The organism is Mesorhizobium sp. M0587 (assembly GCF_040320945.1).
Taxonomy (GTDB): Bacteria; Pseudomonadota; Alphaproteobacteria; order Rhizobiales; family Rhizobiaceae; genus Mesorhizobium.
The window spans coordinates 170,268-227,365 of the sequence record NZ_JAMYQP010000003.1; the positions used below are offsets into that span (position 1 = coordinate 170,268).

The window sequence follows — 57,098 nt, forward strand, 5'->3', positions numbered from 1 at the left end:
CGACAGCAGCACCTCTTCGTTTTCGATAAGGTCCAGTCCCTCAGCCGCCAGCGGTGTCGCGATCACCGGAACGCCGGAGGCCATCGCCTCCAGGATCTTGATGCGCGTGCCGCCGCCTGCCGCGAGCGGGATAATGCTGAGATGCGCCCTGGACAAGAGCGGCGCTACGTCTTGCGGGTCTTCGAGAAGGTGTACGCCCGGCAATGCGGCCAGCGTTCGCACGGCAGGCTTTGGGCTCCGTCCAGCGAGCGTAAGTGTCGCGCCCGGCAGGGCCCGTCGGATGCGAGGCAATATCATGCTGGCCAATCGCGTGGCCGCATCGACATTCGGAGGATACGCGAGATGGCCAACAAACAGGATCGCCGGAAAGCCGCTGTCGGTCGCGGCGTCGGCGGGCAGGCACTGGGGGCCATTCCCAGTGGGAGGAATTCCGTTAGGAACGACGTCGACCGGCACATTGTGCCGGGAAAGCGCCATCAGCTTTTCGCGGTCCCGGTTCGAGCAGACCCAGACCCTGTCGACCAGTGAAAGCGCCTTGCGCTCGAGCCGCCTGATGCCGAGTGCGGTGGAGATTGCGGCAAGGCGCGATCCCGCCGCTTCGGCACGCCGCAACTGCCCAGCCAGATCAGACTCGACGTTGTGCATGTCGAGGATGAGCCGCTTCGTCAGCGGCCGCAAAGGCCGCAGCAGCTTGAACAGGGCGATACCTTCCACGAGGATGGTATCCGGACGGAATTCCCCAACGAGCGCCTCGAGCCTCGCCAGGGCGGCGCGCGAAATGCGGTGCTCGGCCCTTGTGCGCCACCAGCCGATCGAACCGCTGCGGGCCTCTCCCGCTATCGACAGGGCTTCCGTTCGGATCAGCGCACCGGGCGGCTTCGCAACGATTGCCTGCGGCCGCACCGATACCAGGAGGACGGGTCCGAACGCGGCCGCGGCCTCGGCGTTGCGGTAGTTCCTCAGGTCCGCGCCCGAGATTGGCGGGAAGGCTGGATCGTGAGATACGACCAGCACCCGCCGCGCCGGTACGGTGACGCCCGGTGGACCGGCTTCGCGGTTCAATGCGGCCGCCTGGGACGTCGCGTCAGGCACTGCATCGTGCGTCGTATTCCAGATGCCATTCAGAACGTTCCGCAGCCACAAAGATCAGCGTCGACTTGTTTAGCCGAACGGTGCTTTCGTCAAGCGCGGATACGCATTGAATGTCGGCTTTGCCGCAGGCCGGGATCATCGCCTGGACCACGCCAGCCAACGCGCCGTCAGGTGCTTCTGGAATGAGGTGAACCGGGTTCGCCGGTAGGCATCGCCCGCCATCTTGATGCCTTGTGCCTGCGTCGGAAAGGGATGGATGACGTCGGCCAGCGCGTGCAGCCCCATGCCCGATTTGATCGCCAGCGACACCGCATTGATCATCTCGCCGGCATGGCTGGCGACGACCGTGGCACCCAGGATGCGGTCGGATCCTTCCTTGACGTGGATCTTGACGAAACCTTCTTCCTCGCCGTCCATGACCGCGCGGGCGACATCGTGCATCAGCACCGTGTAGGTCTTGACCGGGATGCCGTTCTGGCGCGCCTCCGCTGGATAGAGGCCGACATGAGCGATCTCCGGATCGGTATAGGTGCACCAGGGAACGACCAGTTCGCTCAGTCTCTTGCGTCCGAAAAACAGCGCGTTCCGCACGACGATGCGGGCTGTCGCCTCCGCTGTATGGGTGAATTTGTACGCCAGGCAGACATCGCCAGCCGCATAAATGTGTGGATTGGTCGTCCTCAGATAATCGTCGACCTTGATGCCGCTGGCGTCGTACGCCACGCCGGCGGTTTCCAGGCCGAGGCCGTCGACATTGGGAGAGCGGCCGATGCCGGTGACGATCTCGTCCACGGAAATCGTCGTCGTGTCGTCCTCCCGCACCAGATCGGCGAGCTTCTTGCCATCCCCTGTCCGCACCGCCACCACCTCGGTGTTCAGGCGGACGTCGATCCCTTCGCGCGCCAGCGCGTCCGAAAGTATTTGGGCGGCGTCACGCTCCTCGCCGGGCAGGAACATCGGTTCGCGCTGCGCCAGGACGACTTTCGCGCCCAGCAAGCGGAACGCCTGCGCCGCCTCGCAACCAAGCGGCCCGCCGCCGATGACCAGAAGCCGTGGCGGGCAATCCGTGAGGTCGAACATGGTCTCGTTGGTGAGATAACCGGCTTCGACCAGCCCCGGGATGGACGGAAACTCCGGCCGCGCTCCGGTTGCGATCAGCGCCTTCCTGAAGCGCAAGGTCTTGTCCGCGACCACGACCGTGTCCGGTCCTGAAAAGCGCGCTTCGCCAAAATAGAGGTCGATGCCTTTCGCCACGATGGTCGAGGCGGCATCGGCGCGGCTGATCCGCTGCCGGATCTGCCGCATCCGCGTCATTGCACGCTGAAAATCGGCGTGAAGACGTTGCGGTGTGTCACCGCCAAGATTTTCCGCATCGCGCATGTCGGCATAGAGCCTGGCGGTGCGGATGATCGACTTCGACGGGATGCAGCCGACATTGATGCAAGCGCCGCCGATCAGCCTGCGTTCGATCAGCGCGACCTTTCCGCCGAGGCCTGCTGCCTCATGCGCGGCGGTCAAGCCCGCGGGGCCGGCACCGATGACGACCAGATTGTAGAGACCGTCGGGTTCCGGGTTCCGCCAGTGCGGCGGATGCGCGCCCTTGATCAGCTCGAAATCATTGCGGTCGACAGGGAAAGCGGCGGCTTTGGTATTCTCACGCGACATCGCGGTCACCTGGTGCGGCACTTGCCGGCTGTGACAGCCATCCGCCTGTGAAGCCCGCCTTTTGCAGACCGCGACGGATGTGCTGGTTGGACCGCATCAGCTCCCAGATCAGGCGCGAACGGTGGTTCTCGGTCATCATCACCACGATGCCCTGGTCCAGTCCGAAGTGGCCCTCCGATATCCAGCCGTTGCGGCCGAATTTTCGCCGGTTGGCAAGTGTCGGGTTGAAGCCGCTCGGCAGCCGGAAATTGTCGATCACCTCGGGATAGCGGTCCTTCAGATGGCGCAGCGCCGCCATACAGATGTCCGGCGCGAAAGGCAGCGATGCCGGATAGGACCACGGCGCGATCGTGCCGTCATCCGGCCCGAAAGGAGCGCCGCGCGCGGCGTAGCCGGAGAACCGGTGCGGCCGTCGCTCCACCCGCGCGCGAAAACGGCCAGGCCCGTCCCCCGCGGAGAGCCCCCACAGGTTCTCGCCGTAGCCGCCAAAGCCATAGGGGTTGTGCCGGGCATAATCGCGGTGAAGGTAGGTGGCGCGGCGGCTGTTTTCGAAATAGTCCGAGTTCTTCTCGCGCATGAAGGCGTCGCGGATGCCGGCGAAGTCGATCCAGGCATGCGAGAACTGGTGCATGAACAGCGGACCGCCATAGAGCACGTCATAGCCGTAGATGTTTTCCCACTGATAGGTCGCGGTCCACCCCGCATAGCTGTTGTCGGATGTCGGCTTGTCAGGCGCGGCCATCGACAGCACGTAAAGGATGATCGCCTCGTTGTAGCCTTCCCAACCATAGTGCAGAAAGCCGCTCTTCGGTTTCCAGCCTTGCCGCAAGGTCGGACTGCTGCCTTGTGCCCATCGCCAGTCGACGCGCCGGTAGAGCGCCTCGGCCAGTTGGCGGATTTCGACTTCCTCGTCAATATCTCCGCAGAAATACGCGCCCGCCACCAGCATGCCGGCGATCAGCAATGCCGTGTCCACCATCGACAGCTCGCAGCGCCAGACGCGCAGGCCGGTCTGCATATCGAGGAAATGGTAGTAGAAGCCTTTGTGGCCGGCAACACCCTCGCCGCTGCCTTGCGGGCTCGTCGAGAAGAAACGCAGCGCGGCAAGCGTCAGCCTCACGGCGGCCTCGCGCGTCACCCAGCCGCGCTCGACGCCGATGGGGTAACAGGACAGGGCGAAGCCGACGACGGCGATGCTGGCCGGCGAATTCGGCCGCGAGGTATCGGCGACCAACCCGTTCTCCGGGTTCACATTGTCCAGGAAATAGCTGAAGGCCGCACGCTGGTAGCGGTCCAGAAGCTCGTCATCGGAAAGCGCGGCAGGGTCGACTTTAAGCAAATGCTGCGAACTCCAGCCTGATGGCCGCGGCCTTCGTCAATCGCCGAAGGCCGGCACGATACCGGAAGGCTGTCGCGCAGGCCGAACTGTCAAATCGTGTCATGGCTTCCCGCATAATTTGTTGCGTCGTCGTCGATTTTGATTGCCGGGAACTATACGCGGTACTCCCCCGTTCGTTGCCTCCGTCACGCGGAATTGTAGTTGCGCTCAGTAGGTAGCGCGGCCGCCGGAAACGTCGAATACGGCGGCCGTCGTGAACGAGCATTCCTCCGAGGCGATCCAGCAGATCAGCGCCGCCACCTCCTCGACCTCGCCGAAGCGCGCCATCGGTATCTTGGACAGCATGAAGTCGATGTGCTCCTGGCTCATCTGCTTGAAGATCGCCGTGCGCACCGCCGCCGGCGTCACGCAATTGACCGTCACTCCGGTCTTGGCCAGTTCCTTGCCGAGCGACTTGGTCAGGCCGATCACCGCGGCCTTGGAAGTGCTGTAGGCGGAAGCGTTGGGATTGCCTTCCTTGCCGGCGATCGAAGCAATGTTGACGATCCGGCCATAATTGCGCTCGAGCATGTGCGGAACCAGCGCTCTGTTGCAGTAGAATACACCGTTGATGTTGATGTCGATGACCCTCTGCCAATCATCGACGGAATAGTTCCAGGTCGTCATGTTCGGCCCGGTGATGGCAGCACTGGTGACGAGGATGTCCACCTTCCCGAAGGCCTCGGTCGTCGAGCGTGCGGCGCGTTCCACTCCGGTCGCGTCGGCAACGTCGACGGCAACACCGTGGAGGCCGGGGATGATGCCCTCTGCCTGTTCGATCTGGGCCGGATCGCGATCCCATACCGATACGCGTCCGCCTTCGCCGACGATCCTTTGCGCTACCGCCAGTCCGATGCCGGAAGCGCCGCCGGTGATGACGGCCGACCGGCCACCGAACCGTCCCGCGAAGTTCATCGGCATCTGATTTTCCTCCGGCTCACCCATCGGCGGCGACTTTGAGGTTACCGCCGGGCGAGAATCAAGCCGGCATGCCGGCCGATCTTCTGGGCCAATCCTGGTCCATGCCGGATTTTAGCCCCTTTCCGGTGATCCTGATCCAGGCTGCTGTCGCCGGGCTAGCCCGTGATCTCTCCGCGATCGCCCGGCTGTAAGACAAGGTGACCGGATTTGCCATTGAGCGCGGGGCGCGATAGGTTATATTGCACTGCACAATGGAGATGCCGTTTATTGCACGCCCCTGTTCGCGGATATGCCGGCTGGCTTGTGGCTCGCCGGCCCCGGGTCGTGTCGGCTGGACCCTGAGATGAAGATTCCAAAGTCCCTGCTGGTCGATCCCGAGAAGAACTCGGTCTATGGCAGTTTTGCCGTAGCCGTCTCGATCTGGGCGTTCTCCTACTCCGTGATTTTCGGCCAGGTGCTGATCCTCGCCTACTACGCCGTCTGGCTTCCGCTCATCCTGGTCGACTACCGGCGGTTCCTGCGGCAGCTGTCCAGCGCCTGGCTGCCGCTGCTGTTCGCGGCCTATGTCTGCTCCTCTGTCTTCTGGTCGCAGGCTCCTGGCACCACCGCGAGGACGGCCATCCAGTACTTTTCCCATATCGCCTGCGCCTACGTCGCCGCGCGCACCGTCAGCGTGCGCACACTGACGATTGGCGCCCTGGTCGGGATATTCGTCGTCATGCTCTATTCGCTGAAGGTCGGGCAATATTCCGAGGACGTCCTCGACGGCACCTACAATTTCGTCGGCGCCTTTGCCTCCAAGAACCAGATCGGCTTCGTCGCCTCGCTCGGCATCTATTTCTCCGTCGTATTCCTTGCCTTCCTGCGTCGCGGCCGGCTGAGCTTCATCCTGACGGTGCCTGTCGTGCTGCTGTCGGCCTATCTCCTGGTCGTCTCGCATTCCGCCACTTCGATGGCTTCGATACCGGCGGTGCTGGCGCTGGTGGCGCTTCTCGCCATGAGCAAGCTGTTGTCGCGGCGCTATCGCCGGGTGATCTTCCTGGTCGGCGCCGGCCTGCTGGTCGTGGTGGCTTTCGTCGCCCTCAATCTCGGCCTCATGGACTTCGTGCTCGGCATCTTCGGCAAGGATTCGACGCTCACCGGACGGACCTATCTGTGGGAGCAGGGCTGGGATACCGTCCAGAGATCGCCAATCCTCGGCGTCGGTTATGCCGCCTATTGGGTGCAGGGCTTCGCCGAGGCCGAGCGGCTGTGGAACGAATTCTACATCACCACCCGCACCGGCTTCCACTTCCACAACACCTACATCGAAGCACTCGTCGAACTTGGCTTCGTCGGGGCGACGATGATCGCGCTCATCATGCTGCGCACGCTCTACGGCCACGTCTCGGCGGTGATCTTTAGGGCATGGCAAGCGGAATCGGTTGTCCTCATCGGCGTGATGGTGCTGCTGCTTATCCGCTCCTTCGTCGAGGTCGAGATCCTCAACCCCTATATCATGGGCTCTTTCCTGTTGTATTTCAGCTTCTTCAAACTCGCGCGGCTGCCCGTTACCCGCACATGGCGGGCCCCGGCCTTCCAACCGGCGGATGCGGCGGGGACCGCGGCCGCCTGGCCTCAGCACGGCCGCGCGGCGGCAGCCGACCAATCATGAACCGGAACGCTCAAAAAACCGCGCTGCGGTTTTGAGACGACGACATGCGTAAACACTTGAAGCGCGCCGCCCTTCAATAGCAGCACGCTTTGCCGCTTCAGAGGCCAGAGCAATTCTAAAGCCGGAACGGGCAGGAGTCCTCGGGCACGCGTGGCGCCCAGCAGGGATCCATCCCTTTGCGGGATGGATCGAAACACCGAGATCGAGTTTGAGGTCTGCGGCCTACTGGCTGGCCAATGGCGCCAGCTTGACCTTGATCACGTCGCCGGGCAGCACCGGCGTGTCTTCCTTCGCCGCGATCTCGCTCGTCTTGCCGTCGGCAGCCCGCAGCAGTGAATAGATCAGCGTGGGCTCTTCGTTGGTTGCGCTGGCGGCCACTGTGGCGGGATCGGTGGCTTGGGCCATCAAGCCTTTCTGCATGTTCACCCGCAGCGCGGCCTCGTTCAGGTCGGCTTCGGTCTGCTGCCGGTCGGCGGCGAGGCTCGAACTCAATGTGTTCTGGGCATCGATGGCATCCTGCGTTGCCTTGCTGATCGCCTGCTTGGCGGTGAGGATGGCCGTTTCGTAGTCCAGGATCTTGCCCTGCAGGTCGGTGACGGACTGCTGCGAATCCAGCAGTCTTGCGTTGGCGACCAGGCCTTTCTGTGCCAGCGGACCGATGCTGGTGAGCTGCTGCTGTGCCAGATCGACCTGCTTCTGCTGGTTGCCGATCTTCTTCTGCAGCGATTCGATCTCGGACTGCAAAACCCCCTTCAGATCGTCGAGCGCCTGGAGCTTCAGCTTCAGCGCCTTCTGGTCGGCCGTCAGGATCGTCATCTCGTCAGCGACGATGGCCGGCAGTCGAGGATCGCCCTCGACCTCCTTCGGCGGCTCGAAGCTCGTCTTGCCCGCGAGATCGGCATCGATGCGGGCGCGCTTGACGATGAGCCGGACGCGCTGGTCGTCATAGATATCGAAGTTGCCCTTGGCGGTGACCATGTCCTTGCCGAGCTGGGGGCCGTAGTCGGCGCTTCGTCTGATGCCGCCGGCGACGCTGATGGCCTTCAGCACCGTCAGGTCGGGCACGTAAGGAAATTGGCCTGGGTTCTGCACCTCGCCCGAGATGTAGAATGGCCGGAACTGTGCCATTTCGACCGAGGCTTCGGGCTTGTCGGATAGAGCGAGCTTACGCTGCAGCGCCTCGCCGATCGCCGCGGCGACTTCCGCGGTCGTCTTGCCGGCTGCCGGCAGTTCGCCGACGAAAGGCACCGACAGCGTTCCCGCCGGGCCGACCGTGTACTGGCCGTTGACGGCCGACCAGTCCCGGAACGTGCCTTCGACGGTTTGCCATTCCGCGATGCGGATGGTGAGCTTGTCCTGCGATCCGAGATGATATTCGTCGGCGGAGGCGATCCGGGGAAGAGCGAACGACACGGCAAGGCACGTGGCCATCAGCCACGCCCGCCGTGAGCGGCCTGGAAACAGGCCGCTGCCAAAAGCTTCGAACAAATCTGTTTTCAACTGAACGTTCCGATCCGCTTTAGCCCCATCGCCCGATGAGCTTGCCGCCGGATGCTTGGCATTGCTGGCTGATCAGTAGGAGCCGCGCGACATCCAGACGGCTGGAACCGTCTTGATAATGATGCGAACGTCCTCGAACAGCGACCAGTTCTCGACATAGTGGCGGTCGAACGCGACGCGGCTGTCATAGGAGACGTCGTTGCGGCCGCTGACCTGCCACAGGCCGGTCAGGCCGGGCCGGGATTTCAGATAGTACACGGCGGCGCTGCCGTAGATTTCTAGCTCGTCGCGCACCACCGGGCGAGGCCCGACAAGGCTCATGTCGCCCTGCAGGATGTTGATAATCTGCGGCAATTCATCCAAGCTGAGTTTCCTCAAGACCGCTCCGACGCGGGTGACACGCGGGTCGTTCTTCAGCTTGCGGGTCGAAATCCACTCCGCGTTGGCTTCCGGATTGGCGGCGAGATAGGCGGCCAGCACCCTTTCACCGTCGGGAACCATGGTGCGGAACTTGAGGCAGGGGAAAACCCGTCCGCCGCGCCCTATCCGCCGATGCCCGTAGAAGATCGATCCGCCATCGGAGAATTTGACGAGCAGCGCTATCATGACGAATAGCGGGCTGAGAGCGATCAGGCCGACCAGCGAACCCGCAATGTCGAAGCTGCGTTTGATAAGGCCGCCGATCGGCGGCGGAAAATCGGTGTCAGCCTGCGAAAAGTCCGCGGTAGCCGACTTGGCAATGTCCCTCATGCCGAAACTCCATGCGTTGAACGAATGGTTTACGGCACGATACCAAAAAAATGTTGCAGCGCAACACACAATTTCCCATAGGCCTGAAATAGTCACGTCATGAATTGACCAAATAATAAGCTCGCCCTGCACAAATTTCAGAATATTTAGCACATTTGTGACAATAAATGGGCATTGCTGAAAAAATACGGGCCTTTTTGGGGCGAATTTCGGGCAGTGCGTTCCATTCGCTCCGGAGCGGGGCATGTTAGTGCTTTAGGCTGGCGTGATGTTCGCAGCTATTCACGTAAAATACTACTCAATATTGTAGATTCTACTGAAAAACGATGACGGATGGAGTTTGAGCGACGTCCCGTCGTGTGCGTTGCAGCATGGGTGAGTCGACCGTGAAAGCTCAACTAAAAATATTTGCGGTTGCCCTTGCCGCCTTTTGCTCGCCTTAATAGAATTGCAAATTATACCTGTCATGGTGGCGACAGGTTGAAAGGCCGGAAGCAACCGGTCGAGAGCGGGGCGACTTAACAAGCCCGCATGACAAGGGACTGCGCTCGGGTGGGGCAATCATTGGATATACCCGAGCCGGATTATGGGCTGTGGGTATGTCGCTTCCAAAATTCATCGTTGGGATGATTTTCGCGCTCGCGATCGTCGTCGCCTGGTCCTGGCTGGGCGGAGCTTCCGTGGGTACGACGCTGCTGCGCGTCATCCTCTGCGCCGCGGCCATTCAGGTGGGCTATTTCGTGCTCGTCTATACCATGATCGCCAGGAGCGCGCCGACGCCCGCCGACAGGGCTCGCGACGCCGAGAGAAAACTGAGTTCGACCGAAGTGGCCGAAGGCGAGAAGCTGGGCAGCGCCAGGCGGGGCCTCCACTAATAGCACACCACGCGTCTGACGAGTTGGAGGCCCGGTGGGCAGCCGGCGTTCAGCGTTCATTCCACGCGGTGCGCCCAGGCCGCCTCTCAGTCCTTGTGAACCGTTGCCACCCAGAACCTGGCCGGCCTCACGCGACGTTGGCTGCCTCGGACTGTTCGCCCGACAGCATCCTCGACAGCCGGCTCGCCGGTTTTTCCTTTAGCCGCTGATATTGCCCGACTTCGACGACGCGGCCGTCTTCCATCGCCACCACCCAGTCGGCAAAGGCAATCATCGAGGGCCGGTGCGCGATGGTGAGGATGGTCATGGTGCCGCGCAACCCGTCGATCGACCTGGCGATCAGCGACTGGTTCTGCCAGTCGAGCGCGCTTGTCGCTTCGTCCAGGATAAGCAGCGATGGCTTGCGCAACAGCGCACGCGCCAGCGCAATGCGTTGGCGTTCGCCGCCGGAGAGCCGCACGCCGCGGTCGCCGACCACCGTCTCCAGCCGGAGGTCGAGCCGTTCGACGAATTCGCCGGCGTGCGCGGCGCCGAGCGCGGCCCATAAATCGCTGTCGCCGGCCTGCGGCGCGGCAAGGCGCAGGTTCGCCGCGATCGTGTCATGCAGCAGGAACACGTCCTGCGGCACATAGGCCACCTGATCGCGCCAGCGGCGGCGGTTGGCGGCATCGATCTCGACGCCGTCGGCGAGGATACTGCCCGCTGTCGGCTCGAGCAGGCCGAGCAGCATGTCGGCGATCGTGCTCTTGCCAGATCCCGACGGGCCGATCAGGGCGGTTACCTTGCCGGCCGGCAGCGCGAACGTGACGTCGCTCACCACCGTCTTGCCGGCGCCGTCGTCATAGGCGAAGGAGACGCCACGAATGTTCAGCCCGGTATCGAGCGACACCTTTCTGGAATCCTGAAACTCCACATGGCCGGGCTCGCGCTCCGCATCGAAGCGCGCCTGCAGGCTGCGCATCGCCGTATAGGCGGGCAGATTGATCAGCACCTGCTGGGCCTGTGTCTGCATGTCCATGAAGCGCGGCGCTATGCGCATGAAGACCAGAAGCAGCACGACGATCTCGGCCAGCGACAGGTTGAAGCGGACCAGCGCCACATAGATGAACAGGCTGAGGCCGATGACGCTCGCTACCTGGAACACGGCAGTGCCGATCGAACTGTTGCGGACATAGGCGATGTTGTCCGCCTTCATCCTTTCCAGCGTCGACCGCAGCTGCTCGAAGTAGGTCGCCTCGACGTTCAGGCTCTTGGCCACCTTGATGCCGCCGAGGAATTCCGAAACGGTCCGGTATTGGTCCTGTCGATTGGTTGTAAGGACCCGGCCGAAAGCGGTGGCGCGCGCCCGAAAAGGTTGCAGCGCGACGAACATCAAGATGCCGATCACCACGGCAAACAGCGTCATCACAGGCGAGATGAACATGGAAATCACGAGATAGCCGGCCAGAAGCACGGCGATCTGCACCAGCATCAAGAGCGAGAACGCCGCCCCCTGGACACGGTCGATGTCGCCGGTCAGGGCATGATCGAGATCGGAACCGCGCATGCGCGCGAAGACGCCCCACCGCGCCTTGCCGATGCTCTCGAACAGGTTCATGCGCAAGCGGTTGATGAAATCGAACAGAAGCCTTGCCATGTAGACCGCTTTGAAGCGGTTGAACGCCGCTTGCAGGGCAACAAGCGCGACAAGCGTGCAAAGCACCGTCGTCAGTTGCAACGTTCCATCCGGCACCAGCCAGCGCACGAATTCATTGTTCGGCAGCCGGACGGCGAAATCCTGGTCGGCGCGCCCGACCAGATGCAGCAGCGGCACAAGCAGCAGGATGGAAAATCCTTCGGTCAGGCTGCCAAGAATCAGGAACAGCAATGCCGTCCAGGCTCGCCGGCCGCCGATCTGAGCAATGACGGCGCCAAGCGCGGCAACGTCGCGAAACAGCGACAGGCTGAAGACAGATGGCTTAGACATCAGCCGCTACATCCCGTTCGATCGACTCCACCGCCTCGTCGATGCGCTGCAGGCCGGCAGGCACTTCGAGGCGGCACACGCCGACATGGTCCGCGAGGCGCGCGCATTGCCGCAGATGCATCGCGGCGAAATAGCCGGGCAGGGCCGCGCGGCCGAAACGTGTCACGTAGGAGAATTTGATGAGAGCCGGCAAGGCGGCGATCGTGGGCAATGGCGTGATTTCAGCTTTCCCGCCGCGTTCGAGGATATAGATCCTGGCCGCCGGCACCTTGGCGCCGGAAAAGGCGCCGTGCAGGCGATGCTGTGCCTTGTCGATTGCCGGATGCACTTGCGGCCGCACTTGCACGTGCCCGAGCGAAATCGCGGCCGCGGCGTCGGCCGCGAGCTTGATCTGCGGAAATCCTGGAACGATCATTGGCTGGTCAGGATCGGTGAGATCGAGCGCCACGACGTCATCGGTAAGCAAATCATGTCCGGCGCGGATCATCGCGCTTGCCGTCGTCGATTTGCCCGCGCCCTTGTCGCCCATGAAGATGGCGCCCCTGCCGGACACCGAAATCGCGCTGGCGTGCAGGACAAGCAGGCCGCGCTGGTGCAAGAGCAGCGCCATCACCGGGCCGAGCAGCGGAAACGCGATCAGCGTGTCGTCGACCCCCGGCGCCGGCTCGACCTCGATGCGGGATCCATCGCTGATCAGGAAGGCGCCGACGGCATCCCATGCCAGATACTGCCGGTCCTGCTCGAAACGGAAGATCGTCGCTGCATCGGTCCCAGGCTTCGGCATGTCGATCGCGCCGACGGTGATCAGGATGTCCGCTGCCGCCGGCTCCACCGGCTCCAACTCGGGCAATGACACTTCCGATGCGATGGTCAGACCGTACGCCCCGTAGAAGCGCCGTTCTCTCACAGGCCCGCCATGCGGAGGTGGAGGATCAACGCCTGCCGCGAGCGGCTCGGTTCGGGGCATCATGCGGGACTTCCACGCTGCTGGAGCTGCCGCAGCCAGAGCGACAGCGACGCCGAGCGCCAGACGTACTGGACGTCCAGCGGTGCGACCTGATCTGGCTGGCGCAGCAGCCGCGCATAGGCGGCGCTGACCTCCGGCAGGTTGACATAGGGCGCGATACGGCCCGCATCCAAGACGAGCAGCTGTTCCAGAAGTTCGCGATGGTTGCGCACCATGCCGTTGACCAAATTGGCGGTGAAATCGATCTTGTCGCGCCGCCACTGCACCGCCGCCGGCAGGATGCCTTGCATGGCGCGGCGCATCACATAGCGGCCAAAGCCGTGGCTGAGCTTCTCCTCGCCCGGCAGCGCCAGGCAGAATTGGACCAGCGGCTTGTCCCAGAAGGGATAGCGCGGCTCGACGCCGAAATTGGCGGCGGCCTTGTCGAGGACCTCGAAGGAGTGCGGCACATAGCCGTTGGACAGGATCCAGCGATGGCTCAAGGCGTCGCTGGCCTGGACATCGGGCGGCATGGTGCCCGCCCGGTGAAACCGGTCGATAAGCTCGGTTCGCCTGGCCAGGTCCGGATTGATCAGGTCGCGCCAGTTTCGGCCGCGAGGCGCCGGCTTGCGTATCCTGTTCAGCGCACGGTTCGCCAGATGTCTCAGCTTGGCGATGCGCCAGGCCGGCCCGTAGATGGTGAGGAATTGGAAGTACAGGCCAAACGTGCTGTCGCCATAGGTATTCGAGGCGCTGCGGATCTCGCGCCAGAGATCCAGCCAGCGGCCGGAATTGGCCAATTCATGCAAGTGGCCATGGCCTTGCGAGACGACCTCGTCGCCGCCATGGCCGTCGAGCAGCACTTTGATGCCCTTCGCGCCCGCCGTCCGGTAGATACCGCGGGTCAGCGTCAGGCCCGGCGCCAGAAACGTTCCTTCCTGTTCCTCCAGCACCCGTTCGAATTCGGCGAACGGCGCATAATTGCCGACCGCGATCAGCGTTGGGTCGACATTCTGCTGATCGAGGACCGCATCGATGAACGGGCGTTCGTCCATCGACGAGCCCTTCTCGAAAACCAGCGAAAAGGTCGGCAGCCTCGGCTTGCGCTCGACGGTGTTTTGCAGGCCGGCGACACAGGCGATCGACGAGGAATCGAGACCGCCGCTCAGCATCGCGCCGACCGAGGATGTTCCCCGCATGCGGTTGCGCACCGATTGCGAGAACAGATGCGCGAACTCCTCCGCTGCATCCGGCCGCATCGGCAGGGACGACGGTTCGATCTGCCAGTATCGGCGCAGCGTCACCTGTTGCGCGGTGACGGTGAGGCTATGGCTCGCCGGCAAGCTGAATATATCGCTGTAGGGCGTGGACTGCGGATCGTCGGGGAGCCCGGCTAGGAACCCCGAGATCCGATACTCGCTGATGCGTGTCTCTATCCCCTCGATGCCGAGGATCGGCCCGATCTCGGAGGCAAAGGCAAACCGCCGGTCCGTGGCATGGTAATAGAACGGCTTGACCCCGAAATGGTCGCGCGCGCAAAAGAGGAGCCGCCGCTCGCCGTCCCAGATGGCGAAGGCGAAATCGCCCTGCAGATGCATTGGACAGGCTTCGCCCCAGCGCAGATAGGCCCGCATCAGCAAAGTCGCGTCGGCGACCGACCTGTCGCGTATGCCTAGCCTCGCCAGAAGCTCGTCGCGGTTGTCCAGCCGGCAATCGGCGGTGATGGCGAGCTTGCCGCCAGCCATCGTCAGTGGACCGGGTCCTGGCTCATTCGTGGTGTCGAGCCAGGCGTGGCCAAGCGCCAATCCGGTGTCCAGCCACCATGAGCTTCCGTCAGGGCCACGATGGCGCATGCGCGCCAGCATCCGCTGGATGTCGGTCGCCGCAACCGCCGGTGCGGGGTCCTGCCACAGCAGGATTCCGGCCACGCCGCTCATCGGCTGCCGTGGTCGACCAGATGCGTGAAACCATCGATCGATCCGCCAAGCACGATATGATTGTCGCTGACCAGCCAGGCATGGGCTTTCAGTTGCTCGCCGGTGCCGCGTTCGATGCCGATGCGTATATTCGAGGCATTGCCCTGGCGGGCGAGAATGTATTGGCCGGAAAGTGCCTGGGTCAGGCACGTGGCGCGCGGGACGAACCGTGCGGCGGCGGCAATGCCCCAGCCGACACGCCGCAGTTCGCCCATGCTTGCGCACTGACGCGCCTCGAGCCGCGCCACCACGTTGCGGACGCGATTGTAGGACAGGAATGTCAGCGCCAACCGAACCGAGGCCACGACCAGCAGACAGTGGCTGAGAAAGATGATTTCCGAGCCGCTCAGGGACCAAATCCTGACCAGACCCCGTCGGCCAAGCCGACGCTTGGTCTGCCCGGGGGGTCTCGTTGCCTCCTGCGAAACCCGCCTAGACAAGGGTCTCATGATGGAGCCTCGCAAGCCCGTTTTCGGCCAGGCCCTGCAGCAATGCGTCGACATCTACCCTGCAGCGCTCGGGGTCGACATTGTAGCGCGCGAGCACGGCGCTGCGGATGTCCGCGATCGGCTTCGGCTCCTGGATCAGCTCCCAGATGAAGGCGCCGACGCCATTCAGGCTGTAATAGATGTTGGACTTGAGATTGAGGAGCGCCAGGCCTTCGCCGAATTCGCAAGCCACGGCATCCTTGGTCGCGCTTACCAGGTCGTGGTCGGCCAAATCGCGGCCGGCCAAATCACGGTCGGATAGCTTCCTGTTCATCCCAAAACCTCGCTTAAAACGCTTCAGCAGTTCCAGGCAATGAAAGGCAGTCGGAGGCCTTTGCGCCCCCGACTCTCTTATGGTTTTTTAATCCGGAGTCCCAACTTAGTCACTCCGGAAAACTGCGGCATGCTCAGGAAAATGTTAGGTCGCCAATCGGCGTATGCGCGGGAAACGATGCGTCGATCGCCGTGTTGCCGCCGCCGCCCTGGGTAATGGTTTCGATCGAACCATGGACCATCAGGCTTGGCGTTTCATATTCATGCCTTTCAACATTCTGTTCCATTTTACTCTCCAATAGGACTGGAAACGGCCTGTCGAGTGCCGGCAGCGCTTTCATGCTGCATCGCAATAGCTGCATGGCAGCATTTATGAGTCAAGCCGCATTTACCGAGCGTTAATCAATTATGGGCTGCGGGTGTCAGACTGTGCGTGAGCTATGGCTAGAATCCGCTTTGGCCTCAGCACAATCCATGTGCATCGGGCTCTTGCCGGCTGGTATCTTATTAAACTTTTGATTGCACATAATTAAAATGTTCTATCTGGGCGCCGAATCTTTAAGGCGCCGCTCAAGGGATGACTTTCGGCGCTGGCAATTCCGTTAAAGAGCGTGCGCTGAAGTCCCCTCGGCGGTTGCCGCCTCAACGTGATCTTCGCCGCCGTTCGGGCGCCGCGGCAAGTGCTCTGGTCGCAAAATATGGCACTGCAAAAAGGGAAAAAGCTTTACTGCGCCAAAGTTTTTCGAGATGCTTTGCTTGCACTGCAACATATGCACCGCGCTGACCGCTGTTTGGAGATACGTGCGCTCAATGGCCTTGCCTGAAAGTTCGTACGAGCGACTGCGCGCGACCGACTGCGCCGACGAGATAGTCTATGTGCAGGCCTGCCTGCGGGTGTATTTCGCGGAACCGGCCGCCGCCCCGGGCACCGTGTCGATGCTTGGCCTTGATGTCGCCAATGTCGCCGACATCGCCAGGTTGAACAAGATCGCGACCTTTGTCCTCAAGGCGCTGTCGCGCGCGCCGGCCGCCGACAGACCTCTTGAACTCTTCCAGTGGCTCGATACCTATCGCAGGAGAACGGTTTCGATGAACGCGGCCTGCCTGATGGATTCGTTGGCGATCCATGAGGTGCTGCGCGCAAGACAGATCGATTTCGTCTTTCTGAAGGGCCCTTTCCAGCAGCAGCTTCTCTATGGCGACCATTTCATGAAGCCATCCGGCGATGTCGACATCCTGGTATCGCCTGCCGGCTTCTCCAGGGCGCGCGATGCGCTGCGCTCGATCGGCTACGAGGTCGCCGGCAAGTCGCGTTCGGTCTGGTGGGTCCGCTTCCTTGGCGAACAGCACATGGTTCGCGGCGATGGGCCGAAAGCATCCACGGTCGACCTTCATTACCGCCTCCAGCAACCCGGCTCGCCGAGCCCGCGCGACTCCGACGGATTCCTGCGGCGAAAGCGGCAGGTCGAGATCACCGGCTCTGAGGTGCCGATCACATCGGCCGCAGACACGCTTTTGTTGTCCTGCATCAGCGTCGCGAAGGCGCTTTTCAACCGGGAGCCCTGCGCGGGCTATGTCTGCGATGTCAGGGCCAGCGCCGCGCGCCTCGACGAGGCCGATCAGCAGTCCGTTCTCGATGCGGCCGCCAGGCAGGGGCTGGACGATACGCTGCTGCTTGGCTTGCGCGCCGCGGACGTGTTGCTCGGCGGCGCCGGCACGCTCCTGTCGGACCGCGCCACGCGGATCCTGTCGCGCATTGGCAATGAGGATCTGCTCAGCATGGTCATCGCGCCATGGCTGTCGTCCCTGCGGTGGCCGCAGCGGCGAACGGTGTTGTGGGAATTATGCGGCCGGGAACCGGTCCGCTATCTGGCCGAAGCCGGCTGGGCAGCGTCGGCGGACATCAGCCGCCGCATCTTCGAACGGCCGGGCAGTCCGTGATAGCGGTGCTCGGAGACGTACAGGGCGAGGGCAGATCGGAACCTGTGCAAGAGGCAAATCCATGTCGATGACGAAATCTGAGGTCTGCGTGATCATCGCGGCAAAAAACGCGGCGCGCACAATCGCGACCGCCATCGCATCCGCGCTGCGCGAGCCGGAAGTGGCGGAGGTCGTCGTCGTTGACGACGCCTCCACCGACGACACGGCCGAGGTCGCCCGCTCCGCCGACGACGGAAGCGGCCGGCTTGCGGTGATGCGCCTCGACGTCAATCGCGGCCCCTCCTTCGCCCGCAACGCCGCCATAGCCAGCTCCAGATCGCCATTCATCAGCATCCTGGATGCCGACGATTTCTTCCTCGAGGGCCGGTTTCGCAACCTGTTTGCCGGCGCCGATTGGGATTTCGCGGCCGACAACATCATGCTGATCAGGGATGACGCCACCAGCGATGTGACGAAGATCGTCGCTCCGCAGTTTGCGGCGGAACCGGAATTCCTCGATTTCGAACGCTTTGTCGAAGGCAACATCTCCAGGCGACGTGTGCAAAGGAGCGAACTGGGTTTCCTTAAGCCGGTGATCAGCCGTGCCTTCCTCGACCGACACGAATTGCGCTACGACGAGGCCCTGCGCCTGGGTGAGGACTATGAACTCTACGCTCGCGCGGTGGCCCGCGGGGCACGGTTCAAAATCATCCGCTCCTGCGGTTACGGCGCTATTGTCCGCGCCGATTCGCTGAGCGGCCGCCACAAGACGCAGGACCTGAAGCGTCTGGCCGATGCCGACTTGGCGCTGCTGGCGATCGACAGCCTGCCCGAAGGTTCCAAAGCCGTGCTGCGGCGGCACGAGCGGCACGTGCGCGACAAATACCGGCTGCGCAATTTCCTCGATGTGAAAGCGGAGCGGGGGCTGGCGTCGGCTGCCGCCTATGCCTTCGCAAGCCAGTCCAATCTCGTTCCCATCATCCAGGGCGTGGCGTCCGACAAGCTCGAGGCGCTTTTCCGCCGCGTCGGCCTTGTGTCGAGGCACAAGCATGTGCCGCCATTGCGTTTTTTGATGGCCGGAACCAGCGCAGGCAAGGAGCGGTAAAGCGTCCGGAGCGTTCTCGTTTTGCTGCCGGCCCCGTTCATCACGCAAACCATTCCGCCGGAATTATGAGTTTACGAATTGGGTAGTTGCCTCGCGGCCCCGGGAATGGCAGTCTATGTTGCGGTGCAACAAATTGAATTGACCAGCCGAACGGGCCCCCCGATCGGATTGGTATATATTGGTGGATGTCTCTCCCGTCGGAGGAGCAGGACGTGCTATTTTGAGCCCGGTCACGGGTCGGCCAGAAGCCCGGCTTGGTTAGCCGGCGATGACAGGGATCTAGGTTCATGGCCTCGATATTCGGCTTCAGATCAAGGGATCCGGCCCGCGACAGGCAGGCCGACATTTCGCGCCTGGATCGGCTGGCGAGACTGTTCGAGCAGATCGCCGCGGAGATCGAGGCCGAGCGTGCCGGGCTGGAGAGCCGCTACCGCAAGACGGCGACCAATGCCGCCTTCCTGGTCGAGGCGATGGAGAACGGCTCCGCCTCCGACAAAAGATCGTCCGAGGTCAGCGCGTTGACGAAGTCGATCCTGGACTGCGAACGCCGCATCGCTGCGCTTTCGCGTCAGAACGGCATGATGAGGGAGCTCCGTCCTTCGCTGGACATGGTCTTCGACGGGGATGAGGCGTCCGATTCGGCCCGCGAATTCGCCAAGCCAGCAGGCGCTGGCAGAGGGTGAACGTGCAGGCTTGGGAAATTGCGATTGATTTTATGCGAGGCAGGACAAGGAGTTCGGGAGGGTCAGACAGAAGGTCAAGCTTGGCCCGTTCAGCCACGGTTCAAACGTCGACTTTGGGTTGGGGACGCACAGCACAAGGTGAGTTTGTATGAATTTGGATCCGAAAAACACGTCCGCCATCGCAATCGACGCATCTCCGTTCGCGCGCGAGGCCGGGCAAGCCGGCCTGCGGCGATTGGGTTTGATCGGCGCCTTGCTGCTGGCCGCTCTTGGTGGCCTGGCGACGACCCCTTCCCACGCCCAGGACATTGCGACATCGCCGTCCTTCGTCGACGATTTCACCAGTTTCAACCGCGAGCGCTGGTACGTGTCCGACGGTTGGACGAACGGCAGTCACCAGAATTGCACCTGGTCGAAGGGCCAGGTCAGCCTGGCGGACGGGGTGTTGTCGCTGGGCTTCGAAAAGCAGCAGCTTAAGGATCGCGCCTATGCCTGCGGCGAGATCCAGACCAAGCAGCGCTTCGGCTACGGCACCTATGAGACGCGGATGAAGACAGACACCGGCTCCGGCCTCAACGCGGCGTTCTTTTCCTACATCGGCCCGTCGGACAAGCAGCCTTGGGACGAGATCGACTTCGAGGTCCTGACCAAGGATACGTCGAAGGTACAGGTCAACGTCTACATTGCCGGCAAAGGCAAGAACGAGAAGCTGGTCGACGTGCCGGGCGGCACCGAGAGTGCCTTCAACGACTACGCCTTTGTCTGGGAAAAGGACCGCTTGCGCTGGTACGTCAACGGCCAGTTGGTGAACACAGTCACCGATCCGGCGAAGCTGCCAAGCCACGCGCAGAAGATCTTCTTCAGTTTTTGGGGCAGCGACACGATGACCGGCTGGATGGGGCCCTTCACGGATCCGGGCCGCAAGCTTTCGATGCAGATCGAGCGCGTTGCCTTCACCGCGCTGGGCGAGCCCTGCCAATTTCCGGAATCGCTGGCATGCAGCGTAAAGTAGTTGGGAAAGTCGATTTGAACTGGCTGGGCCGAAAACGGCCGGCTGTCTTGGATGGGGACGAAACCGAATGAATCTGACGGTGTTTGGAATTGGCTATGTCGGCCTCGTGCAGGCGGCCGTGCTTGCTGAAGTCGGCCATCAGGTGGTGTGCGTCGACATCGACGCAGGCAAGGTCGAGCGGCTCAACCAGGGCATCGTCCCGATTTTCGAGCCGGGGCTGGAAAACATCGTCAGGGAAAATCACGCCGCCGGCCGTATCACGTTCACCACCGATGCGGCGGCCGCCGTCAGGCATGGCGAAATCCAGATGATCGCGGTCGGTACGCCGCCCGGCGAGGATGGCTCGGCCGACCTCAAATATGTGCTGGCGGTCGCCGAGACCATCGGCCGCGAGATGGAGACGCCCAAGATCGTCGTCGGCAAGTCGACGGTGCCGGTCGGCACCTGTGAAAAGGTAAAGGCCAGGATTGCCGAAACCTTGAAGAAAAGAGGTCGCGAGGACCTGACCTTCGATGTCGCCTCCAATCCGGAATTCCTCAAGGAGGGATCCGCGGTCGCCGACTGCATGAAGCCGGATCGTATCATCGTCGGCACGGCCAGCGAGGAAACCGAGGCGGTGATGCGCGAGCTCTACGCGCCCTTCAACCGCAACCACGAGAAGATGATCGTGATGGACGTGCGCAGCGCCGAGTTCACCAAATACGCAGCCAACTGCATGCTGGCGACCAAGATCAGCTTCATGAACGAGATGGCCAATCTGGCCGAGCAGCTCGGCGCCGACATCGAGGAGGTCCGCAAGGGCATCGGCAGCGATCCGCGCATCGGCTACCACTTCATCTATCCGGGTCTTGGTTATGGCGGCTCGTGCTTCCCAAAGGATGTGCGGGCGCTGATCAAGACGGCCGAAGGCGTCAAGTTCGACGCCAAGCTGCTGCGTGCCGTCGAGGAGCGCAACAACGAGCAGAAATCGGTCCTGTTCGACAAGGTGAACCGCTATTTCCAGGGCAATCTCAGGGGCAAGACCTTTGCGCTCTGGGGCCTGGCTTTCAAGCCCAACACCGACGACATGCGCGAGGCCCCCGCGCGTACGTTGATGGAGGCGTTGTGGAAAGCCGGCGCGGCGGTGCAGGCCTACGATCCCGAAGCCATGCAGGAATGCCAGGCCATCTACGGGCTGCGCGATGACCTGATGTTGTGCGGCACCAAGGAAGCAGCGCTGCGTGGCGCCGATGCGCTGCTGATCGCCACCGAATGGAAAAACTTCCGCGCGCCGTCCTTCGATGCCCTCAAGGACGCTCTGACCACGCCGATCATCTTCGACGGCCGCAATCTCTATGACCCCAAGGTGATCGCCCGCCACGGCATCGAATATCACTCGATCGGCAGAATGGCGGCGTGAGGTCCGGCGCCAACAGCCGTAGGCAGAAACGGGCGCGCGCGCCCGGCGTGGAAAGGAGTTGCGGCTGATGGTGCTGGACGTAAAGCCCGAGCAAGTCACCAAGGATCATTTCGATCTCATCGCGATCGGTTCCGGCTTCGGTTCGGCCTTCTTCCTGCATGAATTCGCAAAACGGCGAAAAGCGCGCATTCTGGTTCTGGAGTGGGGCCGCCACAACACCCATGAATGGCAACTCAGCCAGAACCTCAACACCGACATCGACGACGAGACGACTTACAAGACCAACTCCGACAAGCCATGGAACTACACGATCGGGCTGGGCGGCGGGACCAATTGCTGGTTCGCGCAGACGCCAAGATTCCATCCCAATGACTTCAGGCTGAAAAGCACCTACGGCATCGGCAATGACTGGCCGATCAGCTATGACGATATCGAGCCGTTCTACTGCGATGCCGAAGACGTCATGTCGATCTCGGGTGATCCCGACATGGCGGCGATGCTGCCGCGCTCGAGGCCGTTTCCGCAGCCGCCGCATCGCATGTCGACGCCGGACCGGATGATGAAGGCGGCCCAGCCCGGCCAGCATTTCGTCATGCCAACGGCACGCGCCCGGGTGGCGACCGCGCAGCGCGGCGCGTGCTGCGCCAATCTGCGCTGCTGGCTGTGCCCGGCCGACGCCAAGTTCACCGCCAATAACGGGCTGATGCATGTCTTCGAGAATCCCGATGTTTCGGTCTGCCTCGGCTCCGAAGTGCGGCGGCTCGATCATGCCGGCGGCACGGTCCGGTCGGTCACCTTCGTCCACGGCGGCAAGGAATACCAGGTCAGCGGCGACCTCTTCGTTCTGGGCGCCAATGCCATCCAGAGCGCGGCGATCATGCTTCGGTCCGGCCTGGGAGACGAATTCGTCGGGCGCGGCTTGCATGAATCCTATGGCTGGAATTTCGAGGTTTATCTCGACGGCGTCGATAATTTCGACGGCAGCACCATCACCACCGGCCTGAATTTCGGTCTTTATGACGGTCCGCACAGGTCCGAGCATGCGGCCGCACTGGTCTATTTCGAGAACCGCTGGCAACACGGAATGCGTGCCGAAAAGGGGCGGCTGCGCCAGGTGCTGCCGCTTGTCGTGGTCACCGAGAACCTGCTCGATCCCGAAAATTTCGTCACCCTCGACCAGGACGACAATGCCTTCGTCAGCTTCAAGGCGCCGTCCGACTACGCGGTCAAGGGCATGGCTCGAGCCCTTGAGAAATTGCCTGGGCTGCTTGCCCCGCTGCCGGTGGAAAGACTTTTCGACCGCGGCATCCGGCCAACCGAATCGCATGTGCAGGGCACGCTGAGGATGGGCACCGGCCCGGCGGATTCGGTGATCGACAGCGACATGATCCATCACCGGTTGAGAAACCTGGTTGTCGTCGGCACCAGCACCTATCCGAGCTGCTCCTGCGCCAATCCCAGCCTGACAGCGGCGGCGCTGTCCCTGCGGGCGGCGAGCCGCATGGCATGAAAGGAGCAGGCCGATGATCGAAATTTCCAGGCGTTCTGCCCTGGCCATCGTTGCAGGCGGCGTGGTGTCGGCCGGTATCGCCTACGCCGCCGTCAGTTCGTTCTCGGACGAGGATCTGGTTCGCGTCACGCTCGAAAAATACTTCGGCAGGCTGAACATGCGCATCGAGCATCTCCAGCAGTTCGTGCTGGAGTTCCGCAACCGGAACCCGTGGATATTTCCCAGTGAAAAGCTAGGCGATGCCGTCACCTTGCTCGAGAAGACCAGACTTGGCGAAGCACGCCAGTTGCTGCCGGCGCAGAAGCGGCGCGACCTCACGCATTTCGACCGCTGGCTGATCGCCGAATTCCATATGCTGACCGACTACGCCTGGCGCAGTTCGCCCGACGATCCGATCCGCTTCACCGGGTGGCAGCCATGCACCAATCCGTTCGCGACGCTCGATCCACCGCAAAATGCCTGAGGCGGCCGTTGGGCCGCATGCAATGAAACGCGAAAAGACCAGGAGACAGGATCATGAAAGTTCTTTTTGCAGGCGGTAACGGCTACACACCCGAATTCAGCGGCGGCGTGCAGTCGAGCACCCATCATCTGGCCGAACAGCTGATCGAACATGGGCATGAAGCCTCGGTGCTCGCCGCGTTGTTCGGCGATGGCGTCTTCGGCTTCAAGGCACGCGCCAAGATGAAGCTCTTGCGGCAACCGGCGGTCGTCGACAGTTTCCCTGGCTATCCCGTGGTCCGGGCCTGGTTTCCCTGGGAGGCGGCAAGCTTTGCCGTCGACCGGCAGAAGCCCGATGTGGCGGTCGTCCAGTGCCACAAGTCGGTTCCCCTCGGTCAGGCGCTGCAAGCCGAGGGCGTGCCGCTGGTCGTCTATCTCCGCAATGTCGAGTTCCACGAGTTGGGTGGCGACCTGCGCGAATTGCACTCGGCGCTCTACATCGCCAATTCCGAGTTCACCGCGCGCACCTACAAGAGAGAGTTCGGGATCGAGGCGACGGTGATCCCGCCGACCATCAACCCGACCCATTACAGCACGCCCACGACAGGCCAGTTCGTCACGCTGATCAACCCCTATGAGGAAAAGGGTTTTGAGCTTGCGGTGCGCATCGCTGGCGCCTGCCCGGAAATCCGGTTCCTGTTCGTCGAGAGCTGGAAGCTGGATGACGATCATCGGGCGCGCATCGAAGAGACGATCGCGCCGCTCGGCAATGTCGTGCTGGAGAGCCGCACCAACGACATGAAGACGGTCTACGGCCGCACCAGGATCCTGCTAGCACCCAGCAAATGGGAGGAGGCCTGGGGTCGCGTCGCGTCCGAGGCGCATTGCAGCGGCATCCCGGTCGTCGGCTCTCGGCGCGGTGGCCTGCCCGAAGCGATTGGCCCTGGCGGCGTTGTGCTCGACTATGATGCCCCGCTTGCCGACTGGGTCGCGGCGGTCAGGCTTTTGTGGAGCGACAACCAGGAATATGAGCGGCTTTCGGGCCTGGCGCGTAGCTTCGCTGGCCGCCCGGAACTCGATCCCGACCGCCAGTTCGTCACCTTCTTCTCGATACTGGACAGGGCGGTGCAGCAACGCGCGCGGCAGGCGGCGTAGCCATCCGGATCAGGCCGGGCGTTTGACCCGGCTCTTCAGCGTCTCATAGCCGCGGGCGCCAAGCAGGGTGCGCGCGATGGTCTTGGCAGCACTCTTGCGCCCTTCCTGCGAGCCGATCTGCCGCAGCCGTGCCGGCAGATTCCGGGCGGCCTGGCCAAGCGCCGGCAGCGACAGCGCGTCGGGAAAGCTGACCATGTGCGTCTCGACGCACAACACCGGCTTGCCGGATAGCTCGGTGATCCTCAACGCCTGCTGGTGTTCGCTCTCGATGAACAGGATGGCATCGGATTTGCGATAGAAATCGGCCTTGAAACTGCCATGCGCGCCAAGCCGCTGCCGCTCCGCCTTACTCGGCAAGTCGAGCATGATCAGATGGTCGTATTTGATCTGATGCCTGTCGAGCCATGCCTCCGTCAGCGCGCGGTATTTCTCCAGCCGGCTGGTGACCAGCCAGCCGATCCGGTGGGTCGGGGCATGGAGGGGGCGCGCCTCGCTGAGGAACTTCTCGTAGGCTGGGCCGTCGTCGTTTTCCGCTTCCGTCGGATCCAGGCACAGCACGCCGTCTATGTCGACGCAGCATTGCGCCAGGAACTTGTGATGCATGAAATTCCACTGGAACATGCGCGGATGCGGCACGACCTCGAAGACGACGTCGGTCTCTTCATGCTGCGGCTGCAGGCCGAACACGGCGGCATGGGTGTAGTCGGCCTCGATGCCGGCAGCCGCAATGCGGGCGCGGGCGTCGCGCATCGCGTTGCCGCCGGCAACGCTGTCGTCGATCACCAGCACTTTGCGCATTTCGGTTACTTTGCGGTCGAGTGCCGCACGGCGCTTGGTGACGCCCGACGTGTAGACCCGCCCGGCCAGGAAGCTGTCGAGGTCGGTCATCGGAATGTTCGCCGCGAGGCTGACCAGCGTGGCCGCGAGCACGCCGCTTCGGGGAACGCCGACGACAAGGTCGATGTCGCGCGGCAGCCGGTGAAGGTTTCTGACGATCGCGTCGTTCATATCGGAGATCGATCGGTAGTGCATGGATCAGACCTGATGCTGGAGGGGATGTTCGTAACGGACGAAGACGTCCAAATTATTGCGCTTCGCGCGGCGTCGCCGCCGGCGGCCTTGCCGGCAGCATTTTCAAGGCCTCGCGCAACGCTTCGCGGCCGGAAGCGAATGCCAGCGCGATGACGACGGTGATCAGGTAGGCGAGAACGGCGCCGCTGGCCAAGGCAATGACATGTTGCTGCGGCAGCAGTGGTTTGACGAGCCAAACCGCGGCCAGCGCCAGATGGGCGCCGAGCACGAACGGTGCTGCCGCGCGCGCCACATGGCTCGCCCGCAGCGGCCCGCTCCTGCCGACATAGAGCCACAGGAAAGGCGTGCGCAGATACTCGCTGACCGCATAGGCCACCGCCACGCCCAGCGCGCCGTAGGGCAGGCCGAGCGCGAAGGCGAGCACCGACGTCACGGCCGTGACGATGCCCCAGCGCATGAAATCGCCGGAACGGCCCTGGCTGACGAAAAGCCATCCCGCCGGGTTGTTGAGCGGCTGGAGCAGGCCGGCAAAGCCGAGCGCCAGGAAAATCCCGGCGCTCGCGCGCCACTGTTCGCCGAGCACGAAGGGGATCAGCACGTCCGACATGGCAGTGGCGAAGGCGACGCCCGGCAGCGCCACCAGCAGGATCAGCGGCATGACGCGAAGATAGGCGCTGCGGTAGCGGTCCGGTTCGTCCTTGAGCCTGGACAGCGCCGGCACCATGACCTTCGACAGCGGATTGGTGATCTGGCTCAGCGGAAACAAAAGCAGCTTGTAGGCGCGGTCATAGAGACCGAGCTGGGCCTCGCCCCAGTATTTTCCGATCAGCACGTTGTCGAGGTTGCGGGCAAAGAAATTGGCGAAATTGAAACCGGTGATGCCGGCGCCGAAATTGATCAGGTCGCTGATTCCCGCGACCTTGCGCGGCAGGCCGGGGCGCCAGCGCGAGCTTGCCCAATAGCACAGCGTCGGCAGCACGGCTCCGGTCAGCGTGCCGGCGAACAGCGCCCAATAGGAGCGGTCGATGAAGGTCCAGGCAATCGAGACGGCGAGGCCGGCGACGGCGCTGGCGACGTCGATGATCGCCAGGCGCCCGAACTGCATGCGGCGCGTCAGCAGCGCCAGATGCTGCGCGCCCAGCCCATAGGCCATGATCTGCAGCCCGAACGCTGCCACCAGGCCCGTCACGCGCGGCTCGCCGTAGAAGGCCGCGACCAGAGGGGCGGCTCCGGCAAGCACGCAAGCCAGGATCGCGCTGACGGCGACATTGATCCAGAAGAGATAGTTTACCTCTTCGTGCCGGATACCCGATCTCTGGATCGTCGCCTGCGTCAATCCGAAATCCTGGAACAGCGCGATGAAGGCCAGCACCGGCGCGCACATCGCCACGACGCCGAAATCCTGCGGCGACAGCAGTCGCGACAGCACGATGACGGATATGATCTGCGTCGCGACCCGCACGGATTGCGAGAGGGCCGTCACGACCGCGCCACGCCCTACCGACTTGCGGAGGGAGCCTTCTGGCGGATCGAATGCGTTGGCTTCCAAATTCAGGATTCCTGATTTTTTGCGTGGATTTCCAATCTCGAAATTCACGACCGCCGCCGACGACAAACTACGGCAATAATTTTGCAGTGCAACAGAAAACGTGGATCGCTGCAGCAAAAATGTTGCGATGCAGCAAGAGCTGTACTAGCATCCCCGTGGGTGGTGGGCCAAACAGCGGTCGAGTTTTCATGCTGCATGTCTTGTACCTTGTGCATGACGTTTCCGACCCGGCAGTGCGCCGGCGAATCACGATGCTCAAGGCAGGCGGCGCCCAGGTCACCCTGGCTGGCTTCCGCCGCGTCGCGACCCCGGTCGCCGATATCGAAGGATTGCGGCCGATCGACCTCGGCGCGACGCGTGACGGCCGATTCGCCCAACGCCTGACTGCGGTGGCGAAGGCAGCGGTTTCGATCGGCTCGAAGCTGGGCGGCACGCCGCGGCCCGATCTCATCATCGCGCGCAATCTCGAAATGCTGGCGCTGGCCCGCCGCGCCAGATCGGCGTTCGGCGCCACCGTGCCGATCGTCTACGAATGCCTCGACATTCACCGCCTCATGCTGCGCGGCGATGTCCTGGGCAGGGCGCTGCGCGCCACGGAGCGCTATCTGGCGCGGGACGTGAAGCTGCTGGTGACCAGCTCGCCGGCCTTCATCGCCAATTATTTCAAGCCGTTCGGCCAGGTCGCGGCACCCGTCGAACTGATCGAGAACAAGTATTTCGAGAGCGCCGCAATCCCGTCCGTCGCGCATGAGGCCGCGCCGGCCCCTGTCGCGCCGCCGTGGCGCATCGGCTGGTTCGGTGCGTTGCGGTGCCGCCGCTCGCTTGAGCTGCTGGCCGATTTCTCGCGTCGCGCCAATGGCCGCTTCGAGATCGTGCTGCGGGGCCGTCCGGCGCTCTCCGAATTTCCGGATTTCCATGAGTTTGTCGATGCCGAGCCGTGGCTTTCGTTTCGCGGGCCCTACCGCAATCCGGAGGACATGGCGGAGATCTATGGCGACGTCCATTTCTCCTGGGCCATCGACTTCTTCGAGGAGGGGCAGAACTCCAAATGGCTGCTGCCCAACCGGCTCTATGAAGGCTGCCGCTTCGGCGCCGTGCCGATCTCGATGGACAACACCGAGACCGGGCGGTTCCTCGACCGGCAGGACATCGGCATCCTTCTGCCGCAGGCCACATCGGACGCGCTCGAAGCTGTACTCGGCAAAATGGAGAATGATCGCTTCAGCAGGCTGAAGGCACGCGTTCTCGCCCACAGCCCGAGGACCTGGAGCTACGATCGCGGCGACTGCCGGGCGCTGGTCGAAAAGCTTAGCCGCCTGACCGCCATGCGCGAACCCTTGGCAACCGAGGCCTTGGCATAGAATGGACATCGCCCGATGACGCAAGCGCTTCCCTCCAGCCTGATCGTGATCCCCTGCCTGAACGAGGCGGCTCATATCGGTGTGCTGCTCGATCAGCTCTGCCCGGCGGCGGCAAGGCTTGACGCCCGCATCGTCGTTGCCGACGGCGGCAGCATCGACAGCACGCTGACCATCGTCGGCGAGCGCCTGAAGAAGGACCCGCGCATCATCCTGCTTCACAATGAAAAGCGCATTCAGAGCGCGGCGATCAATCTCGCGGTGGCCGAATTCGGCGACGGCGCCGAGTATCTGATCCGCATCGATGCCCATGGCGGCTATCCCGACGACTATTGCGACCGGCTGGTCGAGGAGGCGCTGGCCACCGGGGCCGATTCGGTCGTGGTTTCGATGCTGACCAGCGGCAGCGGCGCCGTGCAGAAGGCGGTCGCGGCGGCGCAGAATTCCAAACTCGGCACCGGCGGCTCCAAGCACCGCCACCTCTCCGCCGGAGAATGGGTTGACCACGGCCACCACGCATTGATGCGGATATCAGCCTTCCAGGCCGTCGGCGGCTATGACGAGAGCTTCAGCCACAACGAGGATGCCGAGCTCGACTACCGGCTGAGGGAGGCCGGCCACAGGATCTGGATGAGCGGCAGGACGCAGATGGTCTATTATCCGCGCGCCTCGCTCAGCGGCCTTTATTTCCAGTATCTCGGCTATGGCCGCGGCCGCGCCAAGAATGTGCTGAAGCACCGCGTCGTTCCCAAGGTCCGGCAGATGGTGCCGCTCTTGGTGTTCCCTGTGGTTCTTCTGGCGGCGTTCTCCTTCGTACACTGGCTGGCGGCGGTGCCGTTGCTGCTATGGGCGTCGGTGTGCCTCGGCTACGGCCTGTGGACGGCGATAAGCCAACGCAATGCCGATATCGCGCTTGCCGGCGTTTCGGCGATGGTCATGCATTTCGCCTGGTCCGTCGGCTTTTGGCTACAGCTGCTCGGTCTCGGCTCGCGGCGAGGTGTGGCGTGATGGGGGTTTCCGGCAAGAACCGCAGCATCGACATAGGCGTCTGCACGTTCCGGCGGCCGGAACTGGCCGACACGCTGCGTTCGCTTGCCGCGATGGAAATGCCTGAAGGATTCGACGTCGCCGTCATTGTCGCCGACAACGACGATACGCCAAGCGCCAGGCAATTGGTGACGGCGCTGTCGCGGGAACTGGCATTGCCGATCCGCTACCGGCATTGCCCGGCGCGCAATATCTCGATCGCCCGTAACGCCTGCCTCGATGCCAGCGAGGCGGATTTCGTCGCCTTCATCGACGACGACGAGACCGCCACCTCCCGCTGGTTGGCGGAACTGGTGGCGACGATGCAAACGAGCGGCGCTGCCGCCGTGCTTGGCCCGGTGCGGGCGCGCTATCGCCCGGATGCGCCGGACTGGATGCGCCGCGGCGATTTCCACTCGACCTTGCCGGTCTGGGTACGCGGCGAAATCCGCACCGGCTACACCTGCAACGTCCTGCTTGGCATGGGATCCGACAGCCTGCGTGGCCGCCGCTTCAGCCTGGCGCGTGGCCAGACCGGCGGCGAGGACACCGAGTTCTTCGACCAGATGGTCAAGGCCGGCGGCCGGATCGCCTTTTCCAAGGAAGCCTGGGTCGACGAGGTGGTGCCGCCCGCCAGGGCCGCGTTCGACTGGCTCGGCCGCCGCCGTTTCCGCGTCGGGCAGACCCATGGCCACCTTCTGGGGCGCGACGCCAGCGGCATCGGCCTGGTCAAACAGGTCGGCCTTGCCGCGGCAAAGGCGGCCTATTCATTCGCCGCCGCGATTGCGCTTGTCGCCAGCCCGGTGCGCAGGAACCGCAGCGTACTGCGCGGCATCATGCATGTCGGCGTCGTCAGCGGCCTCGTCGGCATCCGCGAAATCCGGCTGTACGGCCAGCCTTCGCCGCAGGAAGGAGGCAAGCGTGCAGCCTGATGTCTCCTTCGTCCCCGATGTTTCCTTTGTGATCGCCGCCTACAATGCCGAGGCAACGCTTGACCGGGCGATCGCGAGCGCCATCGCCCAGAAAGATGTCAGCGTCGAGATCGTCGTCGTCGACGACAAGTCCCGCGACGCGACGCTCGATGTGGCGCGGGCCTATTGCGGGGATATCGTGCGCGTCGTCGCCTTGGAAAAGAATCGTGGTCCCGGCGGCGCCCGCAACGCGGGCCTCGATCACGCCCGCGGCAGATGGATCGCGGTTCTCGATTCCGACGATGCCGTCTTTCCCGGCCGCATCGCCGCAATGATCGCCCGCGCCGAAGGAGCGGGCGCCGAGATCGCCGTCGACAACCTCCAGGTCGTGCGCGAGGACGGCGTCGTCGAGGACGCAATGTTCCCGCGGCGATATCTGAAAGCCCTGCGCGAAATCTCGCTGGCCACCTACATCGCCGGCAACGTCGTCTTCGAATCGAAGTTCAATCTCGGCTATCTCAAGCCGATCTTCCAGCGCCGCTTCCTGGACGAGAACCGGCTTCGCTATGATGAGGATCTGATCATCGGCGAGGACTACATCCTGCTCGCCAATGCCTTGGCCAAGGGCGGCAAATGCGTGGTCGAGCCGGAAATCGGCTATGCCTATCATATCCGCAGCGGCTCCATCTCCCGCGTGCTCGAGCTTCACCATGTCGAGGCGATGCGCAAGGCGGACGCCATATTCGCTCAAACCCATCGGATGGATGAGGCGGCCCAAGCCGCGTTCGCCCGGCGCGGCCGCAGCCTGCGCAAGGCGGCCTCATTCCTGTCCATGGTTCAGCACATCAAGGCGCGGTCCCCGCTCAAGGCGATCCGGACGGCGCTCAGCGACCCGGCGGCGGTCAGGCATATGGGCATGCCGATCGCCGTGCGGTTGCGAAGAGTAGCGGCACAGTTTGCCGTTGGGGCGGGGAGGTGAAGATGCAGGTGCATGGAGGGAATTTTCGTGGCCTGTGAATGGACTGAAGTCGATCTCCTCAGAAGGAATTTGCGATGAAGAAAATCAGGAAGGCCGTGATACCGGTGGCGGGGCTTGGGACACGGTTCCTGCCGGCGACCAAGTCGATGCCGAAGGAAATGCTTCCCGTGGTCGACAGGCCAGTCGTGCAATATGCGGTCGACGAAGCTTTCGAAGCCGGCATCGAGCACATCGTATTCGTCACCGGCCGCAACAAGGCGGTCATCGAGGACTATTTCGACCTTCATCCGGAGCTGATCGGAACCCTGGAGCAGAGCGGCAAGAAGGCGCAATTGCAATCGCTGGAAAGCCTGCTGCCGGTTGCCGGCGCCACCAGCTTCATCCGCCAGCAATCGCCGCAAGGCCTTGGCCATGCCGTCTGGTGCGCGCGCGAGGTCATCGGCAACGAGCCCTTCGCCCTCTTGCTGCCGGACATGGTCTCGTTCGGCGGGCGCGGATGTCTCGCCGAAACCGTCGACCTTTATAACCGCACCGGCGGCAACGTCATCGCCGTCGAGCGCTGCGATCCGACCGAAACCAGCAAGTACGGCATCGTTGGCCGCGGCACCGATATCGGCAGCGGCTTCGAGGTGACGGCCATGGTCGAAAAGCCGGCGCCTTCGAACGCGCCGTCGAACTTCTACATCAACGGCCGCTACATCCTCCAGCCGGAGATCTTCGCGCTTCTGGGCAATCAGCAGCGCGGCGCCGGCAACGAGATCCAGCTGACGGACGCCATGGTCCGCCTGTCGAAGGATCAGCCGTTCTTCGCCCAACCTTTCAACGGCCGCATGTTCGACTGCGGCTCGAAGGAAGGCTTCATCCAGGCCAATGTCGCCTTCGCGCTGGCGCGCGACGACATGAAGGGCCCGATTTTCGAGATGCTCCGGGAGTTCGTCCGGTCGCATGAACGCCAGGAAGAAGCCGCATAATGCCCTTTTTTCGGGAGCATTCTCCGAACGCTGACGGTGTGGGGGCCGGCAGGCCTCCCGCTGTGTCATGGAGCTTGCGTTGCGTTTGGCAATGCTCCCGATCTTCGAGGCGCCTGCAAGTCAAGGCATGATCCCGGTGAGCCGCGGGTTCGGAAAAGATCATGCTGAAACACTGAGATAGAGCCCATCCCGACGATCGGGATGGAACGGGCTCTGGAATTGGACCGAAGATGAATTATGCCAACTTTCCTCTCGACAAGAGGATGCCATTGCCGAATTCGGATGCAGGAAACGGCGAAGACTTCATCGATGTCGAGCGGCTGCTTGGCATGGCCGCACGGCAGGCCAAGGTGGTTGCCGTGTGCGCGGTCATCGGTCTTTTCCTGGGCGTGCTCTATCTCCAGACCACGCCGCCCAAATACCAGTCGGTCGCCAGCGTGCTGATCGACGAGGGCCTGAACAAGATCGTCGATGATATCTCGGCGGCGTCGACGACCATGCAGACCGATTCCGCCATCCTGAGCCAGATCGAGATCCTCACCTCGACGCGGCTTGCCGCCGTAGTCGTGGACAAGCTCAAGCTCGACCAGAACGACAGTTTCATGAATCCCCCCGTCTCGGCCCTGGCGCAGGGCGTCGGCCTGGTCCGCGGCCTCATCCAATATGTCCGCCCCAGCCCTCCCATGGCGGGTCTTGGCGACGTCAGCAAGCTCGACCCCGCTGCCCGCGATGCACTGATCGCCACGTCTCGCCGCGACTACGCCATTCTCAAGCTGCAGAGCGAAATACGGGCGGACCGCGTCGGACGAAGCTATGTCATAGCACTCGGCTATCAGGCGACGGATCCGGGATTGGCGACCGCGATCACCAAGGCCTATGCCGACGCCTATCTCGCCGATCAGCTCGATGCCAGCTTCGACGCCACCGAGCGCGCCGCGGTCTGGCTGCAGGGCAGGTTGACGGAACTGCGCGAGAGCTCGCAGGCGGCGTCGCTCGCGGTCGAGAAATTCAGGGCCGAACACGGCCTGGCCGCCAACAGCGACGGCCAGCTGATGAGCGACAAACAACTGGCGGACCTCAACGCCCAGCTCATCGTCGCGCAGGCCGATACCGCCCGCGCCGGCGCCCGCTACCAGCAGTACAAATCCATCGTCGACAGCGGCTCCGACAACGCGTTCAGGGATGCCGCAATATCGAGCGACCAGCCGAGCAGCTCGGTCATCGCCACGCTCAAGACCCGCTATCTCACGGTCGCCAAGCGGCAGCAGGATGTCGAGGCGAATTTCGGCGCCCAGCATCCGCAGGCCGTGGCCCTTGCCAAGGAGAAGGCCGACATATCGACGCAGATCTTCGGCGAGCTGAAGCAGCTGACCGAGAGCTATCGCAACGAGTATGAGGTGGCGCTGGCGCGCGAGACCGCGCTCAGGGCCAATGTCGCGGCGGCCCAGGGCAAGAGTTCCATCGACAACCAGTCTCAGGTCAAGTTGCGCGATCTCGACCAGAAGGCGACGGCGCTGACCACGCTTTATCAGACATTCCTCGGCCGCTACGAGGAAGCCGCGCAGCAGCAATCCTTCCCGGTCGGCAAGATCCGCATCATCTCGGACGCCTCGACGCCGCTCTCCGCCTCAAGCCCGCGTACGATCATCGTGCTTGGACTTTCGCTCGTGCTCGGCGTGCTGATGGGCGCCGGCTTCGGCGGCCTCAACGAATTCAACGAGCGTTTCTTCAGGACCGGCGAGGATGTGCGCGACCGCGTCGGCCTCAAATTCCTGGGCTACCTGCCGACCATCGGCAGCAAGGCCGCCGCCAAGGAAGACAAGCCGGCCGACGGTCAGCTGGACCCCAAGATCGCCAAATCCCCGGCCGCCTTCGAAAGGCGCGCGCGGATGAGGGTGAGCATCGACGCTCCGGCATCGATGTTCTCCGAAACGCTGCGCAGCGCCAAGATCGCCTTCGATGTCGTCATGGAAGGGCAAGGCAGCCGGGTCATCGGCGTGATTTCGGTCCTTCCCGGCGAAGGCAAGTCGACGGTCGCGGCCAATCTCGCCGGACTGCTTGCCGCCAATGGCGCCAAGACGCTGTTGATCGACGGCGACCTGCGCAACCCGGGCCTCAGCCGCGGGCTCGGCATGGAAGCCGAGCAAGGCCTGATGGAAGCGGTGGTGAGCGGCCAGACCTGGCAGTCCGTCGGCAAGATCGACAGGCAGACCAAGCTGGCGATCATCCCGGCCGTGTTGCGCGGGCACTTCTCGCATACCAGCGAGCTTCTCTCCTCTGCCGGAATGCGGCGCTTCATCGAGAACGCCAAGGAGACTTTCGAATACATCGTCGTCGATCTGCCGCCGCTTGGCCCGGTGGTCGACGCCAAGGCCTTCGCGCCGCTCGTCGATGGCTTTGTGCTGGTCACCGAATGGGGCCGCACGCCGCGCGCTATGGTCAGGTCGATGCTGGAATCCGAACCCTACGTCGCCAACAAGATCGTCGGGACGGTCCTCAACAAGGTCGATCTGAAGAAGCTGGCCAAATACGGATCGTTCGGGGCGTCGGAGAAATTCTTCGACAAATATTCCACCTACTATCTCGACAAGTCGGAAGTGCGCAGCAAGGCAACGGTTTAGACCGATAGCCGTCTTGGACAAGCCGGCCGCCTCATGGCGGCTGGAATGGCGCGGCCACGCGCCGCCTTGAGAGTAGACGCCCGGTTGAGCAGTTCCAGGAAAGGTGTGAAACGGTTTTCCGTCCGGAACTGCGTAGAACAGGAGATAGAGCGGTTCGGCGCTTCCGTGGAAGTGAGCGAACCGCTTTGGCGCGTTTGGCAGCCAAGCGGATCGCTTGGCGTCGCAAAAACGCGGCTAAAACAAACGGATAGGCGGGATAACGGGTTCGATTCAAGTGAATCCCGCTCCATGCGCCCGCTCTCTACGCCGCCTTCAGGCGGTAGCGGAAAATGGTGTGGTCGAGCAGCAGCCGGATGCGCGGTTCGGCTTCGGTCGCGACCAGCCAGCTTGCCGCGATCATGGTAGCGCCGACCGTCGCCACCGACAGGATATATGGCAGCCCGGCGCGCACCATGGCCCCGAGCATCGCCGCGCCGATGACGTCGTGGATCAGATAGAGCGGATAGGTCATCAGGCCGATCCGGCGCCAGCCGCTCCAGCTGAGGTCGAGCCGCAGCGACCAGGCCATCAAGGCGATGGCGACCAGGAAGATGAGGATTGGCGGCGCATAGGGCATCACGGCATCGACCTTGATGCTGCGGACGTCGACCGAACTGGCGATCTGCAGTACGCCGCCGCCCAGGAACAGCAGGCAGAAGGCCAGGCGCGAGACTGTCACCGCCTTGAACCGCATCAGCCAGAGCAGGACGCCGACGGCGAAGAAGCAGCCATGGTGCACCAGAGTGAGCTGCAGCCAGCGCGTCTCGGCGAAGTCGGACCAGCCGAGCGGATAGTAGAGGCACCAGAACAGCGTGCTGACCACGCCGATAGCGATGGCGACAGCCTCCATCAGATGGAAGCGGCCGAGCCGCAGCAGAACCCACACGACGGCATAGAAGGCGATCTCGATGCCGAGCGTCCAGTAGACGCTGTCCACCCACGGACCATAGGGATCGAACAGGGCGGTGCGCACGAGCCTGATCACCGCATCGGTCGGCCAGCTGACACCGATCACCAGCAACAGCACCGCGGTGACCGGCGCGCAGATCCAGACCGCCGGCGCCAGCCTTTTGACCCGTGCCTCGAAAAATCGCAACGGCGTCGATTTCTCGGCGCTGAAGGCGATGACGAAACCGCTGATGACAAAGAAGATCTGGACGCCAATCCAGCCGGATTCGACCCAGGCGCCTATTGCCGGTTGCGCCGGAACCCCGCCCGTGGCTTGCGCCGAGAGGCCGTCCGGATAGGCCCACACCCAGAAGCCGTAGTGATAGACCATGACGAGTACGGCGGCGAGAAACCGCAGGATGTCGACGCCGCCAAACGTAGTTTTTTGCTGAGCCATACCGTGCCGCCGGATGGCCCCCCACAAGAACTTTAAGATGGATTGCTGCATCGCACAACAAAAGATTGGGCGCCGTGCAGAGGCAATCGCGTTCCGTCGGAGCTGGCCTAGACGATCTACACCCCGAACCCGCGCTCCTTCAGCGCCGCGGCGATCTCGTCCAGAATGACCGGATCGTCGATGGTCGCCGGCATCGTCCAGTCCTCCTTGTCGGCGATCTTCTGCATCGTGCCGCGCAGGATCTTGCCCGACCGCGTCTTGGGCAGGCGCTTGATCGTCACCACCGTCTTGAAGGCGGCGACCGGGCCGATCCGTTCGCGCACCAGGCCGACCACTTCGCTCTCGATGAGACCGGTCTCGCGTGCCACGCCTGCGTTCAGCACCACGAAGCCGAGCGGAACCTGGCCCTTCATCGCATCGGCGACGCCGATGACGGCGCATTCGGCGACATCGGGATGGGCGGCGAGCACTTCCTCCATCGCACCGGTCGACAGCCGGTGCCCGGCGACATTGATGATGTCGTCGGTGCGGGCCATCACATAGAGATAGCCGTCCTCATCGACCATGCCGGCATCCGCGGTCTTGTAGAAGCCGGGGAACTCGTCGAGATAGGCTTGGCGAAACCGTTGGTCGGCATTCCACAATGTCGGCAGGCAGCCGGCCGGCAGCGGCAGCTTGACCACGACATTGCCCAGCGTGCCGCGCTTCACTTCATGGCCGGCATCGTCAAGAATGCGAATGTCATAGCCGGGCATGGGCATGCCCGGCGAGCCGTACTTCACCGGTAGCAGGCCGAGGCCTGCGGGGTTGATCGTCATCGGCGATCCGGTCTCGGTCTGCCACCAATGGTCGACCACCGGCACATTGAGCTTCTGCTCCGCCCATTTGATGGTTTCCGTATCGGCGCGCTCGCCGGCGAGGAACAGTGTGCGGAATTTCGACAGATCGTATTTGGGAATGAACTCGCCCTTCGGGTCCTGTCCCTTGATCGCCCGAAACGCCGTCGGCGCGGTGAACAGCGCGACGACGCCGTGCTCCGCTATCACCCGCCAGTAAGTGCCGGCGTCGGGCGTGCCGACCGGCTTGCCTTCGAACATGACGCTAGTGCAGCCATGCAGCAGCGGCCCGTAGACGATGTAGGAATGGCCGACCACCCAGCCGACGTCGGATGCCGCCCAGAACACCTCGCCCGGCTTGACGCCGAACTCGTTGTCCATCGTCCATTTCAACGCGACCATGTGGCCGCCATTGTCGCGCACGATGCCCTTGGGTTGGCCGGTCGTGCCCGATGTGTAGATGATGTAGAGCGGATCGGTGGCGAGCACCGGCACGCAGTCGACATTGGCGCCGGCCGCTCGCTCGCGCGCGACGGCGTCGGCGTAGTCGATGTCGAAATGGTCCTTCAATTCGCAGCGCAGCTGGTCGCGTTGCAGGATGAGGCAGGCGTCCGGCCTGTGGTGGGACATTTCGATCGCTCTGTCGAGCAGCGGCTTGTAGGCGACGATACGGCCCGGCTCCAGGCCACAGGATGCGGAAATGATCAGCTTCGGCCTGGCATCGTCGATGCGGGTGGCAAGTTCATGCGACGCAAAGCCGCCGAAGACGACCGAGTGCACGGCGCCGATGCGGGCGCAGGCGAGCATGGCGATGGCCGCTTCCGCCACCATCGGCATGTAGATGATGACGCGATCGCCCTTGGCGATGCCGCGGTTCTTCAGCACCGAGGTCAGCGCCACCACCTCGCGCTTCAACTCGGCATAGGTGAATTTCTTGACCGTTCCGGTGATGGCGCTGTCATGGATCAGCGCGATCTGGTCGGCGCGGCCGCCCGCGACATGGCGGTCGATGGCATTGTAGCAGGTGTTGCAGGTGGCGCCTGTAAACCAGCGGCCATAGACGCCGGCGCTGGCATCGAAAACCTTGTCATGGGGCGAGTACCAGTCGATGGCGCCGGCCGCGTCAGCCCAGAATTTTTCCGGGTCGCGCCTCCAGCCGTCATAAACCTCGTGGTAGCGTGAAGCCATCCGCATCCTCCCCAGGAACGATTTGCCGTCTTTGGCAATAGCCTATGCTGTTTTTTCCGGCGATGTCTTCCCTCAATTCGTCTGAGCCGGTCTGGTGTTGGCCGCAAAGGTGCGGCATCGTGGCCTGCGGTCGAGGCAGCGGGGGATGAGAGAATGCGGCATCCGTGGTGGGGCATGGCGAAGTCGCGCTTTGCGTTGATGCTGGGCGTCGCGCTGGCGGTCTCCGCCGGATCCGCCTGGGCCGGCGATGCGGCGGCAAGGCGCGTCATCGGCTTCTCGCCCGACGGCAATTACTTTGCCTTCGAGCAATACGGCACGCTCGATGCCGGCGCTTCCGCTTCCGGTTATTCGCAGATCGATATCATCGACACGCGTATCGACGCGTTTGTCGGCGGCAAGTCGATCCTGGTGATCGATGAATCCGAGGAGGCGACGCTTACCCTCGATCAGGCGAGGGCGCAGGCAGCCGCCAAGGCGGCGCCTTTGCTCGCAAGATATGCCATCGCATCGCCCGGCCAACGGACGGCTTTCGACAAATTCACCTTTCCCGGCGAGATGGTTGCCTACAACGACATTTCCCGTCTTGAGCAGGTTTCGCAGACATGGCTTGCGCCGAGCTATGACGAACTCGGCATCTCGACCATCCAGCTCGATCAGATGGCGGCAGCCAGCACGAGCGACTGTTCGGCGAGTTTCGACAACACCCAGCAAGGCGACACATCGGGCAAGGCGCTCGGTTTCCGACTGACGCTGCAAGGCCAGGACGGCAAACCGTTCAAGATCCTGCATGAGGACAAGACCGTGCCCGGTTCGAGAAACTGCCCGACGTCATATGGCCTCTCGGAAGTCTACGAATTCAAGCCGGGCGGCAAGCCGGCCGTCATAGTCGTGCTGGTGCAGCGGTTCAGCCAGGGCTTCGAGGGGCGCGACCGCCGCTTCATTGCCGTGACCGGCCAGGCGCGTTGACCGCGGGATTGGCAGAAGCTCCGGCTTCACCGGACCCGCCAACTTGCGCGTCGAGAAATCAGATCGGCAAAGCCATAAACATGAGGCCGATGCCGCCGAAGATCAAAATGGCCGTCGCCAAGGCCTTTCCGTGACGTTCGAAGCTCGTCGGAGCCCGTTCCCAATTGTAACGCATACGCTGCCTCTCCCGACACCCGGAGAGTCCTTACCTTACTCTGGGGAAGAAAAGCAACGGCCCTGCCCAGACACTTCGCGGCTCGTGGTGCCGCATGGGAGGCCATTTCTGGGGCGATTACTGGCCGCGATCTGCCGGCGGCGCGATATCGATTTGCCACAGTCACAACATGGAGCCGGACGATACCAGGCGACAGTTGGGCGGCCAATAGACAGCATCCCACGGTCAAGCTATTTTCCGCCATCTGGCATGGCTCGGGGTGTGCGGTGGAAATTGCCTCTGGAACGATTCTGCGGCTGGCCGACGACGCCTCGGTCCAGCATGTTGGCGACGGCGCCGTGGTGCTTTTGGCGCGCAGTGGCCAGCTCTACACGTGCAACGGCACGACCGAAGCGTTTCTTGGCAAGGTCGACGGCGCGCGCAGTCTCGACCAGATCGTCAGCCTGCTCTGCGAGGAATTCGAGGTCGACAAGGGTACGCTCGACGAAGACATGGCGGCATTGGCCACCGATCTGGTCACTGAAGGTATCCTTGCCGCCCCGATGCTCGATGGCTAAAGGTACGCGCGTGATGGCCGACGGTCCTCTCCTGCGCGCCTTATTCCGCTGCCATCTCTGGGCAAGCGCGCGGCTGATGCCGGTCCTGGTCGCCAATCGCGGTTTCGAGGAGGTGCTGAAATGGGCGCCGCTCTCCTCGTCGACGCCCTACCGCGGCTTGCCGTCCGCCTATGTCGTGGCCAGCGTCGGCCGCACCGTGCGCCATCCTTGGCTGATGCGCGACCGCAGATGCCTGCGGGAAGGTCTGCTCGGCCATCGTTTCCTGCGCCTTGCCGGCTTCGATCCGGACCTGCGCTTCGGCGTCGATCCGCAGTCGATGCAGGCGCGGCGCTTGACGGCGCACTGCTGGGTCTGCCTCGATGGCAAGCCGGTGGTCAGCGACCGCCTTCCCGGCATGATCGAGATCTATCGCCACCATGCCGATGCGACAAAGCTGCGTCCCGCGTGACCAGACCTTCAGCGTTCTATGGCCTCAACGGCCCAATCTTCGCCATCTCGGCCGAACGTCCGGAGCTGTGGCGGGATTTCGAAAGAATGCTTGCGAAACTGCGCATCACAGGTCCCGTCGAACCGGATTTCCGCCTTGATGTCGCCGAAGCCGAGGTTCTGGACGAGGCGCCCGAGGGATCGCTCGTCTTCGACGGCGAAATACCCGAGGAGGGCTATTGCCGGATGATCGCGGACGGCGGCACCGTCCACCTTGTCTTTCCCGGACGCCAGACCGTCGAGATCAACGACCAGGAGGGTTGGGCCAAACTCCGGCTCCGCCCTGCCGCAAAAGCCCCATGGACGCCATCGATGCTGGTCCTCGACGCCGCGCTCGATGCCGGCGGCCAGCATATGCTGCACACCGCCGGCCTGACGCTGCCGGATCGCGATGCCGTCGTGCTGATCCATGCGCCAAGCGGCACGGGCAAGACCACGACGTCGCTGGCCTTGGCAATGCAGGGATTCGGCCTTTGCTCCGACGATGCCATGATCCTGAATGTCGCTTCGCCCATGCCCTCGGCCTGGGGTTTGCCGCGCCACGTCAAGATCCACCAGAACACGGCCGAGATGATCCCGCTTGTGTCGCCATGCCTCGGCCCTTCATGGGACCGCAACGGCGAGCAGGCCGTGTCGCTGGAGCGGCTGGGCGAGACGGTACGGATCGAAAACCCGTCCGCCAGGCCGGTGGCCGGGCTCTTGCACCTGGCGCGGTCCGCCGATAGCGGAACCCGGCTCGTCGCCATGGCCAGGACCGACGCGATGGTGGCGCTGGCGATGGACAATGTTCGCACAGGCATGACCGGCCTGCTGCCGCTGCAGATGCGCCGGCTGGCGACGATCGCCGGATTGGTCTCCTGGGTGCCGGCCTTCAGGCTGGAAGTGGGCGACCGTCCGGCCGACGCGGCGGCGCTGATCCGCTCGGCATTGTCGGTAAGGGACTGAACGGCCCAGCCAGGCGGCTTATGGCCGGGAGCGGTTCGTCGTTTCACCGGACGCCAAACCGCTCCATCTCCCTGTCAGCCGCGATTCCGGACGGAAAACCGTTCACATTTTTTCTGGAATTGCTCTCGCCCTGGCCAGCCGCTGGATCCACCGGAAGGCATCACGGCGCAGGCGCGAGCCGAGCTTGTCCCTGGCGTTGACGCTGAGCAGCGTGTTCGTCGTGATCAGCCGCTTGGCCAGTCGTATGGAGAGACTGGGCTTGATCCGTCCGGCGAGTTCAAGCGCGCGGCGCTCGCCGAACAACTGGCCGGTCACATTGAGCACGATCGCCAGTTCGAGTTCGATGCCGGTCATGCGGGCGGCGTCGAGCAGGCGGGTTTCCGATTCCGCCGACTGCAGCGCCCGCACGCCTTGCAGCACGTCGACGCAAAGCTGCAGCCGATGGAATTTGTGGCCGCCAGCGGCATGCACGATCGCGATCGTCAAAAGTGCTGCCGGAGAGTCCGTCGCCTCGCCGTCGATGGCGTGCAACTCGTGGAAGCCCAACGACAGGCGGCGCCGCATGCCGGTGTCGTGCACCAGATCGCCATGCAGTTCGACCAGCAGGCTGGAATTCTCCTTTTCCAGCCATTTGAACTCCCGCAGCCCGTAGGACTGGGCCTCGTTGCTGCCAAGCTCGAAGCCGCAGGCCGCGATCACCTGGTTCGCGCGCGACAGATTGGCGGGCTCGACGAGGATGTCGATGTCGGTGAACGGCCTGTCGGATACGTGGCGGTAAAGCTTTCGCGCGAAGACCGGTCCCTTGACGATCCGCGCCGGAATGCCCTCCAACGCCAGCCCCTTCATGATGCGGTCGCCGTGATATTGCAGCAGCATCGACTGGCCGGTGGCGATCGTCGCTTTCCGGCGCAGCGCATCCAGCTTGGCTTGCAGACCCGCATCCCTTGGCGGATGCTCGCCGCGCTCGCTTAGCTTGCGCAGCATGATCGGCAGGACGCCATGGAACTCGGCATTGTCGAGGAGTGCCGACAAAGCCTTCGCCGGCGAAAGATCGGCATCTACGGCCGATGCCTCTGGGTCCGCGTAGCGCAGCAGCAGCTTTTCTTCAGCGGAGTTGAGGAGTGGCAGCATCAACCCGGACAATGTTGCGATAAAAGGATTGTCCGGGATGGTTGCAGAAAAGCGTGGTCGAAGCCAGCGTTACATGCCCCAGCGCAGTGCCGCCGTGTGGACTGGAGCATCCCACAACGCGGTCGTCTCGTCATTGAGCATGGTCAGCGTGATCGAGCAGCCAGCCATGTCGAGCGAGGTGACATAGGTGCCGACCAGCGAGCGCGTCACCGTCACCCCGCGTCCTTCGAAAATTCGCCGCGCGCTGTTGTACATCAGATAGAGCTCCATCAGCGGCGTCCCGCCGAAGCCGTTGACGAACAGCAGCGCCGGGCCTTTCGCTTTGTCGCCGAGATCGCCGAGGATCGCGGCACAGATCTCCTCGGCGATGGCGTCGGCGCTCTTCAACGTGTCGCGCCGGCGGCCGGGCTCGCCATGGATGCCGACACCGAACTCCATCTCGCCGTCGCCGATGTCGAAGGTCGGCTTGCCGGCCGCCGGCACCGTGCAACTGGTCAGCGCCACGCCCATCGAGCGGGTGGCATCGTTGACGCGTTCGCCCAGCACCTTCAACGGCGCCAGCGCCAGGCCTTGCTCGGCCGCCGCGCCGACGATCTTTTCGACCACCAGCGTGCCGGCGACGCCGCGCCGGCCGGTCGTATAAGAGGAATTCTCGACGGCGACGTCGTCGTTGGTCAGGACCTGCAGCACGCCTTCCGAGTTTTCGGCCGCCATGTCGAAGTTCATCACATCGCCCTCATAGTTCTTGACGATGAACAGGCACCCGGCGCCGGTGTCGACGGCTTCCGCCGCCGCCATCATCTGGTCGGGTGTCGGCGAGGTGAACACTTGTCCGGGGCAGGCGGCGTCCAGCATGCCATGGCCGACAAAGCCGCCATGCAGCGGCTCATGACCGGAGCCGCCGCCGGAGATCAGCGCCACCTTGCCGGGCCGCAAGGACTTGCGGCGGATGAATTTGTGCCCGTCGCCGAGCGCGAGAATATCGGCATGGGCGGCGACGAAACCATCGAGGCTCTCGGTCAGCACCGTGTCCACCGAGTTCATAAATTTCTTCATGGTATCCTCCCAAACAGTCCGGCAAGAAATGTCAGCCGCCCTTGCCGGCGATGCTGGTGATCTTCTGAATAAAGTCGTTCACCGCCTTGTCGAGCGCCGCGTTCTGCTTGTCGTCGCCGAAATCGGGCACGACGAGCGAGACATGCCGCGTCTTGCGCATGCCTGCCGCTATCGACATTTTTCCCGGATGCGCCTGATGGTAGGCGGCGAGAAACTGGTCGCGCTCGGCCGGACTGAAATGGCAGACGGAAAAGATCGAAGGCAAATGCTTCGACGGGATCGGGATCGAATAGGCCGGGCTTGAAATCTGCGTCACGAAGCTGCGATGCTTGCCTAGCGCGTCGGCAAGGCGCTGGCGCATGCCGGACGGGCGCTGGTCGATGACCTGCGACAGGATCGTCTTGTAGGCGCGGATCGCCTCTTCGGAGCCGGGTTCAGGTGTCTTGTCGTCGACCATGCCAGCCGCGCCTAGACCGGAACATCCGCGATGGCCGCCTTGGCCATGGCGAGTTGCGCCGGAGCGACGGAAAGATCGCGCAGGCCCGCCTCGAGCAGAGACGGGATCGAGGCGGGATCGCCGCCGGCGTCGCCGCACAAGCTGACCGGGATTTCTTCGCGCAAGCCGAATGCCGTCACCGCAGCGACAAGCCGCAGCACGGCCGGATGCCGGACCGAATTGAGATGCGCCACCGCAGCATTGTCGCGGGCGGCCGCCATGACATACTGGGTGAGGTCGTTGGAGCCGATCGAAAAGAAGGCGGCATCGGCGAAGGCCTCCGGCGCGATCGCCACCGAAGGCACCTCGACCATGATGCCGAGCGGCGGCATTTTATGCGCGACGCCGCATGCGGCGAGCGCTGCCCGCTCGTCGGCGAACAGCGCCGCCGCCTGTCTGTACTCTTCCGCAATGGCGATCATCGGGAACATCACTTTCAGATTGCCGTGGACAGCGGCGCGCAGCAGCGCGCGGATTTGTACACGAAACACCTCCGGTCTTGCCAGCGACAGCCTGATCCCACGCAGGCCGAGGAACGGATTGCCCTCCTCGACGGTGAAGCCGGGCACCGGCTTGTCGCCGCCGGCATCGACGGTGCGGATCGTCACCGGCTTGTCGCCGGCCCATTCCAGCACCTTGCGATAGGCGCGATACTGCGTCTCCTCATCCGGCAGAGTCTTGCCGAACAGGAATTCGGTGCGCATCAGCCCGACGCCGTCGCAGGTCGCGATGTCGATGCCGTCGACGTCGGACGGGCCGGCGATGTTGACCTGCACGCGCACGGACGTCCCGGCCCTGGTCACTGCCGGCCGCGCCAGGAACGTCCCGGCCCGGTCGCGACGCGCCGAGAACGATGAGGACAAGTGGCGGAACGCGTCGATTTCGGCCTTCGATGGCGAAAGCAGGATCACGCCATGTTCCGCGTCGAGCAGTGCGATGCCGGCTAGGGTGGTCGCCGAGGCGTCGAGGTCAACCAAGCCGGATCCGGCCATCCCAAGCCCCACAATCATCGGCACGCCGCGCGAGCGCGCCAGCATGGCGACATGGCTCGCCGTGCTGCCGGCCTTCAGCGCGATCCCGCCACCGGCGTTCCAGTCGGTTTCGAGAAAACGCGTCGGCGCGATGTCCTCACCGTAGAGAATGGCGCCGGCTGGCGCCTGGACGTCGCCGTCCTCGGTCAGAGCTCGCAGCACCTGGTCCCTGATGTCGCGTATGTCGGCGGCGCGCGCGCGGAAATAATCCTGATCGGAAGCTTCGTAGCCGGCGATCTCGGCGTCGAGCGCCTGCCGCCAGGCCTGATCCGCCGGCTGGCCGCCATCTATGGCGGAGAAGGCCGGACTGCTCAGCGCCTCGTCCGCCAGCATGGCGATCTGGAATTCGAGAATGTCGGCGGCATCGCTGTCAGCGGTTTCGATCAATGCGGTGAGGCGACCCGCCGCAATGTTGATTGCGGTTGCGAGCGCCGCACTCTCTTCGGCGATTGCTGCCTTGCCGACATAGGATGCGGCGATCCGGTCGAGATCGAACAGCCGCCCTTCGGCATAGCCGGCCGAGGCCGAAATGCCTTGCAGCCTAAGCGGTCCGGACATGGTCCGCGCCTTCGTCGAAATCACGCCGCACCAGTTCGACCAGCGCGTCGACGGCCTCGTTGGCGCCATCGCCGCTGGCCCTGATGTGCAGCACGGTGCCCTTCGGCGCCTTGGCCGCCATCACCTTGACGATGCTCTTGGCGTCGAACCACGGCCCATTGGCGGCAAGTGCTATTTCCACATCGGCGGCGAAGGTCTTGGCAAGCTTGGTGAGCTTCACCGAAGGACGCGCGTGCAGCCCCACATCGTGGCTGATCAGGACGGTCGCTTCGGCGGCTGCGGACATTTCTTTCAAGATTCCCGTTCGTTCACGACGGCGACAATTCGTGCGCCGTCGCCACCACTTCCCTGAGCGTCGCGCCGCCGGACGACTCGGTCGCCGCCATGACCGCGCCTTCGACGATCGGCGCATTGCAGACGATGATCTTGTGCGCCCGCGGCTCGCCGATCATCTCCACAGCCATTTCTGAGTTGGTCTCGGCGCCGCCGAGATCGACCAGGATGGCGACGCCGGCTTCCGACCAGACCTTGTCGATGGCGCCCATGATCGCCTCGACATTGGTGCCGAGCCCGCCATGGCCGTTTCCGCCGCACCATGCAAGCGGCACTTCGTCGCCCACCATCTGGCGCACCATGTCGGCCGTGCCCTCCGCGACCAGCGGCGAATGCGAGACGATGACGATGCCGACATTGCTCATGCGTTCTTCCCAAGAATTTCCGCGACCGTGCGCACCAGCAACGCAGTCGAGCGCGCGCCGGCATCCATATGGCCGATCGAGCGCTCGCCAAGGAACGATGCGCGGCCCCGCAGCGCCTTCATCGGCACGGTCGCCTCGGCCGCCGCGTCGGCGATATCGGCGATTTCAGAAGCCGTCTTTCCCTGGGCCAAGGCGTCATGCACCGGTTGCAGCACATCGAGCATGGTCTTTTGTCCAACTTGCGACTTGCCGCGCGCGGCCACTGCTTCGATCGCCTTGCCGAAAGCTGCCGTCAGGTCGGCGCGATCGGGCGCGGGGGAGATCTCCTTGCCGAGCGCCATGAACAAGGTGCCGAACAGCGGACCCGAAGCACCGCCGACGGTCATCACCAGCTTGGTGCCGATCGCCTTCAAAGCGTCCGGCAGCGGCTTGGCCGAAAAACCCTCGGTCTCCGCGCGTACGGCCTCGAAGCCGCGCTTCATGTTCAGCCCGTGGTCGCCGTCGCCGATCGCCCGGTCGAGTTCCGTCAACGCGTCGGCGTGCGCGACGATCGTGTCCGCGGCCGCTGTGATCAGCCTGGAAAGGTCCAACGCCGCCATGTCACCCAAGTTCCCGGTTTCCGTCCTGCCGGCAGTATCGAAAGAACGCTCATTCGACAACTGGAGCATGCCTAGGCCGCGACAAGCAGCGTGGCCGCGGCCGCGAAGACTTCGGCCACCGCATGAGCGCCGGGATCGGCAACGCCTTGCAGCTTGCTGCCGACATAGGCGGACCGCCCGGCCTTCGCCTTGTCCATCGCCGCGGTAGCCTCGGCGCCGCGTGCGGCCGCTGCCGCTGCTTCCTCCAGCCCGTCGGCATCGAGCGCCTTCAGGGCAGGCTCCAGCGCGTCGACCATGGTGCGATCGCCCATCCTCGCGCCGCCATAGAAGGTCATCCGCTCAAGGCCGGCGAGCAGCGCCTTGGCCACGTCGGCGCCGCTGTCCAGGGCCTGCGCTGCCGCCGTGAAGAAGATCGACAGCAGCACCCCGCTGGAACCGCCCATCGACGCGCTCAAAATATCGCCGATCGCGCCAAGGGTCGCCGCGGGGTCGGCCAGCGGCAATTCATCAAGCCGCTCCAGCACACTGCGCGCGCCGGTCGCCACCGTGGAACCGGTGTCGCCGTCTCCGGCCTTGGCGTCGAGCCCGTTCAATGTAGTTTCGAGCGCGATCAGCCGTTCGCAGACCGTGACGATAAGGCGTCTGGTGCGTGCATCCTGGCTGGGCTTGTGTGCCGCGCCAGGTCCGGCCGCCTTTGCCATGGGCACGACATCGGGCGCAACGACCGGCTTGGCTTGCATCCACGCGTGTGGGCCGACCGGCGCCAGCAAGGCCGTTTCGCGCGCTGCGTCGAGACGGATCAGCGACAGCGAGAAACCGTTCATGTTGAGCGCCGTCATCAGCGGTCCGGGTCCGATCGTCAGCTTGATCGTTCTGGCGAGTGGCGAGGCAAGCACCGCATTGGCGATAACAGACATTTCGAGCGGTGGCACCGAGCCGAGATTGTTGATCAGCAACGCATGAACGGCGTCCGGATCGAGCCGCGCCGCGAGCCGCTCCGCCATGATCGCGACGAGCCTGTCGGCGCTCTGCACCGCGATGCGTTCGACGCCCGGCTCGCCATGAATGCCGAGGCCGAGCTCGCCGTCATTTTCGCCAAACCTGTCTTCATGCGGCTGGCCGGGGATCGAGCAGGACGACAGCGACATGCCGAGCGAAACAATGTCCTTCGCCGCCGCTCGTGCCGCCGCCGCGATGTCGGCCAGGTCGCGTCCGGCTTCCGACAGATGGCCCGATATCTTGTGCACGAACAAGGTGCCGGCGACACCGCGCGGTTGGGCAATGTCGGGCAGCGCGATGTCGTCGGCGACGATCACCATCTCGACACGAAACCCTTCGGCGCGCGCCTTCTCGGCCGCCAGGCCGAAATTGAGGCGGTCGCCGGTGTAATTCTTGACGATCAGCAGGCAGCCGGCCGGACCGGTGACGGCGCGAATGGCCGCCAGCACCGCTTCGACGCTCGGCGAGGCAAAGATCTCGCCCGAAACCGCCGCCGTCAACAGGCCCTTGCCGACGAAACCGGCATGCGACGGTTCGTGTCCGGCGCCACCGCCGGAGACGACGCTGACCTTCGTCTTGTCCCAGTCGGCGCGCAGGATGACCTTGATCTCGGGATAGCCGTCGAGGCGTGCGAGATCGCCCGAACCGATGGTTCGCAAGACGCCGTCCAGCGCCTCGGTGACGATCGTTTCCCTGCGGTTGAAAAAGTGCTTCATCGAATTCGTCCAGTCACTTGTGCGCAGTCATCAATCAGAAGCCGGTGTTGGACCCTTGGAGAGGGAGACACCGAAAACCGTTCCCATCAGCCCCATTCACATCAGTCGTTGCCCGTCGGCGCCGAAATAGAGCGGCGAGCGGTAGCGGATCATCACTCTGTCGCCTTGCGCCAGGTCCGTGTCGGGATCGGTCAGCGTCACCAGCTTCCTTGCCCCAACCGTCACATGCAGATGGTTCTGGTCGCCGAGATGCTCGACCCAGTCGACGATGCCGTCGGCATGGCCATTGGCGGCCTTCTCGATAGCCAGATGCTCGGTGCGTGCGCCGATCGTCCTGGTACCGGTGGGCGCCCCGCCATCGGGCAACAGCCCGGTCGGCAAAAGATTGATCGCCGGCTGGCCGAGCCTGGCCGCGACATGCAGGTTTGCCGGCTCGGAATAGATCGTCCTCGGCGAGCCGATCTGCACCAGCACGCCCTCGGTGAGGATGCCGATGCGATCGGCCATGGTCATCGCCTCGATCTGGTCGTGCGTGACGTAGAGCATGGTGGCGCCGAGTTCGGACTGGATGCGCTTCAATTCGAGCCTGAGATCCGCCCGCAGCTTGGCGTCGAGCGACGACAGCGGCTCGTCCATCAGATAAATCGAGGGCTTGCGCACTAGCGCGCGGCCGATGGCGACCCGCTGCATTTCGCCGCCCGACAGCTTGGTCGAGCGGTTGGCGAGCTTGTGATGGATGCGCACCATCTTCGCCACCTCTTCGACCCGGCGGCGGATCTGCTCCTCCGGTATTCTCCGCGCCGGCGAGCGCAGCGGGAAGGCAAGATTGTCGAACACCGACAGATGCGGATAGAGCGAATATTGCTGGAACACGAAAGCGGTGTCGCGCTCGGCCGGCGAAAGCGTCGTCGCATTGTGGCCGCCGATCTCGATCGTGCCGGCATCCGGCCGCTCCAGCCCGGCGATCAGCCGCAGCGTCGTCGTCTTGCCGGCCCCGGTCGGCCCGAGCAGCACGACGAATTCGCCATCGGCGATATGGAGGTCGAGACCGTTGACGGCGACATGGTCGCCAAAACTCTTGGTCACGTTCTTGATGTGCACCTCAGCCATGCTGTGCTCTCCGTTCCGAGGCCACATCGTGGATCGCGGTTCTCACCGCGCGTCCGGATCCCTTCTCGAACAGCGACAGGCGCGCGCTGCTCAGCGACAGGCCGACACGGTCGCCGGTGGAGATCCGGATCTCCGCCGGCACCCGTGCCTTGATGATGCCGTTCGCCGTTTCCACAGCGACGATCTGCGTGGTGCCGAGATACTCGGTGCCGTAGATGGCGCCACGCAGCTTGGAAGCATCATCGAAACGGATGTGTTCCGGGCGGATACCGAGCGCCATGTCGGCCGGTGCGATATCCTCGCGCACCTCCGGCACAGCGACCTTCGCACCCTGGACGACGATCTCCTTCGCGCCCTTGGCGAGCCCGCCGCCAAATCCCAGAAAATTCATCGGCGGCGAGCCGATGAAGTCGGCGACGAACATGGTCGCCGGGCGGTCGTAGATCTCGCGCGGCGTACCGAACTGCTCGATGACGCCATGGTTCATCACCGCGATCTTGTCGGCCATCGACATCGCTTCCATCTGGTCGTGCGTGACATAGACCGTGGTGGCGTGGATGCGGTTGTGCAGTTCGCGCAACTCATGGACCATCAAATCGCGGAATTCGGTGTCAAGGGTCCCCAGCGGCTCGTCCATCAGGAAGCATTTCGGCCGCCGCACGATGGCCCGGCCCAGCGCCACGCGCTGGCGGTCGCCGCCGGCAAGCCCGGAGACGGATTTGTTGAGCAGATGATCGATGCGCAGGAGCTTCGCCGTCTCCTCGACCCGTGCGCGGATTTCGGCCGAGGGCATGCCTTGCGCCAGCAAGGGAAAGCCGATGTTCTTGCGCACGTTCATGTGCGGATAGAGCGCGAACAGCTGGAAGACGAAAGCGATGTCGCGCTCGCGCGCCCGCAGCATGGTGACGTCCTCGCCGCCGAGCAGGATCTGGCCGCCGGTCGGCAGTTCGAGCCCGGCGATCATGCGCAAGGTCGTCGTCTTGCCGCAGCCAGATGGTCCGAGCATGACGAAGAACTCGCCGTCCTCGACGACGAAATTGGAATCCTGCACGGCGACGAAATCGCCGAACGCCTTTCTCAGATTCTGGACGCGGATTTCGGCCATGATTATTCCGGGAATTTCGAGACGATGATGAACATCACTGTGCCGGCGAGCATGGTGACGAAGGAATAGGTGTAGAGCGACAGCGCGAAGGGCTGGAACAGCATCAGGAAGCCGATGGCGATCAGCGCCGTGGCGATGTTTTCCATCAGGCCGCGCCTGGCCCAGCGAGGCCATGGTGATTTTTTGGAAATGGCTGAGCGCGTCATGGGTAGCTCCCTTCCTTCTCCCCGTTCACGGGGAGTGATGGTTGCCAGGTGGTTCCCCCACTCCGTCGCTGCTTCGCAGCGCCCTCTCCCCCCTCCGGAGGGAGAGGAAGGGAGCCTGGCTGAATGAAGATCGCGCCCTTCCTCTACCCCGTCGATCGGGGTTGAGGTGTCGAGCGAAGCTCGACGGAGTGGGGGTCGACTTGGCGCGGCGCGAGACCATGCGCGCGCCTGCCTGCCATGCACGCTATCGCCAAACGCCAAGCGTTCGCAAATGTGTCGATACCGTAGCCGTAAACGAAGGGGAGGGACACGATGGCACCCTCGGCTTCCTGTTCCCACACTAATCATTTGCGCACCGCGCCGAAGGTGATGCCGCGCAGCAATTGCTTGCGAAGCAGGATTGTGAAAACCAGGATCGGCACCAGGAAGATCGTCGTGCCGGCCGCCACCGCCGGCCAGTCCTGGCCGCCTTCGCCGATGATGGTCGGGATGAAGGGCGGCGCGGTCTGCGCGGTGCCGGAGGTCAACAGGGCCGCGAAGGCATACTCGTTCCAGGCGAAGATCAGGCAGAAGATGGCGGTCGCGGCGATGCCGGTGGTCGCCTGCGGCAGCACGGTGCGCCAGAAGGCTTGCAGCCGCGTGTAGCCGTCGATCATCGCCGCCTCCTCATATTCGCGCGGGATTTCGTCGATGAAGCCCTTCAGCAGCCAGATCGCAAGCGACACATTGACCGCCGTATAGAGCAGGATCATGCCGAGCGCCGTGTCCGACAGGCCGAGCTCGCGGTACATCAGGTAGATCGGAATGGCGACGGCGATCGGCGGCATCATGCGCGTCGACAGGATGAAGAACAGCAGGTCGTCGGCCAGCGGCACCTTGAAGCGCGAGAAGCCGTAGGCCGACAGCGTGCCGAGGAAAACGGCGCAGAAGGTCGAGCCGAAAGCGATGATCAGCGAGTTGACGAAGCGCGGCAGGAAGTTGGATGGGCCGGCGATCACCATGTTGCGCTTGCGGGTCGTCTCGTCGCAGAAACCGGTCGCCGGTCCCAGCGAGTTGATGTATTCCGGCGTCTGTCGCGTCCGCGTCGTGAACAGGTTGCAATAGCCCTCCAGGCTTGGCTGGAACACGACCTTCGGCGGGTAGGCGATCGAGTCCGGTGGCGTCTTGAAGCTGGTGGCGAAGATCCACAGCAGCGGCACGATCGAGATCAGCGCATAGGCGATGATGATCGCGCCGGCGATTCGCTTCGAATTGGCCGTGGGCGCGACGACGGAATGGGCTGTGGTCAGGCTCATCTCTGCTTCACCTTGTTGAGCGCCTTGACGTAGATGTTGGCCAGCCCGAACACCGCGACGAACAGGATGATGGCAAAGGCCGAGGAATAGCCCGTCCGCCAGCTCTCGAAGGCCTGCCGCTTCAGCGTGATCGAGGCGACCTCGGTGGTCGAGCCAGGGCCGCCGCCGGTCAGCAGATTGACCATGTCGAACATCTTGAAGTTCTCGATGCCGCGAAACAGCACCGCCAGCATGATGAAGGGCAGCGCCATCGGCAGCGTGATCGACCAGAACTGCCGCCAGTTGGAGGCGCGGTCGACCTCGGCCGCCTCATAGATGTATTCGGGGATCGAGCGCAGGCCCGCGAGGCAGATCAGCATCACGTAGGGCGTCCACATCCAGGTATCGACGATGATGATCGACCACGGCGCCAGCGACACGTTGGACAGCATCTGGATGTTTGTCGGCGGAATGCCCGACACGAACGAGATGGCATAGGCGAACAGGCCGATCTGCGGCTCGTAGAGGAAGCGCCAGAAATTGCCGACCACGGCCGGCGACAGCATCATCGGCACCAGGATCAGCGTCGTCCAGAAGGCATGGCCGCGGAATTTCCTGTCGATCAGCCAGGCCAGCGTGAAGCCGATCAGCGTCTGCAACAGGATGGTCCAGAACACGAAATGCGCCGTCGTCTGCATGGCGATCCAGATGTCCTGGTCGCCGAGGATGCGCCGGTAGTTGGCAAAGCCGAGGTTCTTCACCACTTCATTGGGCCGGTTGGCGCGGTAATTGGTGAACGACAGGTAGATCGCCCAGAACAGCGGAAAGATGTTGATGGCGAGCAGCAACAGGATCGTCGGCGAGATGAACAGCCAGGCGAGGCCTTTGTCGCTGATGCCCCGGACCTTGCGGGCCAACGGCTCCGGGGTCGCCCGGGCAACGTTCTCCGCGGTCCGATTGAGCATGGTAAGTCCTGCTTCGGTCACTTCAGCCGTCTCTGTCGTGGAATTTATCTGAACCGCGTCCCGTGCCAAGGGCGGCACGGGACGCTTCGGCCTAGCTCGGGAGGAGCTGGTTACATCTTGCCATCGTCCTGGAACACCTGGGTCCAGTCTTTGACCAGTCCGTCGAGCGCATCCTTGGCCGAACCCTGGCCGGCGACGACATAGTCGTGGAAGCGCTTCTGCGAGGCTTGCAGCAGCGGCGCGTAGCTCGGTTCCGCCCAGAAGTCCTTCACGATGGCCATCGAGTCCAGGAAGGTCTGCGCGTAGGGCTGGCTGGCCGGGAATTTCGGATCCTTGACCACCGCGTTGAGGCAGGAATAGCCGCCGAGCGACCACCACTTGGCCTGGACATCCTTGTTGGCGAACCACTTGATGTATTTCAGCGCCGATTCCTGCTTGTCGGAATAGGACACGACAGAGATGCCCTGTCCGCCGAGCTGCGCGAACTGATCGCCGTCAGGCCCCTTCGGATTGACGAAGTAACCGATCTTGTCGCCGCCGACATTCTCGTCCTTCTGCAGGCCGGGCCAGGTGAATGCGAAGTTCATGTGCATCGCCACCTGGCCGGATTTGAAGGCGTCGACGCCTTCGCCCATGTAGCTGTTCGACGCGCCCGGCGGAGTGCAGCAATCGTAGAGCGCCTTGTAGAATTCCAGCCCCTTCACCGACTTGTCGGAATTGACGAAGCCTTCCATCTCGTATGGCTTCTTCGGGTTCTCGTACTGGAAGCCATAGCTGTAGAGCACGTCCATGGCGCCCATGGTGATGCCTTCGGAGCCACGCTCGGTATAAATCGAGGCGCCATAGACGGTCTTGCCGTCGATCTGCCGCTTCTGGAAGAATTCGGCGACCTGCTTCAACTGATCGAAGGTGGTGGGCGGACCGAGATCCCAGCCGTACTTCTCCTTGAATTCCTTCTGCAGCTCCGGCTTGGAGAACCAGTCCTTGCGATAGGTCCAGCCGACGACGTCGCCCATGGCCGGCAGCGCCCAGTAGTTGGGCGTATTCTTCGGCCATTCCGAATAGCCGACGACGGTTGCCGGCACGAAATCGTCCATGCTGATCTTCTCCTTGTCGAAGAAGTCGTTCAGCTTGACGTAATGGCCGTTCTCGGCGGCGCCGCCGATCCACTGGCTGTCGCCGATGATCAGGTCGCACAGCTTGCCGTGCGAGTTCAGCTCGTTGAGGAAGCGATCGGCATAGTTGGTCCATGGCACGAACTCGAATTTCATGCCGATGCCGGTTTCCTTGGTAAAATCCTTGGACAGTTCGACAAGCGCGTTCGCCGGGTCCCACGCGGCCCAGCATAGCGTCAGGTCCTCAGCGTGCGCGGCGTTCGACAAGGCTGTCGAAGCTGTAATTGCAGAGACCATTCCCAACGCAAGTTTCAAGCTCGATTTCATGCCTTCCTCCCATTTTGCGAAACGCGCCGGATGACGGTCTCAAGAATCTCAACCCCTCTCCTCAGGGGCCCAAACATCGCGGCCTCGGAGTCGGCGGATGTTTAGTAATTTGTTTAGTGATGCAATTTTTACTAAACAAGGCAAGCGAATTCGTTGCTGCGCCGCAGCATGGTGCCGAGGAAGTGCGGTCGGGCACGGGGCGCTGGAACCCGTTTTCCCGAACCCGTCTTTGAGCCGGCTCCGGGTCGCATGAGTTGCAAGACCACCGCCGCCGCTGATATGCGGGCGGAAGCGAAAGCATTCCTGGACCGATGATCACAAAACCTTTGCCGGAGCTTCCGGTATCCGCCGTGCTGCCGGCGCTGGGCGAGGCGCTCGGCTCCGGCAACAGCGCGGTGCTGGTGGCGCCGCCAGGCGCCGGCAAGACGACGCTGGTGCCGCTGGCGCTGCTCGACGCGCCATGGCTGGGTGCCGGCAAGATCGTGTTGCTGGAACCGCGCCGGCTCGCAGCGCGCGCCGCCGCCCGCCGCATGGCGCAATTGCTGGGCGAGGAGCCCGGCGCCACCGTAGGCTACGCCATGCGCATGGAGAACCGCACTTCGGCCAAGACAAAAATACTGGTCGTTACCGAAGGCGTGCTGGCGCGGATGATTCTTGACGATCCCGAACTGCCCGGCATCTCGGCTGTGATTTTCGACGAATTCCACGAGCGCTCGCTCGACGGCGATTTCGGCCTGGCTTTGGCGCTCGATGTGCAGGGAGCGTTGCGCCCGGACCTGCGCCTGGCTGTGATGTCGGCGACCCTCGACGGCGCCCGTGTCGCAAAGCTGCTGTCGGGCGCGCCGGTGATCGAAAGCGAGGGCCGCGCATTCCCGGTCGACATCCGCTACGACGAACGGCCGACCGGCACGGCAATCGAGGACGCGATGGCCAAGGCGATCCGCTCGGCACTGGCCGACGAGAGCGGCAGCGTGCTTGCCTTCCTGCCCGGCCAGCGCGAGATCGAGCGCACCGCCGAGCGGCTGGCCGGCAAGGTCGGCGCCGACACCGATATCGTGCCGCTCTACGGCATGCTCGACGGCAAGGCGCAGGACGCAGCAATCAGGCCGGCGCCGTCGGGCCGCCGCAAGGTGGTGCTGGCCACCTCGATCGCCGAGACCTCCATCACCATCGACGGCGTGCGCGTCGTCATCGATTCCGGCCTGTCGCGGTTGCCGCGCTACGAGCCGGCCAGCGGCCTGACGCGGTTGGAAACCGTGCGCGTCAGCAGGGCCTCCGCCGACCAGCGCGCCGGCCGCGCCGGCCGTACGCAAGCTGGCGTCGCCATCCGGCTGTGGCGCGCCGAGCAGACGGCGGCACTGCCCGCCTTCACGCCGCCGGAAATCCTCGAAGCCGATCTGTCGGGCCTGCTGCTCGACTGCGCCGCCTTCGGCGTCGCCGATCCGACGAGCCTCGCCTTCCTCGATCCGCCGCCGGCGCCGGCGCTCAACGAGGCAAGGACGCTGCTGCGCACGCTCGATGCCATCGACGAGGCGGGGCGGCTGACGGAAGCGGGCGCCTCGATGCGCAAGCTCGCTCTGCCGGTGCGGCTGGCGCATATGGTCGCCGAGGCGGCCCGCAGCGGCCATGCCGGCGAGGCGGCCATGCTCGCGGTTTTGCTGACCGAACGCGGGCTAGGCGGTGACGGCGCCGATCTCGAACGGCGGCTGATGCGCTTTCGCGTGGAAAGATCGCCGCGTGCGACGGCTGCGCGGCAGCTCGCCGAGCGACTGGTGAGGCAGGTGGGCGGAACGAACGACGGCGAAGCCGTTTCAGCTGGTCCTCTCCTCATCCACGCCTGGCCGGACCGGGTCGCCAAGGCGCGCGGCGAGCGGGGCCGTTTCGTGCTGGCCAACGGCTCCGGGGCCATGCTCGACGCCGCCGATCCGCTTGCCGGCGAGGCGTTTCTGGTTGTCGCCGATCTGCAGGGCAAGGCGCAGAATGCGCGCATCGCGGCGGCGGCGGCAATCGGCGAGGACG

At 63.7% G+C, this 57,098-nt stretch carries 52 protein-coding genes (2 of these 52 cut by a window edge); 22 read left to right on the forward strand and 30 right to left on the reverse strand.

Annotated elements, in window-relative coordinates; all coding sequences use genetic code 11:
* The 4 genes from NKI49_RS04140 to NKI49_RS04155 all read right to left on the reverse strand — a co-directional run.
* Positions 1-1,062: the 5' portion of a glycosyltransferase family 4 protein gene (locus NKI49_RS04140; protein WP_352600044.1), read on the reverse strand. Its footprint begins 168 nt before the window's first position; only the first 1,062 of its 1,230 coding nucleotides appear in the window; it begins with the start codon at positions 1,060-1,062; its stop codon lies off the left edge, out of view.
* A 165-nt stretch (positions 1,063-1,227) separates the two neighbouring features.
* Positions 1,228-2,757 (reverse strand): mercuric reductase, encoded by a 1,530-nt coding sequence (locus NKI49_RS04145; protein WP_352600046.1) that lies wholly within the window; start codon positions 2,755-2,757, stop codon positions 1,228-1,230.
* Positions 2,747-4,096, reverse strand: coding sequence for a glucoamylase family protein (locus NKI49_RS04150; RefSeq protein ID WP_352600048.1), 1,350 nt, complete (start codon positions 4,094-4,096; stop codon positions 2,747-2,749). Before NKI49_RS04150 ends, NKI49_RS04145 begins: the two co-directional genes overlap by 11 nt.
* 207 nt (positions 4,097-4,303) lie before the next feature.
* Positions 4,304-5,056 (reverse strand): SDR family NAD(P)-dependent oxidoreductase, encoded by a 753-nt coding sequence (locus NKI49_RS04155; protein WP_352600050.1) that lies wholly within the window; start codon positions 5,054-5,056, stop codon positions 4,304-4,306.
* Between the two features lie 68 nt (positions 5,057-5,124).
* On the opposite strand from NKI49_RS04155, the gene NKI49_RS04160 reads away from it, so the two are divergent.
* Positions 5,125-5,247 carry a hypothetical protein gene (locus NKI49_RS04160; RefSeq protein ID WP_352600052.1) on the forward strand — a complete coding sequence of 41 codons (123 nt, stop codon included), beginning with the start codon at positions 5,125-5,127 and terminating at the stop codon, positions 5,245-5,247.
* A gap of 152 nt (positions 5,248-5,399) precedes the next feature.
* A complete protein-coding gene (locus tag NKI49_RS04165; protein ID WP_352600054.1) occupies positions 5,400-6,710 on the forward strand; it encodes an O-antigen ligase family protein in 1,311 nt (436 codons plus the stop codon).
* Between the two features lie 222 nt (positions 6,711-6,932).
* Here the strand turns inward: NKI49_RS04165 and NKI49_RS04170 are convergent, their stop codons facing one another.
* Entirely contained in the window at positions 6,933-8,198 is a 1,266-nt protein-coding gene (locus NKI49_RS04170; RefSeq protein ID WP_352600158.1) for a polysaccharide biosynthesis/export family protein, read from the reverse strand.
* Positions 8,199-8,282: 84 nt separating this feature from the next.
* The gene (locus NKI49_RS04175; RefSeq protein WP_352600056.1) at positions 8,283-8,960 is read right to left on the reverse strand and encodes a sugar transferase; all 678 of its coding nucleotides are present in this window, start codon (positions 8,958-8,960) and stop codon (positions 8,283-8,285) included.
* A 599-nt stretch (positions 8,961-9,559) separates the two neighbouring features.
* On the opposite strand from NKI49_RS04175, the gene NKI49_RS04180 reads away from it, so the two are divergent.
* Positions 9,560-9,835: an exopolysaccharide production repressor exox gene (locus tag NKI49_RS04180; protein ID WP_352600058.1), complete on the forward strand. Its 276-nt coding sequence runs from the start codon at positions 9,560-9,562 to the stop codon at positions 9,833-9,835.
* A 127-nt stretch (positions 9,836-9,962) separates the two neighbouring features.
* On the opposite strand, the gene NKI49_RS04185 is transcribed toward NKI49_RS04180, so the two are convergent.
* The 6 genes from NKI49_RS04185 to NKI49_RS04210 form a co-directional block, all read right to left on the reverse strand.
* The gene (locus tag NKI49_RS04185; RefSeq protein ID WP_352600060.1) at positions 9,963-11,801 is read right to left on the reverse strand and encodes an ABC transporter ATP-binding protein; all 1,839 of its coding nucleotides are present in this window, start codon (positions 11,799-11,801) and stop codon (positions 9,963-9,965) included.
* Positions 11,794-12,771, reverse strand: coding sequence for a serine kinase (locus NKI49_RS04190; RefSeq protein WP_352600062.1), 978 nt, complete (start codon positions 12,769-12,771; stop codon positions 11,794-11,796). The genes NKI49_RS04185 and NKI49_RS04190 overlap by 8 nt, the downstream gene beginning before the upstream one ends.
* Positions 12,768-14,684 carry a lasso peptide isopeptide bond-forming cyclase gene (locus tag NKI49_RS04195; protein ID WP_352600064.1) on the reverse strand — a complete coding sequence of 639 codons (1,917 nt, stop codon included), beginning with the start codon at positions 14,682-14,684 and terminating at the stop codon, positions 12,768-12,770. Before NKI49_RS04195 ends, NKI49_RS04190 begins: the two co-directional genes overlap by 4 nt.
* Positions 14,681-15,226: a lasso peptide biosynthesis B2 protein gene (locus tag NKI49_RS04200; protein WP_352600066.1), complete on the reverse strand. Its 546-nt coding sequence runs from the start codon at positions 15,224-15,226 to the stop codon at positions 14,681-14,683. The genes NKI49_RS04195 and NKI49_RS04200 overlap by 4 nt, the downstream gene beginning before the upstream one ends.
* On the reverse strand, positions 15,156-15,485 hold the full coding sequence (locus NKI49_RS04205) for a PqqD family protein (RefSeq protein ID WP_352600068.1): 330 nt from the start codon (positions 15,483-15,485) through the stop codon (positions 15,156-15,158). Before NKI49_RS04205 ends, NKI49_RS04200 begins: the two co-directional genes overlap by 71 nt.
* A 133-nt stretch (positions 15,486-15,618) precedes the next feature.
* On the reverse strand, positions 15,619-15,771 hold the full coding sequence (locus NKI49_RS04210) for a lasso RiPP family leader peptide-containing protein (RefSeq protein WP_352600070.1): 153 nt from the start codon (positions 15,769-15,771) through the stop codon (positions 15,619-15,621).
* 523 nt (positions 15,772-16,294) lie between these two features.
* On the opposite strand from NKI49_RS04210, the gene NKI49_RS04215 reads away from it, so the two are divergent.
* The 8 genes from NKI49_RS04215 to NKI49_RS04250 all read left to right on the forward strand — a co-directional run bounded on the left by NKI49_RS04215 (position 16,295) and on the right by NKI49_RS04250 (position 24,709).
* Positions 16,295-17,425: a nucleotidyltransferase family protein gene (locus NKI49_RS04215; RefSeq protein WP_352600072.1), complete on the forward strand. Its 1,131-nt coding sequence runs from the start codon at positions 16,295-16,297 to the stop codon at positions 17,423-17,425.
* 61 nt (positions 17,426-17,486) lie between these two features.
* A complete protein-coding gene (locus tag NKI49_RS04220; protein WP_352600074.1) occupies positions 17,487-18,509 on the forward strand; it encodes a glycosyltransferase family 2 protein in 1,023 nt (340 codons plus the stop codon).
* Positions 18,510-18,796: 287 nt separating this feature from the next.
* A complete protein-coding gene (locus NKI49_RS04225; protein ID WP_352600076.1) occupies positions 18,797-19,192 on the forward strand; it encodes a hypothetical protein in 396 nt (131 codons plus the stop codon).
* Between the two features lie 148 nt (positions 19,193-19,340).
* Positions 19,341-20,204 (forward strand): endo-1,3-1,4-beta-glycanase ExoK, encoded by an 864-nt coding sequence (gene exoK, locus NKI49_RS04230; protein ID WP_352600078.1) that lies wholly within the window; start codon positions 19,341-19,343, stop codon positions 20,202-20,204.
* A 67-nt stretch (positions 20,205-20,271) separates the two neighbouring features.
* Positions 20,272-21,603, forward strand: coding sequence for a UDP-glucose dehydrogenase family protein (locus NKI49_RS04235; protein WP_352600080.1), 1,332 nt, complete (start codon positions 20,272-20,274; stop codon positions 21,601-21,603).
* Positions 21,604-21,670: 67 nt separating this feature from the next.
* The gene (locus tag NKI49_RS04240) at positions 21,671-23,113 is read left to right on the forward strand and encodes a GMC oxidoreductase (RefSeq protein ID WP_352600082.1); all 1,443 of its coding nucleotides are present in this window, start codon (positions 21,671-21,673) and stop codon (positions 23,111-23,113) included.
* Between the two features lie 13 nt (positions 23,114-23,126).
* Complete coding sequence (locus NKI49_RS04245; protein WP_352600084.1) at positions 23,127-23,576, forward strand: hypothetical protein; 450 nt, start codon at positions 23,127-23,129, stop codon at positions 23,574-23,576.
* Between the two features lie 53 nt (positions 23,577-23,629).
* Complete coding sequence (locus NKI49_RS04250) at positions 23,630-24,709, forward strand: glycosyltransferase (RefSeq protein WP_352600086.1); 1,080 nt, start codon at positions 23,630-23,632, stop codon at positions 24,707-24,709.
* A gap of 9 nt (positions 24,710-24,718) precedes the next feature.
* Here the strand turns inward: NKI49_RS04250 and NKI49_RS04255 are convergent, their stop codons facing one another.
* Positions 24,719-25,741: a phosphoribosyltransferase family protein gene (locus NKI49_RS04255; RefSeq protein WP_352600088.1), complete on the reverse strand. Its 1,023-nt coding sequence runs from the start codon at positions 25,739-25,741 to the stop codon at positions 24,719-24,721.
* Between the two features lie 52 nt (positions 25,742-25,793).
* On the reverse strand, positions 25,794-27,290 hold the full coding sequence (locus NKI49_RS04260) for a lipopolysaccharide biosynthesis protein (protein WP_352600090.1): 1,497 nt from the start codon (positions 27,288-27,290) through the stop codon (positions 25,794-25,796).
* 188 nt (positions 27,291-27,478) lie between these two features.
* Between NKI49_RS04260 and NKI49_RS04265 the strand changes: the two genes are divergently transcribed.
* The 6 genes from NKI49_RS04265 (at position 27,479) to NKI49_RS04290 (ending at position 35,156) form a co-directional block, all read left to right on the forward strand.
* A complete protein-coding gene (locus NKI49_RS04265) occupies positions 27,479-28,651 on the forward strand; it encodes a glycosyltransferase (RefSeq protein ID WP_352600092.1) in 1,173 nt (390 codons plus the stop codon).
* Positions 28,652-28,666: 15 nt separating this feature from the next.
* A complete protein-coding gene (locus NKI49_RS04270; RefSeq protein WP_352600094.1) occupies positions 28,667-29,656 on the forward strand; it encodes a glycosyltransferase family 2 protein in 990 nt (329 codons plus the stop codon).
* Complete coding sequence (locus NKI49_RS04275) at positions 29,656-30,606, forward strand: glycosyltransferase family 2 protein (protein WP_352600160.1); 951 nt, start codon at positions 29,656-29,658, stop codon at positions 30,604-30,606. Before NKI49_RS04270 ends, NKI49_RS04275 begins: the two co-directional genes overlap by 1 nt.
* Positions 30,596-31,564, forward strand: a complete 969-nt coding sequence (locus tag NKI49_RS04280; RefSeq protein ID WP_352600096.1) for a glycosyltransferase family 2 protein — start codon at positions 30,596-30,598, stop codon at positions 31,562-31,564. The genes NKI49_RS04275 and NKI49_RS04280 overlap by 11 nt, the downstream gene beginning before the upstream one ends.
* Before the next feature lie 74 nt (positions 31,565-31,638).
* Entirely contained in the window at positions 31,639-32,535 is an 897-nt protein-coding gene (locus NKI49_RS04285; RefSeq protein ID WP_352600098.1) for a UTP--glucose-1-phosphate uridylyltransferase, read from the forward strand.
* Between the two features lie 230 nt (positions 32,536-32,765).
* On the forward strand, positions 32,766-35,156 hold the full coding sequence (locus NKI49_RS04290) for a polysaccharide biosynthesis tyrosine autokinase (RefSeq protein WP_352600100.1): 2,391 nt from the start codon (positions 32,766-32,768) through the stop codon (positions 35,154-35,156).
* A 301-nt stretch (positions 35,157-35,457) separates the two neighbouring features.
* Here NKI49_RS04290 and NKI49_RS04295 read toward each other — a convergent pair whose 3' ends face one another.
* Both NKI49_RS04295 and NKI49_RS04300 read right to left on the reverse strand, forming a co-directional pair.
* Positions 35,458-36,540 carry an acyltransferase family protein gene (locus NKI49_RS04295; RefSeq protein ID WP_352600102.1) on the reverse strand — a complete coding sequence of 361 codons (1,083 nt, stop codon included), beginning with the start codon at positions 36,538-36,540 and terminating at the stop codon, positions 35,458-35,460.
* 116 nt (positions 36,541-36,656) lie between these two features.
* Positions 36,657-38,564, reverse strand: coding sequence for a propionyl-CoA synthetase (locus tag NKI49_RS04300; protein WP_352600104.1), 1,908 nt, complete (start codon positions 38,562-38,564; stop codon positions 36,657-36,659).
* A gap of 153 nt (positions 38,565-38,717) precedes the next feature.
* Between NKI49_RS04300 and NKI49_RS04305 the strand changes: the two genes are divergently transcribed.
* From NKI49_RS04305 to NKI49_RS04320, 4 genes are all read left to right on the forward strand, one after another.
* On the forward strand, positions 38,718-39,530 hold the full coding sequence (locus tag NKI49_RS04305) for a DUF2259 domain-containing protein (RefSeq protein WP_352600106.1): 813 nt from the start codon (positions 38,718-38,720) through the stop codon (positions 39,528-39,530).
* A gap of 441 nt (positions 39,531-39,971) precedes the next feature.
* Positions 39,972-40,262 (forward strand): PqqD family protein, encoded by a 291-nt coding sequence (locus NKI49_RS04310; protein WP_352600108.1) that lies wholly within the window; start codon positions 39,972-39,974, stop codon positions 40,260-40,262.
* Between the two features lie 13 nt (positions 40,263-40,275).
* Positions 40,276-40,710 (forward strand): lasso peptide biosynthesis B2 protein, encoded by a 435-nt coding sequence (locus NKI49_RS04315; protein ID WP_352600162.1) that lies wholly within the window; start codon positions 40,276-40,278, stop codon positions 40,708-40,710.
* Positions 40,707-41,693, forward strand: a complete 987-nt coding sequence (locus NKI49_RS04320) for a phosphoenolpyruvate carboxykinase (ATP) (protein ID WP_352600110.1) — start codon at positions 40,707-40,709, stop codon at positions 41,691-41,693. Before NKI49_RS04315 ends, NKI49_RS04320 begins: the two co-directional genes overlap by 4 nt.
* Positions 41,694-41,795: 102 nt before the next feature.
* Here the strand turns inward: NKI49_RS04320 and NKI49_RS04325 are convergent, their stop codons facing one another.
* From NKI49_RS04325 to NKI49_RS04390, 14 genes are all read right to left on the reverse strand, one after another.
* On the reverse strand, positions 41,796-42,824 hold the full coding sequence (locus tag NKI49_RS04325) for a nucleotidyltransferase family protein (RefSeq protein ID WP_352600164.1): 1,029 nt from the start codon (positions 42,822-42,824) through the stop codon (positions 41,796-41,798).
* Between the two features lie 69 nt (positions 42,825-42,893).
* The gene (dhaK, locus tag NKI49_RS04330; protein WP_352600112.1) at positions 42,894-43,880 is read right to left on the reverse strand and encodes a dihydroxyacetone kinase subunit DhaK; all 987 of its coding nucleotides are present in this window, start codon (positions 43,878-43,880) and stop codon (positions 42,894-42,896) included.
* 31 nt (positions 43,881-43,911) lie between these two features.
* Positions 43,912-44,337 (reverse strand): hypothetical protein, encoded by a 426-nt coding sequence (locus NKI49_RS04335; protein WP_352600114.1) that lies wholly within the window; start codon positions 44,335-44,337, stop codon positions 43,912-43,914.
* A gap of 11 nt (positions 44,338-44,348) precedes the next feature.
* Positions 44,349-45,965, reverse strand: coding sequence for a phosphoenolpyruvate--protein phosphotransferase (gene ptsP / locus NKI49_RS04340; RefSeq protein WP_352600116.1), 1,617 nt, complete (start codon positions 45,963-45,965; stop codon positions 44,349-44,351).
* Entirely contained in the window at positions 45,949-46,251 is a 303-nt protein-coding gene (locus NKI49_RS04345; protein ID WP_352600118.1) for an HPr family phosphocarrier protein, read from the reverse strand. Before NKI49_RS04345 ends, ptsP begins: the two co-directional genes overlap by 17 nt.
* Positions 46,252-46,273: 22 nt before the next feature.
* A complete protein-coding gene (gene dhaM / locus NKI49_RS04350; RefSeq protein WP_352600120.1) occupies positions 46,274-46,663 on the reverse strand; it encodes a dihydroxyacetone kinase phosphoryl donor subunit DhaM in 390 nt (129 codons plus the stop codon).
* Entirely contained in the window at positions 46,660-47,262 is a 603-nt protein-coding gene (gene dhaL / locus NKI49_RS04355; protein ID WP_352600122.1) for a dihydroxyacetone kinase subunit DhaL, read from the reverse strand. The genes dhaM and dhaL overlap by 4 nt, the downstream gene beginning before the upstream one ends.
* A 71-nt stretch (positions 47,263-47,333) precedes the next feature.
* Positions 47,334-48,977, reverse strand: coding sequence for a dihydroxyacetone kinase subunit DhaK (locus NKI49_RS04360; RefSeq protein WP_352600124.1), 1,644 nt, complete (start codon positions 48,975-48,977; stop codon positions 47,334-47,336).
* Positions 48,978-49,073: 96 nt separating this feature from the next.
* Positions 49,074-50,087 carry an ABC transporter ATP-binding protein gene (locus NKI49_RS04365; RefSeq protein WP_352600126.1) on the reverse strand — a complete coding sequence of 338 codons (1,014 nt, stop codon included), beginning with the start codon at positions 50,085-50,087 and terminating at the stop codon, positions 49,074-49,076.
* Positions 50,080-51,192 carry an ABC transporter ATP-binding protein gene (locus NKI49_RS04370; protein ID WP_352600128.1) on the reverse strand — a complete coding sequence of 371 codons (1,113 nt, stop codon included), beginning with the start codon at positions 51,190-51,192 and terminating at the stop codon, positions 50,080-50,082. Before NKI49_RS04370 ends, NKI49_RS04365 begins: the two co-directional genes overlap by 8 nt.
* A 2-nt stretch (positions 51,193-51,194) precedes the next feature.
* Positions 51,195-51,398, reverse strand: coding sequence for a hypothetical protein (locus NKI49_RS04375; RefSeq protein ID WP_352600130.1), 204 nt, complete (start codon positions 51,396-51,398; stop codon positions 51,195-51,197).
* Between the two features lie 344 nt (positions 51,399-51,742).
* Entirely contained in the window at positions 51,743-52,693 is a 951-nt protein-coding gene (locus NKI49_RS04380) for a carbohydrate ABC transporter permease (protein ID WP_352605306.1), read from the reverse strand.
* Positions 52,690-53,637, reverse strand: coding sequence for a carbohydrate ABC transporter permease (locus NKI49_RS04385; protein ID WP_027023747.1), 948 nt, complete (start codon positions 53,635-53,637; stop codon positions 52,690-52,692). The genes NKI49_RS04380 and NKI49_RS04385 overlap by 4 nt, the downstream gene beginning before the upstream one ends.
* A 110-nt stretch (positions 53,638-53,747) precedes the next feature.
* Positions 53,748-55,079, reverse strand: a complete 1,332-nt coding sequence (locus tag NKI49_RS04390; RefSeq protein ID WP_352695537.1) for an ABC transporter substrate-binding protein — start codon at positions 55,077-55,079, stop codon at positions 53,748-53,750.
* A gap of 311 nt (positions 55,080-55,390) precedes the next feature.
* Between NKI49_RS04390 and hrpB the strand changes: the two genes are divergently transcribed.
* On the forward strand, positions 55,391-57,098 hold the 5' portion of the coding sequence (gene hrpB / locus NKI49_RS04395; RefSeq protein WP_352605310.1) for an ATP-dependent helicase HrpB. It continues 752 nt past the right edge of the window; the window shows 1,708 of its 2,460 coding nt (coding positions 1-1,708); its start codon is at positions 55,391-55,393; the stop codon falls past the right edge of the window.

Bases quoted from the DNA above. Each gene is read 5' to 3' on its own strand.
- NKI49_RS04145 (WP_352600046.1), bottom strand. From the start codon at position 2,757: ATGTCGCGTGAGAATACCAAAGCCGCCGCTTTCCCTGTCGACCGCAAT.
- NKI49_RS04155 (WP_352600050.1), bottom strand. From the start codon at position 5,056: ATGCCGATGAACTTCGCGGGACGGTTCGGTGGCCGGTCGGCCGTCATC.
- NKI49_RS04160 (WP_352600052.1), top strand. From the start codon at position 5,125: ATGCCGGCCGATCTTCTGGGCCAATCCTGGTCCATGCCGGATTTTAGC.
- NKI49_RS04165 (WP_352600054.1), top strand. From the start codon at position 5,400: ATGAAGATTCCAAAGTCCCTGCTGGTCGATCCCGAGAAGAACTCGGTC.
- NKI49_RS04175 (WP_352600056.1), bottom strand. From the start codon at position 8,960: ATGAGGGACATTGCCAAGTCGGCTACCGCGGACTTTTCGCAGGCTGAC.
- NKI49_RS04180 (WP_352600058.1), top strand. From the start codon at position 9,560: ATGTCGCTTCCAAAATTCATCGTTGGGATGATTTTCGCGCTCGCGATC.
- NKI49_RS04185 (WP_352600060.1), bottom strand. From the start codon at position 11,801: ATGTCTAAGCCATCTGTCTTCAGCCTGTCGCTGTTTCGCGACGTTGCC.
- NKI49_RS04190 (WP_352600062.1), bottom strand. From the start codon at position 12,771: ATGATGCCCCGAACCGAGCCGCTCGCGGCAGGCGTTGATCCTCCACCT.
- NKI49_RS04195 (WP_352600064.1), bottom strand. From the start codon at position 14,684: ATGAGCGGCGTGGCCGGAATCCTGCTGTGGCAGGACCCCGCACCGGCG.
- NKI49_RS04200 (WP_352600066.1), bottom strand. From the start codon at position 15,226: ATGTCGACGCATTGCTGCAGGGCCTGGCCGAAAACGGGCTTGCGAGGC.
- NKI49_RS04205 (WP_352600068.1), bottom strand. From the start codon at position 15,485: ATGAACAGGAAGCTATCCGACCGTGATTTGGCCGGCCGCGATTTGGCC.
- NKI49_RS04210 (WP_352600070.1), bottom strand. From the start codon at position 15,771: ATGGAACAGAATGTTGAAAGGCATGAATATGAAACGCCAAGCCTGATG.
- NKI49_RS04215 (WP_352600072.1), top strand. From the start codon at position 16,295: ATGGCCTTGCCTGAAAGTTCGTACGAGCGACTGCGCGCGACCGACTGC.
- NKI49_RS04220 (WP_352600074.1), top strand. From the start codon at position 17,487: ATGTCGATGACGAAATCTGAGGTCTGCGTGATCATCGCGGCAAAAAAC.
- NKI49_RS04225 (WP_352600076.1), top strand. From the start codon at position 18,797: ATGGCCTCGATATTCGGCTTCAGATCAAGGGATCCGGCCCGCGACAGG.
- exoK (WP_352600078.1), top strand. From the start codon at position 19,341: ATGAATTTGGATCCGAAAAACACGTCCGCCATCGCAATCGACGCATCT.
- NKI49_RS04235 (WP_352600080.1), top strand. From the start codon at position 20,272: ATGAATCTGACGGTGTTTGGAATTGGCTATGTCGGCCTCGTGCAGGCG.
- NKI49_RS04240 (WP_352600082.1), top strand. From the start codon at position 21,671: ATGGTGCTGGACGTAAAGCCCGAGCAAGTCACCAAGGATCATTTCGAT.
- NKI49_RS04245 (WP_352600084.1), top strand. From the start codon at position 23,127: ATGATCGAAATTTCCAGGCGTTCTGCCCTGGCCATCGTTGCAGGCGGC.
- NKI49_RS04250 (WP_352600086.1), top strand. From the start codon at position 23,630: ATGAAAGTTCTTTTTGCAGGCGGTAACGGCTACACACCCGAATTCAGC.
- NKI49_RS04255 (WP_352600088.1), bottom strand. From the start codon at position 25,741: ATGCACTACCGATCGATCTCCGATATGAACGACGCGATCGTCAGAAAC.
- NKI49_RS04265 (WP_352600092.1), top strand. From the start codon at position 27,479: ATGCTGCATGTCTTGTACCTTGTGCATGACGTTTCCGACCCGGCAGTG.
- NKI49_RS04270 (WP_352600094.1), top strand. From the start codon at position 28,667: ATGACGCAAGCGCTTCCCTCCAGCCTGATCGTGATCCCCTGCCTGAAC.
- NKI49_RS04275 (WP_352600160.1), top strand. From the start codon at position 29,656: ATGGGGGTTTCCGGCAAGAACCGCAGCATCGACATAGGCGTCTGCACG.
- NKI49_RS04285 (WP_352600098.1), top strand. From the start codon at position 31,639: ATGAAGAAAATCAGGAAGGCCGTGATACCGGTGGCGGGGCTTGGGACA.
- NKI49_RS04290 (WP_352600100.1), top strand. From the start codon at position 32,766: ATGAATTATGCCAACTTTCCTCTCGACAAGAGGATGCCATTGCCGAAT.
- NKI49_RS04295 (WP_352600102.1), bottom strand. From the start codon at position 36,540: ATGGCTCAGCAAAAAACTACGTTTGGCGGCGTCGACATCCTGCGGTTT.
- NKI49_RS04300 (WP_352600104.1), bottom strand. From the start codon at position 38,564: ATGGCTTCACGCTACCACGAGGTTTATGACGGCTGGAGGCGCGACCCG.
- NKI49_RS04305 (WP_352600106.1), top strand. From the start codon at position 38,718: ATGCGGCATCCGTGGTGGGGCATGGCGAAGTCGCGCTTTGCGTTGATG.
- NKI49_RS04315 (WP_352600162.1), top strand. From the start codon at position 40,276: ATGGCCGACGGTCCTCTCCTGCGCGCCTTATTCCGCTGCCATCTCTGG.
- NKI49_RS04325 (WP_352600164.1), bottom strand. From the start codon at position 42,824: ATGCTGCCACTCCTCAACTCCGCTGAAGAAAAGCTGCTGCTGCGCTAC.
- dhaK (WP_352600112.1), bottom strand. From the start codon at position 43,880: ATGAAGAAATTTATGAACTCGGTGGACACGGTGCTGACCGAGAGCCTC.
- NKI49_RS04335 (WP_352600114.1), bottom strand. From the start codon at position 44,337: ATGGTCGACGACAAGACACCTGAACCCGGCTCCGAAGAGGCGATCCGC.
- ptsP (WP_352600116.1), bottom strand. From the start codon at position 45,965: ATGTCCGGACCGCTTAGGCTGCAAGGCATTTCGGCCTCGGCCGGCTAT.
- NKI49_RS04345 (WP_352600118.1), bottom strand. From the start codon at position 46,251: ATGTCCGCAGCCGCCGAAGCGACCGTCCTGATCAGCCACGATGTGGGG.
- dhaM (WP_352600120.1), bottom strand. From the start codon at position 46,663: ATGAGCAATGTCGGCATCGTCATCGTCTCGCATTCGCCGCTGGTCGCG.
- dhaL (WP_352600122.1), bottom strand. From the start codon at position 47,262: ATGGCGGCGTTGGACCTTTCCAGGCTGATCACAGCGGCCGCGGACACG.
- NKI49_RS04360 (WP_352600124.1), bottom strand. From the start codon at position 48,977: ATGAAGCACTTTTTCAACCGCAGGGAAACGATCGTCACCGAGGCGCTG.
- NKI49_RS04365 (WP_352600126.1), bottom strand. From the start codon at position 50,087: ATGGCTGAGGTGCACATCAAGAACGTGACCAAGAGTTTTGGCGACCAT.
- NKI49_RS04370 (WP_352600128.1), bottom strand. From the start codon at position 51,192: ATGGCCGAAATCCGCGTCCAGAATCTGAGAAAGGCGTTCGGCGATTTC.
- NKI49_RS04375 (WP_352600130.1), bottom strand. From the start codon at position 51,398: ATGACGCGCTCAGCCATTTCCAAAAAATCACCATGGCCTCGCTGGGCC.
- NKI49_RS04380 (WP_352605306.1), bottom strand. From the start codon at position 52,693: ATGAGCCTGACCACAGCCCATTCCGTCGTCGCGCCCACGGCCAATTCG.
- NKI49_RS04385 (WP_027023747.1), bottom strand. From the start codon at position 53,637: ATGCTCAATCGGACCGCGGAGAACGTTGCCCGGGCGACCCCGGAGCCG.
- NKI49_RS04390 (WP_352695537.1), bottom strand. From the start codon at position 55,079: ATGAAATCGAGCTTGAAACTTGCGTTGGGAATGGTCTCTGCAATTACA.